The organism is Bradyrhizobium sp. C9 (genome assembly GCF_002532045.1).
GTDB lineage: Bacteria > Pseudomonadota > Alphaproteobacteria > Rhizobiales > Xanthobacteraceae > Bradyrhizobium.
In genome coordinates this window covers 456,406-510,569 of sequence record NZ_NWTG01000003.1, presented here as the reverse complement: position 1 = coordinate 510,569, position 54,164 = coordinate 456,406, and the positions used below count along the sequence as shown (strand labels likewise).

The following is a 54,164-nucleotide window of genomic DNA, read 5'->3' as shown; positions in this document are numbered from 1 at the left end:
ACCGCGGCGACGCGGCTGAAGATCATCGATTGCGACATCCATCCGAGCATTCATGCACACAGCGACCTCAACGAGTTCCTGCCGAAGCGCTGGCAGCAGCATCTGAAAGAATACGGCAGCCATCTGCGCACGCCCTATATCGGCACCACGCCGTATCCGCGCTCCTCGCCGCTGATCGCGCGGCGCGATGCGTGGCCGCCGACTGGCGGCGTGCCCGGCTCCGACCTCGATTTCATGCGCAAGCAGCATCTCGATCCGTTCGATGTCGAGTTCGGCATTCTGCAGGTGCTCGACCTCTTCATCTTTTCGCAGCAGAACCTGGAATTCGGCGCCGCGATCCAGCGCGCCATCAACGACTGGCAGCTCGCGTTCTGGGCGCATCGCGATCCCAGGCTGAAGGCCTCGATCCTGGTCGGGCAGGACGGCTCCGACCTCGGCCTCGCCGAGATCGACCGTTGCGCCAAGACCGGAGAGTACATCCAGATCAACGTCTCGCCGCGCGCCAACGAGCCGCTCGGCCGCCGCCGCTACTGGCCGATCTACGAGCGTGCGCAAGAGCTTGATCTGCCGCTCGGTATCCATGTCGGCGGCTATGGCGGGCATGCGCCGACCGGCGGCGGCTGGCCGTCCTATTATTGCGAGGAGCATCAGTCGAACGCGCACACGGTCGCCTCGAACCTCACGAGCCTCGTGCTGGAGGGCGTGCCCGAGCGCTTCCCGAAACTGAAGATCGTGTTCATCGAGGGCGGCTTCGGCTGGATCCCCGCGACGATGTGGCGGATGGACCAGCACTTTGAGCGCTTCCGCAGCGAGGTGCCGCATCTGAAGCGCAAGCCGAGCGAATATGTGAAGCAGCATTTCTGGTTCACGACCCAGCCGATCGATGAGCCGGATGAAGCGAGGCACCTGCGTCAGCTGATCGAATGGGTCGGCATCGACCGGCTGCTGTTCTCGTCGGATTATCCGCACTGGGACTATGATGACGCCCGCTATGCCTTCAAGACGCCGCTGACGGAGGCCGAGCGGCGCAAGATCTTCAATGCCAACGCCCGCGCGGTCTACAAGTTCTAGGACAAAGATGGCCCGTCACATCGTCGCGCGCACCAGTGAGATTCCTGCCGGCGGCAACAAGGTGTTTGGCCTCGAGGGCCGCGACATCGTGGTGTTCCACGTCAATGGCGCGTTCTTCGCGCTGCTCAATCGCTGTCCACATGAGGGCGCGCCGCTGGAGAAGGCGGCCTGCGTCGCGCGCCTGACCTCGCCGGAGCCCGGCGTCTATCAGCGCGACCGTGTCGGTGAGATGCTGCGCTGTCCGTGGCACGGCTGGGAGTTCGACATGCGCAACGGCCAGTCCTGGTTCGACCCCAAGCGGTTCAGGATCCGCTCCTATCCGGTCGCGGTCGAGAGCGGTGCCGAGTTGCAGAAGGGGCCGTACGTCGCCGAGACGTTCCCGGTGCACATCGAGGACAACTACGTGATCGTCGAGGTGTAAGGGCTGCGTCGTAAAACCCATCGTGCCGAATAAGCCCCGCCATGACGGTACATAGTGTTATTGCAATATATGCAATAATGAAGTTCCACCGGCGATAATTATAATATCCAATGCAATGGGCCACGTTGAGGTCGCGGTCGGGATCACCCCGACCACGACATCAGGAACGGCACCATGAAGCTCTATCACTTCGCTCTCTCCGGCCACGCACACCGCGCCCGCCTGTTCATGTCCCTGCTGGGCATTCCGCACGAGGTGGTCGACGTCGACCTCAGGTCCGGCGCGCACAAGACGCCGGAATTCCTCTCGCTCAATCCGTTCGGCCAGGTGCCGGTGCTCGATGATGACGGCACCATCGTTTGCGACTCCAACGCAATCCTGGTCTATCTCGCGACCAAGCTCGGCCGCACCGACTGGCTGCCGCAGGATGCGAAGGGTGCCGCGACGGTGCAGCGCTGGCTGTCGGTTGCCGCCGGCGATCTCGCATTCGGGCCCGCCGCTGCGCGGCTGATCACGGTGTTCGGCGCGAAGTTCAATCCGGACGACGTGATCGCGCGCGCGCATGTGCTGCTGAAGCGGCTCGATGCCCATCTTGCCGATCGCGACTTTCTGGTCGGCGCACAGCCGACCATCGCCGATGTCGCGCTCTACAGTTATCTGTCGAGCGCGCCCGAAGGCAACGTCGATCTCTCCGCCTATCCGCGCGTCAACGCGTTCCTGCGCCGGATCGAGGCGCTGCCGGGCTTCGTGCCTTTTGCGAAGACGCGCGCCGGTCTGGCGGCCGCTGCGTGACAGGTCGACCGGGCGTGCCCAAAGGGCGCGCCCGTCCAACCCCGCAAGGGAAGGCGATGCGATGAGCGACAGGCGAACCAAGAGCAAGCTCGCGACCTGGCATGCCGGCGAGATGGCGATCCAGCAGGAGGTCGGCGTCGCCGAGAAGATGGCGGCCGTCGGCCAGCGCGCGGTGCGGGACTTCATGCCCGACCAGCATCGCGATTTCTTCGCGCAAATTCCCTTCATCGTGGTCGGCAGCGTGGACCGCAGCGGCGACGTGTGGGCCTCGTTGCTGGCCGGCCGGCCCGGCTTTATCTCTTCGCCGACGCCGCGCAGCCTCGAGATTGATGCGCGGCCCGACCCCAGCGATCCCGCAAGCGAGGGCATGCGCGAGGGCGACGCGATTGGACTGTTGGGCATAGAATTGCACACCCGGCGTCGCAACCGCGCCAACGGGCTGCTCCGTGCGTCGTCAGGCAAGGCGCTCAGCTTCGAGCTCGATCAGAGCTTTGGCAATTGTCCTCAGTATATCCAATTGCGCGACTTCGCGTTTGTGCGCGAGCCGGACGCGGCTTATACCGGAGATGTCGAGCAGGGCACGACGCTCGATCAGGCCGCGCGCGACGCGATCGGGGCGGCGGATACGTTCTTCGTGGCGTCCTATGCCGAGCGGGAGGATCGCCGCCAGGTCGACGTTTCGCATCGCGGCGGCAGGGCCGGCTTCGTTCGCGTCGCCGCCGACGGCACGCTGACGATCCCCGATTTCGCCGGCAATCTGTTCTTCAACACGCTCGGCAACATCCTCGTCAACGGCAAGGCCGGGCTGCTGTTCGTCGATTTCGAAACCGGCGACATGTTGCAGCTGACCGGCGATGCCGAGGTGATCCTGGACTCGCCGGAGATCGCAGCGTTCCAGGGCGCCGAGCGGCTCTGGAGCTTCCGCGTCCGCCGCATGGTGCGCCGGCGCGGCGCGCTGCCGCTGCGCTGGGCGTTCCGGGCCGAAGGCTGGTCGCCGAATGCCTTGATGACCGGCGACTGGGCGCAGGCCGCCGACCGGCTTCGCGCAGCCGAGCGCGCGACGCACTGGCGTCCGTTCAAGGTCAGCAAGATCGTCGACGAGAGCCGTTCGATCCGCTCGTTTCATCTGCAGCCGGACGATGGCGCGGGGCTGCTTCCGCATCAGGCCGGACAGCATCTGCCGATCCGCCTGTCGCTTCCGGGGGCGGACAAGCCCGTTATCCGCACCTACACGCTGTCGGTCGCACCGTCGGACGGCATGTACCGCATCAGCGTGAAGCGCGACGGCCTGGTGTCGCAGCATCTCCACGACACGATTCATGTCGGCGACATCATCGAGGCACGCGCGCCGAGCGGCGGCTTCACGATCGACGCACGCGAGAAGCGCCCCGCGGTGCTGCTGGCCGGCGGCGTCGGCATCACGCCGATGCTCGCGATGCTGCGCCACGTGGTCTATGAGGGTCTGCGCACCCGCGGCATCCGGCCGACCTTCCTGTTCCAGGCCGCGCATACGAAACAGGACCGCGCATTCGATGGTGAATTGCGGCAACTTGCCGACAAGGCCGGCGGCGCCGTGCGCATCGTCCGCGTGCTCGGAGATGTCGATGGCGCCGAGCAGGGTACCGACTACGACGCCGCGGGGCGGATAGACATGGCGCTGCTGTCGCGCGTGCTGCCATTCAACGATTACGACTTCTATCTGTGCGGGCCGCCGCAATTCACCCAGTCGCTCTATGATGCCCTGCGCGGCTACAACGTCGCCGACGGCAGGATCCATGCCGAGGCGTTCGGCCTGTCCTCGCTGCTGCGGAAGCCGGATGTGGTGACGACGGCGCCGCCGCGCCGGCCGGCCGCGACCACGCCGGTCCCGGTCGCCTTCACCGCATCGATGAAGGAGGCGCGCTGGACACCGGAGCTGGGTACGCTGCTGGAACTGGCGGAGGCACGCGGCCTCAGTCCCGCATTCAGTTGCCGCGAAGGCAATTGCGGAAGCTGTCGGACGAAACTGCAGGCAGGCGCTGTCACCTATGTGAAGCAGCCGACCGCCGAGATTGCCGATGACGAGGTGCTGATCTGTTGCGCGGTCCCGGCGCAGCCGGGGGACGATAGCGAGAATCGGATCCAGCTCGATCTCTGATCTGCTGCATTCAGCCGGCGCAGCACTTTCGCCGCTCAGCCCATGCTGCCCGGCATGAAGCAGCGTGGCCGCGGATGGCCATTCAGGTAATACGGCCAGACCATGGTGTGGCCGGCGCGGTTCGGCCCGGGAACGACGGCCTCATCGGGAACGTCGACCCATTCACCCCCCAGGCGCACACGGTAGTGGCCGTCCTTGGTGTCCCAATCGGCGTCGTCGACACGCGTCGCGTCAGTGCCGTCGCAGCAGGGCCCTTTGCCGCTATGCAGACTCTCATACCAGCCGTTTAACTCGGGATGATCGTGATCATGGGCCTGGGCCGGGCCGATCGCGGGCATCGACAGCAGGGCGGTAAGTGCAGTGAGCGTCGCGCGCCAAAACGATGTGTTCATCTGGTTCCCAGTTCCGGGCGCCCATGTAGGCCAATCCGGAGGTGGTCACCGAGTTCCTTAGATCAATAGAATGATAGAAATCATATAATCACATTCGTGAGAGGGCGCGAAGCCCGATCGGGAGGCCAAACTCAGGCGAGCAGGCTCATCACCTGGTCGATCACGGCCTTGACCCGCTTCGAATCCGGCCTTTGGTGCGCGAGGGCCAGCAGGCCGGCATGCACGACCATGATGGTGTGCGCGGTAACGTCGGGGTCGAAGCCCTTCCTGAACTCGGCGCGGTCGGCGCGCAGCCGCGTTCGCAACAGCTCTTCGAGCCGCCGGTTGTAGCGCTCGATGCTCCTGCGGAGCTCGGCCTGGTCGAGCGAGCCGTCGGTCGCGGAATTGATCGACAGGCAGCCGCGCTGTCCCTTCTCACCCGAGCAATACGGGATGAAGCCGGTGAGCCATTGCCTGATTGCCTCACGGGCCGGCACTGGCTGCGCAAGGGTGCGCTCGGCCCAGCCGAGGATGCCGTCGTGATAGCGGTCCAGCACTTTCAGGAACAGCGCGTTCTTGTCGCCGAACGCCGCATAGAGGCTGGGCTTGGCGACGCCGCTCGCCGCCGTGATCTCGTCGAGCGAGGTCGCCTGAAATCCCTTCTGCCAGAATACCTGACGGGCGATTTCCAGGACGTCGTCCGGATCGAAGCTGCGCGGCCTTGCCATATCCCTGTTTTATGTACTCTCGCGTCGGATGTGAAGCCTTCACCTTGCCGTGAAGACAATTCGGACCATTGACGTCATCCTTATTCTGTACTTACTAGTACACAACGAAATCGGGAGATAGTTCCATGAAGGCTGTTCAGGTCGTTGCGTTCGGACGTGCCCAGGACGTGGTCAAGCTCAATGAGGTGGCCGACGTCGGCAGCCCTGGTCCCAACGAGGTCGTGGTCGCGGTGGAGGCCGCGCCCATCAACAACTCGGACTTCATGATCATCGCAGGGCGCTACGGCTACCTGCCGACGCCGCCGGCGACGCTCGGGATCGAGGGCGTCGGGCGGGTGGTTGCCGCGGGATCGCAGGTCAAGAACCTCAAGGTCGGCGACCGCACGCTGATCCCGTTCACGGTGCCGACCTGGACCGAACGCGTCAAGTTTACGGCGTCCTGGCAGCGGCCGTTGCCGGAGCAGGCGGATGTTCAGCAACTGTCGATGATCGGGGTCAATCCGGCGACCGCCTATTTGCTGCTGACCGATTTCGTGAAGATCCCGCCCGGCGGCTGGGTGATCCAGAACGGCGCCAATTCGGCGACCGCGCGCGCGGTAATCGCAGTCGCCAAATCGCTGGGGCTGAAGACCGTCAACGTCGTCCGGCGCGAGGAGGTCGTGGACGAGGTCAAGTCGGCCGGCGGCGATATCGTGCTGGTCGACGGACCGGACCTCGCCAAGCGTGTCGCCAGGGAGACTGGCGGGGCGCCGATCCTGCTGGCGCTCGACGTCGTCGGCGGGACGTCGGCGCTCAACCTGATGAACTGTCTCGCGCCGAAGGGTGTACTGGTCATCTACAGTGCGATGAGCGGACAGCCGTTCTCCGGCTCGGCCTTGAGCGTGATCTTTAATGAAGTGTCGGTGCGCGGCTTCTGGCTCGGCCATTGGGGCAAGACCGCAACCGACGATACGCTGGCCAAGATGTACGGCCATCTGGTGCCGATGGTCGCGTCCGGCCTGATCAGCGCGCCGGTTGTCGGGACCTACGGCCTCGAGGGATTCCCGGAGGCCATCGCGCAGGCGGCAGCATTCAAGGGCAAGGTCATCTTCGCGCCGAACTAGCGCGTGATCGAGCGAAGCCGCAGGCAGCTAGACGATGGTCGTGAGCACGAATGCGTGCCACGCGCCCCAGTCGATGCCGTCGAATGCGCGCACATACATCGGCTCTGTTCCGGTAACGGCGCCGCCGCGGACCCAGACGTCATCGACAGCAGCGGCGCTGACGTCGACGACTGTGGCGGCGGGCCAGTGCGAATTCCCGGAGGTCCAGAAATAGCCGCTGTTGGCGCCGGTGCCGGCATCCCAGAACTGATACTCGGTCGCGGGATTTCCGTCGACGTCGGAATAGGACAACAAATTGCTGACCTGGCTCCACTCGTTGACGTGCAAGGTCTGATCGCTGATCGAAGCGACCGGCGCGTGGTTCGGCAGCGACGTCAGGGTAAAGCTGTCCCAATTGCTCCAGGCGGTCCCGTCGAAGGCCCGCACATACATGGTTTCGGAGCCGCCGGCGGTGCCGCCTTGCACCCAGATATTGGCCAGATCGGACGCTGCAACGTCGATGGGGGTGCTGGCTGCCCAGTGTGAATTGGCGGGCGTCCAGAAATAGGCGCTGTTGGCGGCACTGCCGCCGTCCCAGAACTGGTATTTGGTGATCGCATCGCCGTCGGCGTCGGATGCCGTCGTCCAGTTGATGAGCTGCGCCCACTGCGCGGCGTTCAGCGAATGATCGCTGATCGTAACCGTCGGGGCCGTGTTGGTGGACGTCACGGTAAAGGGGTCCCAATTGCCCCACGCGGTGCCGTCGAAGGCCCGCACATACATGGTCTCGGAGCCGGTCGTCGAGCCGCCCTGAAGCCAGAGGCTGTCCAGGTCGGACGCCGAAACGTCGATCACCGTGCTGGCCGCCCAGTGCGCATTGGTCGGTGTCCAGAAATAGGCGCTGGTCGCGCCTGTACCGCCGTCCCAGAACTGATACTTGGTGATCGTATCGCCCTCGGCATCCGACGTCGTCAACCAGTTGCCGACCGTGACCCACTGGCCCATGTGCACGGAATGGTCGCCGCTCGTCACGACGGGGGCCGTGTTCGTCGACGTCAACGTGAAGGTATCCCAGTTGCTCCAGTCCGTTCCGTCGAACGCCCTGACCCACATGGTCTCGGAGCCGGTCGTCGAGCCGCCCTTGATCCAGACATTGGCGAGATCGGCGGCCGAAACGTCGATGACCGTGTTGGCCGCCCAGTGCGTATTGGTCGGCGTCCAGAAATAGGCGCTGGTGTCCGACGTTCCGCTGTCCCAGAACTGATACTTGGTCGCGGCATCGCCGTTGGCGTCGGAGTAGTTCAGCCAGTTCGTCACCTGTGCCCATGTGTTGGTGTGCAGCTGCTGGTCGTTGATCGTCGCGACGGGCGGCGTGTTTGGAATCGTCGTGAAGGTGAACGAGGTCCAGGCGCTCCAGTCCGTCCCGTCGAAGGCACGTGCCCAGAGCGTCTCGGAGCCGCCGACCGAACCGGCACGCACCCACACATCGGAGAGGTCGGACGCTGCAACATCGATGACCGTGTTGGCATCCCAATGGCTATTGCTGGGAGTCCAGAAATAGCCGCTGGTCGCGGACGTGCCACTGTCAAAGAACTGAAAGCTCTGCGCGGGATTGCCATCGGCGTCGAAATAAGTCAGCCAAGGCTGTATCTTCTGCCACTGATTGTATAACAGGCTGTGGTTGCCAATCGTGACGACCGGTGCGGTATTGGCCATGGGGTTGCGTCCTCGTGGTGCGCCGGTCGAAGCCGGCTAATGTCCAAGGTGCAAGGCAATCAATCTTGTGCTCGCGAAGGGTGCTGGTGCTGAACCAGCGTCATTGGGCCGAGAGCAGCGCATCAAAAAAGCAGACAGTATCCAGATCAGGATCGCAGAATTCGCGCGCGTCATCTATGACGGGCGTCACACCCGCCGGCCGAGCCAACTGCGGCAAAACGTCCTAGACCTCGCTTCGTAACCACGTCACACAGAAGGTCTCCGTTCATTCAGTTCGCGGCGGATCATCGACCGCGAACGGATCGATCGCGAGACGATGATCGCGATGCGCCAAGCTGCCCGCACTCGGAGAACGATGTCCGGTGCAGGCAGAGGCTTGACGTTCAAGCGTGCTCACCTGCTCGCTGCGGCAGGATGAAGACCAGCGCCGCGATCGCGACGGTGAGGACGATCGATGCCGTGTAGCGGCTGAGCGCAAGGCCGCCGTGATCGAGCGGCTTGTCGAGGAAATCGCCGACGGTGGCGCCGAGCGGTCTGGTCAGGACGAAGGCGATCCAGAACAGCACCGTGTGCGACACCCGCGTCCAGAGATAGGCGGCGGCAACGATGGCGATGCCGGCGGCGAACACGATAGCGCCGCCGCCATAGCCGAGACCGGTGGAATCGGCCATCCAGTCACCGAGCGCGGTGCCCAGCGTCTGCGAGAACAGGATCGTGATCCAGTAAAAGGTTTCGGCCGCCTTGTTGTCGATCGACGCGATCGAGACCGTGCCCATGGTGCGATGCCATGCGGCAAGGGACACCACGAGCAGGCCGGCGAGCAGCGATGAGCCACCGAGATATCCGATTCCGAGCGATCGGTCGACGAAATCGGCAAAGGTCGTGCCGACGGTCGTCGTCGCGATGATCACCGTCCAGTAGAGAGCCGGGTGAAAGCGCTTCGCCGCCATCTGCGCTGCGACGGCGGCAGCGAAGATCACCGCGAAGATCGCGGTGCCGACGAGATAGCCGAGATTCATCGACATCGTGACGGCGTCGCCGCCGGTCTCGCCGAGCGTCGTGGCGAGAATCTTGATGACCCAGAAGCCGAGCGTGACGGCGGGGACTTTTCCCGCGCGCTCGTCCGCGGCGGTGTCGCACAATGATAATTCCATGGGTTCTTCACTCCGGGAGGCCGGGTCGCCGGCGGACGATGCCGCCGGCGTTGGTCGAAATGATGGATGGATCAGGCCTTCATCGAGTCCATGATCGACAGCAGCTCGGCGAGCGCCTTCTTGCATTTGGCGGCATCCGGATTGCTCTCGCGCACCGCCTCGAGCGCGCGATCGATCGCCTTGTCGACCGTGTGCCAGTCCGCAGCGGCGCGCGGCTTCAATCCGGCTTCCGCTTCGTCCCATTTTGTCTCGAGATCCTTGATCCGCGCCTTGGCGCCGACGAGGTCACCCTTGTCGACCAGTGCCGCGACATCGGCGGCGATGCTGCGGAATGGCGCCAGGTCGCCGAGCCTGGAGGCGGCCGTCTGCGTGTGCGGCAGCAGCCTGAGGCCTGCGTTGGCATCGGGGAGCGGCTGGATCACTGCGAGCGCAGCAATCGCCGCCGCCAAGCTGAGTGTCGTCTTGTTCATCGTGGTTCTCCTGTGTGGGGTTGCTTCGATTGGTGTCCGTCGGGACGCAGTTGAATTCACGCGCCGGGCGACGCTTCGGGCTTGCTGCCCGCGTCGCCTTCGAACGACAGCCAGGCGACCAGCGCGACGATCACGGTCAGGAACGCGAGGCTGGTGTAGATCGTGCCGAAGCCAAGCCCGCCATACTCGCGGGCTTGCGACAGCAGGTCGCCGAACGATGCGCCGAGCGGCCGCGTCAGGATGTAGGCGAGCCAGAAGGTCAGCACCGCATTGGCGCCGAGTGCGTAGGCCGCCGCGATCGCGGCGATCAGTGCTGCGAACGCGACCACCCCGACGTTGAAGCCAAGGCCGAGTGCTTCGGTCGCCAGATCGCCCGCAGCCGTGCCGAGCGCGAATGTGAAGAGGATCGCGGCCCAGTAGAACAATTCGCGCCGCGTGGTCACGATGCTGTGGATCGACAGCGTCCGCTCGACCGCGAACCAGATCGCGAAGGTCGCGGCCAGAGCGATCGCGAAGACGGCCGTGCTGACGTAAAGGCTGATCTCGAGCTTGTCGGTCAGCGCATCGGTGATCTGGGTCCCGACGATGCTGACCAGCACGACCGTCAGCCAGTAGACCCATGGCACGTAGCGGTCCGTGCGCAGCTGGATGGCCAGCACTGCGGCAAGCAGCGTCATCATCAGCAGCCCGGTCACGCTGGTGCCAAGGCCGACATGGACGGCGAGGTAATCCGCGCCGGTCTCGCCGACCGTGGTCGACATGATCTTGATCAGCCAGAAGACGAGGGTGACTTCGGGGACCTTGTTCAGCATGCTGCGGCCGATGGGTCTGATATCCGGCACGGTGTGAAGCTCCGATTTGCCAGGGCGGCGGTTCCGCCGGGTTCGAAAGCGAGCGTGCACGGCGAGACTTAGCCCCGGCTTAGGTGGGCGGAGCGGCCTTCATTTGGGCGCCGAAAGCCCCTAAGCCGCGGCTAAGTCGAAGCTGATATGATCGCGGCAGCGTCGCCGGCTGATCGGTGCGACGCAGATTCACTGGGGCGTATTGCGGATCGGGATGGATTGCAGGCGATGCGGGTGCTCGTGGTGGAGGACGACAGGATGATCGGCGCCGCCGTCGTCGAGGCGCTGCGGGATGCCGCCTATGCGGTCGATTGGGTACGCAACGGCGATCTCGCCATCGAAGCCAGCCGCAGCGAGACCTACGACATCGCGCTGCTCGATCTCGGCCTGCCATTGACTGATGGTCTCGACGTTCTCAAGGCGATCCGGGAGCGCGCCCTGCGCCTTCCGGTGATCATTCTCACCGCACGCGATGCGCTGAACGATCGTATCCGGGGGCTCGATCTCGGCGCCGACGATTACCTGGTCAAGCCGTTCGAGATCGCCGAGTTGCTGGCGCGGATGCGCGCGGTGCTGCGACGCGAGGGCAGCGGGGCGCCGCCGGTGCTGACCAATGGTGAGCTTCATCTCGATCCGGCCACGCGGGAAGCCTCGTTCTGCGAAGAGAAGGCCGTGCTCAGCGCACGCGAGTTCGCCCTGCTCCAGGCGCTGCTGACGCGGCCGGGGACGATCCTGTCCCGTGCCGAGCTCGAACGCCAGATCTACGGCTGGCGCGAGGAGGTCGAGAGCAACGCGGTCGAATTCCTGATCCACGCCGTGCGCAGAAAACTCGGCACCGCGGCGATCAGGAACGTACGCGGCGTCGGATGGATGGTGGATCGTTCGAGATGATGGGATCGCTGCGCGGACGCCTGTTCGTCGGACTCACCGCGATCATCCTGTTGACGGGCGCCGTCGGCGGACTCCTGGCGTACCGATGGGCCTACAGCGAAGCGATCGAGATGCAGGACTCCGTCCTGATCCAGATCGGCAGCTTCGTGCTGAGCGCTCCGATCCGGCAAAGCCGCCCGGTCACCGGCGTCGACGCGGAAGCCGAGGTCGCCGTCGTCGAGCTCGGTGAGGCGCCGCGCGGCTCTGCCGACGATCGCCGGCTTTGGGGACTGAAGGATGGGCTGCACAACGATGTCTATCATGGCCAGCCGGTCCGCCTGCTGCTGCGGACCCGGCCGGACGGCAGCCGCTTCGCGGTGACGCAGCAGACCGAGATCCGCACCGAGATCGCGGGCGATATGGCCGTGCGCACGCTGTTGCCGATCGCTGCGCTGGTGCCGTGCCTTTTGCTGATGACGGCATTCGTGATCGCCCGATCGTTCCGGCCGATGTTGCGCCTTGCCGGCGATCTCGACGCGCGCAAAGTGGATGATGTCGGTGCGCTTCCGGCGACGGGCGCGCCGAGCGAGCTGCAGCCGTTCCTTGGCTCGATCAACGGCTTGCTGGAGCGGGTGCGCGTCATGATGGACCAGCAGCGGCGTTTCATCGCCGACGCGGCTCATGAACTTCGAACGCCGGTCACCGCGCTCAGCCTGCAGGCGGAAAATCTCGCCTCCCTCGACATGCCGGCGGAGACGCGCGACCGGCTCGATGCGTTGAAGAGCGGCATGCGGCGCACCAAGCATCTGCTCGAGCAACTTCTGGCGCTGGCGCGTCAGGACGCTGCGCCGTCCATCGCGACGGTAGCGGTGGAGCTGGACAAGATCGCAAAAGGCGTCGTCGCCGACCTGCTGCCAGAGGCGGCAGCGCGCAACATCGATCTCGGTTTCACGACGGTCGAGGCGGTCGCGGTGAACGGTGATGAGCTGTCCTTGATCTCGGCGGTCCGGAACCTGGTCGAGAACGCAATCAAGTTCACACCCAACGGAGGGGCCGTCGATCTCGCCGTCGCCAGGGAGGACGGGATGGCCGTCATCCAGATCCAGGACACCGGACCGGGGATTCCGCCGCAGGATCTGGCGCGGATCGGCGAGCCGTTCTTCCGCGGCGGTCAGCCGAGCGGAGAGGGCGCCGGGCTCGGGCTCTCGATCGTGAAGCGCATCGTCGATCACGCCGCCGGTTCGGTTCTGTTCGAAAATGTGACGGGCGCGGGGCGCTCGGGCCTGCGCGTGACCCTCAGGCTGCCGGCGAGCACGGATGAGGCTTAGCGACAGGCAATATGCGTGCCGGACGCGCGGCATCATCGCCATTGCATCTTGAGACCCGCCCCGACTATCGCTACCAGTGCAGTTCGGATGCGGGCCTTGCGCGCCGCCGGTGGAGACCGGTTCGGATGTCGCGGGCCGACGGAAGCAATGCCGGGCGCATTGGAGATAAGGACGTTTCTCATGGCAAACACGACGGCGGAGCTTGAAGCGCTCCTGATGCAGCGGTCGCTGACCGATCCGCAGCTTTTGGCGACGGCAGAGGCGGCGTCGGACTTTCGGATCCTGCCGGATGCCTCGGTGATCAAGATCGGCGGGCAGAGCGTGATCGACCGCGGCCGCGCCGCGGTCTATCCGTTGGTCGACGAGATCGTCGCAGCCCGTAAATCGCACAAGATGCTGATCGGAACCGGCGCGGGCACCCGTGCCCGGCATCTCTACTCGATCGCAGCCGGGCTCAAGCTGCCGGCCGGCGTGCTCTCGCAGCTCGGCGCTTCCGTTGCCGATCAGAACGCGGTGATGCTCGGCCAGTTGCTGGCGAAGCATGGCATCTCCGCGGTCAGCGGCGCCGGGCTTTCGGCCGTGCCGCTCTATCTCGCCGAGGTGAATGCGGTGATCTTCAGCGGCATGCCGCCTTACGGGCTATGGATGCGGCCTGCACCTGAAGGCATGATCCCGCCCTACCGCACCGACGCCGGATGCTTCCTGGTCGCCGAACAGTTCGGCTGCAAGGCGATGATCTATGTGAAGGACGAAAACGGCCTCTACACCGCGAACCCCAAGACCGCGAAGGGCGCCACCTTCATTCCGAAGATCTCGGTCGCCGAGATGAAGGCGAAGGGATTGCAGGATTCGATCCTCGAATTCCCGGTGCTCGATCTGCTCGCCACCGCACGTCATGTCCGCCAGGTGCAGGTCGTCAATGGCCTCGTTCCCGGCAATCTCACCCGCGCGCTCGCGGGCGAGCATGTCGGCACCATCATCACCGCGAACTGAGCAGGGACACGACCATGGATGACACCATCAAGCACGTCGCTTCGCCGCTCGCGCGCCAGACCCTGCTCGACAGCGATCTCACCCGTCCCGTCGCCGGCGGACGCCCGCTCCCGCTGCTGCCCTGGGTGCAGGTGGTGAAGATCGGCGGCCGCTCGATCATGGATCGCGGCCACGAAGCGATCCTGCCTGTTGTCGACGAGCTGCGTGCGCTGCTGCCCGAGCACCGCATGCTGATCCTGACCGGCGCCGGCATCCGCGCCCGCCATCTCTACAGCGTCGGCCTCGACCTCGGACTGCCGGTCGGCTCGCTGGCGCCGCTCGCCGCGAGCGAGGCCGGCCAGAACGGCCACATCCTCGGCTGCCTGCTCGCGCCGGAAGGCGTGTCCTATATCGAGCATCCGACCATCGCGAGCCAACTCGCGATCCATCTCTCCGCGGCCCGCGCGGTGGTGGGCAGCGCCTTCCCGCCGTATCACCATCATGAATTCCCGGTCTCGCGCATCCCGTTGCACCGCGCCGACACCGGTGCGTTCCTGATCGCCGATGCGCTCGGCGCCGCCGGCCTCACCATCGTCGAGGACGTCGACGGCGTGTACAGCGACGATCCGAATGGTCCCGACGGCAAGAAGGCGCAGCTGCTGCGCGAGACCAGCTTCGCCGATCTCGCCAAGCTGAAGGGCACGCTGCCGTTCGATCCCGCGCTGCTCGAGGTGATGGCGAACGCACGGCACATCGAACGCGTGCAGGTCGTGAACGGCCTGGTTCCCGGCCGGCTCACCGCGGCGCTGCGGGGCCAGCACGTCGGATCGATCGTCCGCACCGGCGCGCGGCCGGCGTAAATTGCGCCGCCGACTCCGCTTTGCCTCGCCCCGCGCGCGGGGAGAGGTCGGAATGCATCGATAGATGCATTCCGGGTGAGGGGGAGTCTCCACGGACCCAGCTATCACCGTACGCGCGGAGATGGCCCCTCACCCCAACCCTCTCCCCGTAAGAACGGGGCGAGGGAGCACATCTACATTGCGATCACTTGATCGTGGCGTGCAAGGTAATGACCGAGGTGCCGGAGGCCTTCGGTCCCTGACCTGTCGCCTTGATGGCAAACGTATCGTTGCCCTTGTATTTGGCCTTCGCCCTGTACTCGAAGGTCGATGCGTTGATCTTCTTCAGTTTGCCATAGGTCGGCTTTTGCGAGATCGACGAGTCCGTCACCGTGCCGCGGATCCCGATCGGGATCTGGCAGCTTTCGCCTGCTGCGAGGTCGATATCGCCGGTCGAATTCTCGCCCCAATCCGCCAATGTCACCGACATCGAGCATTCCGGCACGGCCTGCGCCGCCGACGCCGGCGTGACACTTGATGCCGCAAGGATGAGCGCCAGGGCGGCTAATCCCGACAATCGCGTCGTAACGATGCTCGTTCTCATGCAAGGCCCACTGCTGAAGGTTTCGGCGGTGGAATCCTGCAACGCCGGAGCAGGGGTGGCAAGGACTTCGGTTCAGATGTGTTGCACGGATTGAAATGGCCGCGCACCTTGTTGCGTCGTTGCGCTTCCATAGTCATCGCTCTGCGATGTAATCAGAACACAATCGTTCGCGAGATGAGAAAGGGTTCCAATGGCTGAAAGTAACAACGGCCAGGCCAACGCTCAGCAAGCCGGCTTTGCCGGTGTCACGCGCAAGACCCTCGAGCGACTTGCGCTGCCCGGCGATCAGCGCGAGCTTGTCGTTGCCGAGGTGACTTACCCGCCCGGCGGGGTTGCTCCGCTGCACCGCCATCCGGTCGGCGGCGTGATCTTCATCGTCGAAGGTGTTGCCGAGTCCGCCTATGGCGACGAGGCGCCGCGGCAATATCGGGCAGGCGAGACCTTGCAGGATCGCCCCGATGTTCCGCACACGCTGTTTCGCAATTGCGACCCGGAACGGCCGTTGCGCTTTCTGACGATCTACGCGCTCGAACCCGGGCGCGACTACACGATGGAGCCGTGAGGCTCGGGTGTTTCCGTGGGCTGTTCAGATCATCACGAGCCTGATCCGGCCGCCCTCAATGGTCCCCGCCGTGAGGGCATCGCGTGCCCTCTTTTCAATGGCCGGCCAATTCGCGAGCAGATATTTGTGCGCCTGCATGTTGGTCGGGAACGTGGTTTGCAGGGTGCAGTCCTGCCGCGCGTTTCCGTTCGCGATCTGAAACGACACCGCTTGGGGTCCCTCATTGATCTCTTGTTCGGTCGGCTTGGGACACTTGCGCATGCTGCTCCTTAACGAGGATTCTCGCGCTCGTCGCGAATGGAATTCGGTCGCATCGAGAGCCGGGCGATCCGGTCGCCCAGCGCGCGAGGCTTAATCGACGTCGGCGGCCCCGGGCGCAGCCTTTTTGGCTTTTGCCGGGCGCGGCTTCGACGTCTGGTCCGGGCTCGGCGTGTTACGCACGGCCTCGGTCAGCATTTCGCGTAATTCGGCCTTGGTCTTGGGTGCTTCGCGCTTGCCCGGTTTTTGCCAGTTGGTCATCCCCATCATATGGGGATACCCAAGGCAAAATGCTACCGCTCTCTCAAGCTTTCGGACTTGCGCCGGCCACCGGCGGCGGAACGGCGAGAAGGAAGCAGACCGATTCCACCAGCAGCTCATGTGCACGGTCGACGATGTCGTCCAACGATGGTGTCTTGGCGAACATGGCCTGGGCTTCGGCGAACAGCTGTTCACGGGTCGGCATGCTGGGCAGATGCAGGTCGGCGCGGTGCTGCAACAGAAAAAGCGCGTCCCGCACCGACATTCCGGTTTCATGGACTGACGATTTGATCGCCTGCGCGATGTATTCGGGATTGAAACGGCCGGCGAGCTGTTCGGCCGTCCGCTTGATCACGCGCGATCCGAGGCGCTGCTCGTTGCGGAGAACCTGGGCGGGCGGTGCCTTGAGATCCCAGACGATACCGAGCCAGGACAACGCCACCAGGATGTAATAGGTCGCATCGATCTCCCACCAGCGGAAGCCTTGCCGCGCACTGCTTTGGTAGGCGTGATGATTGTTGTGCCAACCCTCACCCATCGTAACCAGCGCCAGCAGCCAATTGTTGCGGGAGTCATCGCCCGTCACGTACCGCTTGCGTCCGTGAACATGTGCGAGCGAGTTGATGCAGAACGTCGCGTGATAGAGCAGCACGGTGCTCCAGAAGAAGCCGGCCAGCAGTCCCGGCCATCCGGCAACGAGGAAGCACAGAACTGCGACCGCGACCGCCGGCACAATCTCGAATTTGTGCAGCCACATCAACTCCGGATACGCGGCAAAATCCGCAACCTTCGTCAGATCGGTCGCATCGTGCTGTCGATAGAAGATCCAGCCGAGGTGACTGTAGACGAAGCCTTTGTGCCGGGGTGAATGCACATCCTGCTCGGTATCCGAATGAAGATGGTGATGCCGATGTTTCGCAGCCCACCACATGACGCTCTTCTGGGCGCTGCTCTGGGCCAGGAATGCGAGGATGAATTGAAACGCCCGACTGGTCGAATAAGCCCGATGCGAGAAGTAGCGATGATACCCGGCCGTGATCGCAAACATGCGCAGCCAATACAGCGCGACGCAGATTGCAATCGCCGGCCATGAGACGCCCGACCAGATCGCCGCCAGACACCCGACATGGACCAGCACGAACGGGAGCACCTGCGGGTACATGATGTCGTCGTGCTGCGGAGCCGGATCGATCTTGGTGGGCACGCTCGCGACCTCAGCTGCTTCGATGCGCAGGCCGCTTCGCCGGCAGACGGTTCAAGTCCGGATCCTGGCGGGCATCGCGCGCGGTGTTGATACAGAAAACCCCGCGGCCGGGTGACCAGTCGCGGGGTCGCGTAACCAGAGGCTTTGCCAGTTCATCCGTGGTCAAAGCAGCATGGCTAATTGCCGCAGCTTACACCGCGCGCAGATTGTCCGCAGCAGATTTGCCGGTCCGGCGGTCTGCAACGATTTCAAAAGACACCTTCTGACCCTCGTTGAGGGAGCTCATGCCGGCGCGTTCGACGGCGCTGATATGAACGAAAACGTCCTGGCCGCCGTCGTCCGGCTGAATGAAGCCGAAACCCTTCTGGCCGTTAAACCACTTCACAGTTCCCATGCTCATGGAACGTCGTCCTTTAGTACAGATGCGTGTTTGGAGCCGCACCCGAGGGCACAGCAGGCGGATTCGAAGTTCAGGGGGTGAGGGTCGTCAGTCAGGCACGCTGTCAGCGGCGAGGCCAAGTCGTTCGGCCGAAACTCGATCCGAGGTAGTTAACTACTGTTCGATCATTCCGCAAGTGGCCTTCCCCCTTTCTCCGCCTGACCGCCGCACGGCGGGGACACCGTGCGATTACGGGCCCTGCGCTAATCCTTCTTCGCCGTCAGGCCGTCGACCATCGCGCGCGTCAGGGTCGAGATCTCGCTGCGCAGCGCGCCGATCGGCACCGCGATCAGCTTGTGCTCCAGCCCGAGCGCGACCATGCCGTGGACGGCGGAGAACAGGCTGCGCGCGGTGACGCCGAGCTGTGCCGGCGAACGCTGCGGAAACAGTGCGGCGAGGGGCTTATAGATGTGGCGGAACAGCTCCATCTGCTCGGTGATCGCCCATTCCGGCACCGGCTTGCCGGGCTGCATGCGATGCTCGAACAGCGCGCGCCACAGTTCGAGATTGTCCGCGGCGAAGTCGCAATAGGCGACCGCGATCCGCACCAGCATCTCGCGCGGCGCAGCGGCGCCGCGGATCTCGGCCAGCGACAGCGAAGCATCGAGCCGGGCCAGGGTGCGGGAGCCGACGCGCAGGATCAGCTCGTCGACATCCTCGACCAGATTGTAGACGCCGCCGTTGGCGACCCCGATTTCCTGGGCCAGTTCGCGGGTTTTCAGGCCGCCGAGACCTTTTGCCGCAATTGCCCGTTCCGCCGCCTCGATCAGCGCTTCGCGCAGTTTCGCTCGTCGTTCCAATGCTTTGGACATGTTTCACCCGTCGTTAACCAGATGCGTGAGCGACGCTCAAATAATTCTTGAGCATCGCTCATTATGTGGTACAAGAGATTCATGAGCGATGCTCATATCAGGGAGCGACCAAATGTTCAAAACTGTTTTGACGATTTTCCGCGGCAGCGTGGCGGCAGCCGAGGAGGAACTGCAAGATCGGACCGCGCTGGTCGTCCTCGACCAGCAGATGCGCGATGCCGCCGCCGCGGTCGACCGCTCGAAGCGGACCCTGGCGCTCGCCATTGCCGGCGACGCCCAGGAGGGCCGGCGGCTCGAGGCGACCAATGCCCGGATCGCCGATCTCGAGGTGCGGGCGTCGGCGGCGCTCGAGGGCGGCCGCGAGGACCTCGCCCGCGAAGCCGCGCAGGCGATCGCCAACCTCGAAGCCGAACGCGACGCCGCGATGACCGCGCGCACGCTGTTCGCCACCGAGATCACCCGCCTGAAGCGTCACGTCGCCAACGCCGAGGCGCGCATTGCCGAGCTCGATCGCGGCCGGCGCCTCGCCCGCGCCTCGGAAGCGGTGCGTTCGTTGCGCCGAAGCGGCATCGAGGCGGCGCGGCCTTACGAGTCGACGCTGCCGGAAGCGGAAGCGACGCTGAAGCGGCTGCGCGAGCGGCAGATGGAGATCCAGGCGGCGGACGACGCGCTGTTCGAGATCGACACCGCCTCGGGTCCATCAGCCACCGCCGAGAAGCTCGCCGAGCAGGGCTTCGGCCCGCGGATGAAATCGACCGCCGACGACGTGCTGGCGCGCTTGAGAGCCAAGCGCCCGCCCGCCGCCTGAGAACGCAAGCCTGAAACCTCGAGCCTGAAACCATGCCAACTTCAAATCACGTATCATCAAGGAGACGACCATGAACCAGACCATCCAACCCCACAGCGGCAGCTGGGTTGCCTTTACCTACGCGTCCTTCGCAGCCTCCGCCTTCCTCGTCGCGGTCGGCGTGTTCTTCCTGCCGATCAGCATCTGGATGCAGGGCTATCTGACGATGGGCATCGTGATGCTGGTCCAGACCTGCATCACGCTGACCAAGACGGTGCGCGACAATTACGAGAGCGGCAAGTTCGTGAACCGCATCGAGGACGCCAAGGCCGAGCGCCTGCTGATGGAAGTGTCCAAGGCGGGGTGAGCCGAGCCAGACGAAGCGGCGGGTGTTTTGCACCCGCCGTTTTGTCGTTCGCAGCAACTTTGTTCCGTTTCCGGAAGGCCTTGTTTACCCTGCGGCAAACAGCGCCAGGTTGCACTCATGGCTCTTTAACAGGCCAAAGTGCAGAGATCGCGCCCGAGGGACAGAGAAATGGCGTCCACCGACAATCGCACGCCCGCTTCGCGCGGCAGCAGGAGCTTGGCGAAGGCGCGCGCGGCCTTAGACGGCCTGCGCAGCCATGGCGGCTTCTGGCTGAAGGCGCTGTCGCAACCGACCATCGATCTCACCCTGCGGACCCAGGCCGGCCAGCGCACGCGCATCGTCGAGGCGCCCGGCCTGTCGCTGCCGAAGGACGAGCTCGACGCGCTGGTCGAACAGCTCCGCATCGTTGCCGCCAAGACGCTGCCCGAGGAGAGCCTGACCTACGGCATCTTCTCCGGCGAGCCGGAGCGACTGTCGCGCGCCGTTGTCACCTTGATCTCCGAGGAAGACAGCGGACGGCCGATCGCCTTCAATGCGCTGTCGGTGATGGACGTGCCGCTCGACGGCGAGCCCGCTGAAGTCACCCACCTTGGCCTCGTCATGGTCGATCCCGATGTGCGCGGGCAGGGGCTGTCCTGGGTGCTTTACGGCCTGACTGCGCTGGTGCTGTTTGCCCGCGATGGGCTGCGGCCGAAATGGATTTCCAACGTCACCCAGGTGCCGGCGGTGGTCGGCATGGTCAGCGACACTTTCTCGGACGTGTTCCCGTCGCCGCTGCCGGGGGCGCGGCAGAGCTTTGCGCATCTGCAGCTGGCGCGCGGCATCATGGCAAAGCACCGCGCGGTGTTCGGCGTCGGCGAGGAGGCCGGATTCGACGAGGCGCGCTCGGTCATCACCAATGCCTATACCGGCGGCTCGGATGCGCTGAAGAAGACTTTCGAGATTGCACCGAAGCATCGCGATGCCGTTTACAACGAATTTTGCGAGCGCGAGCTGGATTACGGCCGCGGCGATGACGTGTTGCAGATCGGCCGCGTCGATCTTGCCGGCGCGCGTCGCTATCTGATGAGCGAGGTGCCCTCGGGCTCGCTGCCGGCGCTGCTCGCGGCGTCCGCGATGCTGGCGTTGCAGCGGCTGGTGCTGCCGGTGGTCTACTGGATGGACGACAGCCGCGCCTTCGGCACCTTGCGGCCACGCCAGCAGGAGAGCGGGACCGCGCGATGAATTTCGATTACTACTCGTTCACCGGCCGCAACATCGGCTTCATCGACGAGCATGAGCAGCAGCTGCTGCGCCGGGCGCGGGTGTTCGTCTGCGGCGTCGGCGGCATGGGCGGCGCGGCCTTCATGGCGCTGGCGCGTGCCGGCGTCGGCAAGTTCGTGATCGCCGACATCGATCGCTTCGAGGTCTCCAACCTCAATCGCCAGGTGTTCGCCTTCGCCGACGAGGTCGGCCGTGAGAAGGCCGCGGTCGCCGCCGAAGCCGCCAGACGCATCAACCCGACCATCGAGGTCGAGGTGCTCGGCGAGAACTGGACCAGCGAGCTCGCGGGCATTGCCGAACGCTGCCCGGTCATCGTCAACGGCATGGACGATATCGCCGCCGGCGTGCATCTGTACCGGACCGCAAAGCGCGCGGACGCAACCGTGATCGACGCCTATATGTCGCCGTTGCCGTCGGTGATCGTGGTGCGCCCGCACGATCCGCGGCCGGAGGAGCGCCTCGGCTTCCCGACCCTGGCCAAGGACTGGACTGAGATCAGCGAGGACGATCGCCGCGCCGCGATGCGTGCCGAGATCGAGCACGTCATGCTGCATTCCTCCTCGCGCAACTATGTCGACCTCGCGATCGCCGGTGAAGTCGCGGCCGGCCGCCGCAGCCGGATGTCGTTCGCGCCGATGGTGATCTCGACCGGCATGCTGATGGCCTATGAGGCGGTCGCGCTGATCCTCGGCCGCACCTCCGGCACCGATTGCCGCGGCTGGTTCCTCAACCCACATCGGCCGGCGATCGAGAAGCCGCGCAATGCGCTGATCGCCGCCCTGATGCGCCCGCTGGTGCGGCGGGCGATCGATCAATTGACGGGCGTCGCATGACCTCGGGGGTGATCGCCGATTCCATCGTCAATCTCTGCGGCGCCATCGGCGTCGCGGTGGCGATGATGACGTTCTACCGGCGCGATCCAAGGAGCCCATTGACGCGCCGCCTGCTGCTCGCGCTCGGCGTGATCGCGACCCTGTTCCTCGATCGTGGCCTGGCATGGTGGAGCGGAAGCTGGCTGCTCGATCGTCTCTCGGTGATCCCGGCCGCGCTGATCCCGCTCGGTGCGCTGATCGTCACCGAAGGCATCCTGCGCCGCCACGCGCCACGCGCGGTCAAGATCGCGGCGCTTGCAGGCGGCATCCTGCTCGGCCTCGGCGGCACCTTCGGGCTGCAACGCCTGGTGATGCCCTATGCGATCATGCTGGCGCTGTTCCAGCTCCTGGGCTTCGCCACCTGCGCGCTGCTGCTGGCGACGCGCGACCGCGCCTCGCTGATGGCTTCGGAAAACCGCAGCATCGGCCGCATGGCGGTCGGAGCGCTGGTGGTGATCCCGTTCATCCTGACCGACTTTCGCACGTTATTCCCGGACATTCCGGTCCGGCTCGGCGCGCTGGGGGCGCTGCTCACGGTGACCGTGATGCTGATCGCCGGCGGCGGCGCCGAGACGCGCCGCCATGGGCTCGCGATGATGGCGCTGCGGCTGATCTCCTCGGGCCTACTCGGGCTCGCCGCCGCCTTCATGGCACCCGACGTCGATGCCGCGCAGATGGTCCGGTTCGTCGCGGTCGCGATCGCCGGCGTGCTGACCATCGGCCTGATGACGGACGCGCTGCGGGCGCTGTTCGAATCGCAGGAGCCCGGCGTACTCAACTCGGTCGCGGCGTCGCCGGCGCAGACGCGGGAGCAGTTGATCGCCGAGCTCGCGCGGCATCCGATCTTCGAAAGCGCGCGGCGTTTTCGCGAAGACGAGCTTGGACCCTACGATCCGCCGTTGCTGCACGACTTCCTGTCGGCAAGGCGCGTGCTGCGCCGCTCCGAGGCGCCGTGGGGACTGGCGCCGACCAACCCTGCCGCCGAGCGCATGGTCTCGCTGATGACTGCCAACAACGCCTCCCATGTCATCGTGCTCGCGCATGATCCACTCGACCTGATCGTGCTCGCGGTGCCCGTCACCGCGGCTGATCCCGCCACCGAAACCGCGCTGGCGCTGGTGCGGCGGCTCTTGGCGCTGACCCCGGAGGCCAAATGACGCTGGAGATCCGGGAGGGCGACCGCAAAGCGGCGTTCGACGCCGTGCTCAACGCTTATGGGCCCGACAGCCTCTACGTGCCGCCGCTGTGGAGCGATTTCGACCGGATGTTCGATGTCGCGAAGAATCCGTTCGTCACCGAAGGCCACGGCCGCTATGCGCTGTTCTCCGCGCATCGCGGCGGCCGCGCGGTCGGCCGCATCGCCGCCTCGATCCACGACGCCTCCAACCGCAAGCACGGTACGCGGCACGGCGCGTTCGGTTTCTTCGACTGTATCGACGACGTCGAAGTGGCCGATGGGCTGCTGCGCACCGCCGAGCAGTGGCTGTCCGCGCGCGGCATGACCCGGATCGCCGGCAATTTCAATCTCACGGCGATGCAACAGATCGGCGTGATGACCGACGGGTTCGATCATGCGCCGTTCACCGACATGATGTGGTCGCCGCCGCATATCGCGCGGCACCTCGAGCGCGCCGGCTATGCGGCGACCTTCCCGATGACGACGTTCGAGATCGCGCTCGACGGCGGCAAGCCGGAGCAGCTGCTCGGCGACAAGCAGCGCGCGGTGCTGGCCGATCCGGATTTTGTCTGGCAGCCGATCAAGCGCTCCGCCTTCAGGGTTCGGCTGGAGGATGCGCGGTTGATCCTCAACGACGGCTTTGCCGACAATCCGATGTTCGTGCCGCCCACAGCGGCCGAATATCTGTTCCAGGCCGGCGACATGATGTGGATCATCGACAAGCGGATTTCCACCGTGGTCTATCACCGCGGCCGGCCCGCCGGCGCGATCACCGCGATCCCGGATCTCAACCCGCTGATCAAGGCGATCGGCGGCCGGATCGGGTTCACTGCGCCGTTCAAATTCGTGCAGCACCGCATGTTGAACACCCGCGCCGTGCTGATCTATCAGTCGGTCTGCCGCGACCTGCACAATCGCGGCCTCAACGGCGCCATGCTCTACCGCACCGCGCTGGCGTTGCAGGAGGCCGGCTACCGCACGCTCGGCGGCACCTGGATCGCTGACATCAACGCGCCGTCGCTGCGCCAGGTCGAGAAGGCCGGCGCCACGCCGCTGCACCGGCTGCACCTGTTCACCAAGCGGCTGTCCGCAGCATGAGCGAGCTGACGCCGGATTTGCTGCGCGAGCTGGTCGCCGAGGCGCGGCTGGCGCCGAGCATCCACAATATCCAACCGACCCGCTGGCGCCTGCTCGATGGCGGGCGGCTGGCGCTGGTCGACGACACCTCGGTCCGCGCGCCGGTCGCCGATCCCGCCGGACACGACGTGTTGGTGTCGCACGGCGCGGCGCTGGAGGGCATGAGTCTTGCGCTCAACCGCCGCGGCCTGGCGATCACGGCGATGACCACGATCGAACAGCCGCTGTCGTCGCAATTTACCGCGCTCTGCAGCTTTGCGATCAGGCAAGGCGTCGCGCCCGATCCGTTGGCCGGCCATGTGACGCACCGGATGTCGTGGCGCGGCAAATTTGCGGCGTCGCCCGATGAGCCCGCGCCGCTGGTGCAGCTCGCCGTCGCGCGTGACGATCTGGTCTGCATCGGGGATCGCCGGGCGATTGCCGATATCGCAGGGTGGGCCGACCAGGCCGAGTTCTCCTTCGTGCGCGGCGACGACTATCGGGCCGAACTGCTCGAATGGATGCGGTTGTCGGGCGACCATCCGCAATATCTGCTGGATGGTCTCAATCGCGATGCGCTTGCCATGAATGCGGTCGAGGCCACCGCCGCCCGCTTCGTGCTGGGCAGCCTGTTCAGGCCGCTCGATCGTCTCGGCTTCGCCGCATCGCTGCTGTCAGACCGTGCCAAGACCGCTTCGGCTGCGGCGATCGTCCTGTTCTGCCGTCCGGTCGGTGAGGATCCACTCACGACGGGGCGGCATTTCTACCGCAGCTGGCTGGAGATCGATCGCGCCGGGTTGGTGGCATGCCCGATCTCGGCGATGGCCGATCACCCCGATTTCAACGACCGGCTGCGCAAGCTCGGCAGGATCGGCACCGATCTGCGCCTCGTCAACGTGTTCCGCATCGGCCGGCCCGCAAAACCGCTGAAACCGCGGCATTTCCGGCTGCCGATCGATCGGCTCATCGTGTAGATTTTTTGTATTGACGCGTTTTCTTCACGTGGACCGGTATCCACTGCGCTCGAAAACGCTCTAGGATATACTCACAAATAGAGCTCGATATCTGCTGTCAAAGCTTCACGGGGTCGTGCTATGACGCCGCCCGCAAACCAATGACCGGTGGGGTTAATGTCGAAGCAATCGTTGCGCGAAGAGGCGGAACGCCTGATCCGCGAGACCATGGAAAAGCGGAACCTGGTCATCAAGCAGGGCACGACCCGGATCGAGGCGGTCTGCGGCAAATGCGGCGCGCCGAACCGGGTGCAGGCGGAAAAGGGCCAGTCCCGCGTCAAGTTCACCTGCAAGAACTGTGACCACAAGCAGGAAACGCTGTAAGCGGGCCTCGCTTCCGTCATCCTGAGAGAATGCGAATGTATTCGGCGTCGTCCTGGCGAAAGCCGACCCATTTACCCCAATCGCTTGTTGTTGTGCGACGCTGCGGCGACTATCGCACTCTCAATCGAATTCGGTGGTTATGGGTCCTGGCTTTCGCCAGGACGACGGCGTGGGAAGGCCGCTCGCTACAATTCGCACCCCGTCATCCCCGCGAAGGGTGAAGCCTTTGCGGGGATGACAGTGATGGTCCGTAGGTGGGATGGCCGAGAGTACCCACCCCACAAAGCACCTCTACTTGAACGCCTCGCAGACCGTGGTGTGATTCGGCGCGATTCGGGCCGCGGTCCGCAGCGAGACGTTACGCCACCAGGCATCCAGCGCCTGGCGGTCGCAGGCGAGCTTCACGCTCATGCCGCCGGCGAATTTGATCCAGTCGGCAAAGCCTTGGCGGGAGACCGCGATCACGACGGGAATGTCGGCGTCGAGCGCGCGCTCGATCACGAAGCCAAGACCCTTGCCGTCGCGTTCCCGCTTGCCGAAGCGGTTGACGATGACGAGGTCGGCGCCTTCGGCGAGCGCATCGGCGACGCGGATGCCGGCGGCCTGCAACCGCGACAGGTCGAGCTTGCAGCCGGTCGCACCAGAACTTGCAGTGCTCGGAGCCGGCGGCTGCGCCAGCAGCAGCGTCTCGCCGCTGTGGACCAGCACCGCCGACAGGCTGGAATCCGCGCATTGGCCTGATTGCACCATGCCGACCACACGCGCGCCGTGCGCCTTCAGGTCGCCGGGGAAGTCGCGCAGGATGGCGTCGGGATCGTCGTGATCGTCATAGACCAGGGCGGCAAGGTCGCATTGGGCATCGAACATGTTGGGCTCTGTTCGTTGTGGAGGAGAGCGGCGGCCGCGACGCCAAAGGGGGCGCCAAGGGGTACCAAGGCGTCGCGGCCGCATGTTTTCCGATCAGGCGGCCGGCGGGCCGTTGATGATCTGCAGCTGGGTGAATTCGGCGAGGCCTTCCTCGGCGAATTCGGTGCCGATGCCCGACTGCTTGGCGCCGCCGAACGGAATGTTCGGGGCCATGTCGAGGTGCTTGTTGATCCACACCGTGCCGGCCTCGATCTGGGTCGCGACCTCATGCGCCCGCTTGATGTCCGACGACCAGACCGACGCGCCGAGGCCGTAGGTGGTGGCGTTGGCGCGGCGGATCACGTCATCCTTGTCGGAATATTTGATCACCGGCAGCACCGGGCCGAACTGCTCCTCGTCGACCAGCTTGGAGCCTTCCTTGATGTCGCGCACGATGGTGGGCTCGATGAAATAGCCGGGACGGTCCATCGCGGCGCCGCCGGCGATCACATTGCCGTTCTTGCGGGCGTCGTCGAGGAACGCCTTCACCTTCTCGTACTGCATCTTGTTCTGCAGCGGGCCGAGCTTGGTGCCCTGCTTGGAGCCGTCATCGACCACGGTGTTCTTCGCAATCGCGACCAGCTCGTTGCAGATCTCGTCATAGACCGACTCATGCACATAGAGCCGCTTGATGGCGAGGCAGACCTGGCCGGAGTTCTGGAATGCGCCCTCGAAGATGCCGGGCGCCACCTTCTTCGGATCGACGTCGTCGAGCACGATGCCGGCGTCGTTGCCGCCGAGCTCGAGCGTGATCCGCTTCAATGTCTGCGATGCGCTCGCCATCACCTTCTGGCCGGTTGCGGTCGAGCCGGTGAAGGAGATCTTGCGGATGTCAGGGTGCTTGGTCATGTGGTCGCCGAGATCGTTGGCGTCGGCGATGAAGTTGAGCACGCCCTTCGGCAGGATGTCCTTGACCAGTTCGGCAAAGCGCAGCGAGGCCAGCGGCGTGGTGGGTGCAGGCTTCACCACCAGGGTGTTGCCGGCGAGCAGCGCCGACGGCAGCTTGAACGCCAGGATCAGCAGCGGATAGTTCCAGGGGATGATCGCGCCGACCACGCCGAGCGGGCGGCGATAGGCCTCGACCTTGCGGTCGCCGGAATTCTCGACCACGCGCATCGGCAGATCGAGCGAGCCGAGATAGCGGAAGAAGCCGGCCATGCCCATCACTTCGCCGGTGGCGTCCGCGAGCGGCTTGCCCTGTTCGCTGGTCAGGATGTGCGCGAGCTCGTTGGCGTTGGCCTCGATCGCCTCGGCCATCTTGATGATGAGCTTGCGGCGCTCTTCCATCGGCGTGGCGGCCCATGCCGGGTAGGCGGCCTTCGCCGCGGCGACGGCCTTGTCGAGCTGCTCCTTGGAGGCGCGGGGGCATTGCGCCACCACCTCTTCGGTCGCCGGATTGAGCACCGGCATGGTCTGGTCGCCGGGTACCATCTTGCCGTCGATGAGAAGCTTGTAATCACTCATAGGCTTTGCTCTCCCTGGTCAAACGGGTCCTTCGCGGACCTCGCTATATCCTATCATATATCACGGTTGCGGCGGGCGGGCCACGGCCAAAGCGAGGTCTGCAATAACGGCTGGACGCCGGTTACCCGAGCGATATATCTTTACAAATATAACGAAGAAATGATCCGGAGTGCCGGTATGCAGATCGAAACCCAGGAGCTCACCACCTGCGAAGTCGCACCTGACGGCTGCGCCATTTCGCTCGGATTCGTCGACGGCAAGGGTGAGCCCGCAACCATCCGCCTGTCGATCAACCAGGTCGGCGCACTGGTGATGACGCTGCCCGGGCTGATCAGCAAGGCGTTGCAGACCCGTTTCGGCGACCAGAGCCTGCGCTACGCCTATCCGCTGGCTTCATGGGTGCTCGAGCAGTCGACCGATCCGGCCCATGGCATGATGACGCTGAAGACGTCGGACGGCTTCAGCGTCTGCTTCTCGATCCCGCGCGCCCAGCAGAACGAGCTCGGCGAGGCGCTGGTGTCGCAGCCGGAGACGCCAGTGCAGGTGCGGGCGAATTGAGAGTCTGTAGGATGGGTAGAGCGAAGCGAAACCCATCATTCGGGCCGCGGATATCGAGTTGATGGGTTTCGCTTCGCTCTACCCATCCTACGATCTGTGTCGTTTCCACGTCATTGCGAGCGAAGCGAAGCAATCCATCCCTCCACATATGCGGTGCCATGGATTGCTCCGTCGCTTCGCTTCTCGCAATGACGAGGAGAGACCTCACTTCCCCTTCACGAACGCCGCGAACGCGTCGCCGAAATCCGGATGCCAGCGCGACAGCGGCGGGCGGTTCTCGACGATATCGCCGGCGGCCCACAGGATGCGGCGTTCGTCGAGCGCGCGCGGCACGTCGTTGTCGGGGCAGAGGATGTAGAAATCGCCTGCAGAAAGGTGTTCGATCATGAAGTCGACGGTCTGCTCCGCTGTCCAGGCGCCGGCCGGCTTCTCGATGCGGCCGCGCGCGGTCAGCCCGGTGAAGACAAAGCCCGGAATCAAGAGATACGCCGAAATCTTGCAGCCGTCGGTGTTGCGCAGCTCGTGCTGCAGCGCCTCGGTGAACGCCTTCACGCCGGCCTTGGAGACATTGTAGGCGGGATCGCCCGGCGGCGTGGTGATGCCCTGTTTGGAGCCGGTGTTGATGATCAGCCCGGGCCGGCCGCGCTTGATCATGTTGGGCGCGAACGCCTGCGTGCCGTTGATGACGCCCCACAGATTGACGCCCAGGATGCGCCGCCAATTGTCCGCGGGCCCGAACATCGCGCTGCCGGGCTGGATGCCGGCATTGTTCATCAGGATGTCGGTGCCGCCGAACTCCTTCGCGACGGCGGCCTCGAGGCCTGCGACCTCATCGGCGCGGCTGACATCGACCGCAGCCGTCATGATGTCGGCGGCGCCACCAGGTGCGGCAGATGACAGTTTTGTCGCAGCCGCCTTCAGCCTGTCATCGCCGAGATCGGCGATGCAGACCTTCATGCCGGCTTGGGCAAATCGCGTCGCGGCGGCAAGCCCGATGCCGGATGCGCCTCCGGTGATCACGGCAACATGATTGGGTGACATCACGGGGTGGGGCATCGTCGCTCTCATTTGTGGCTGAGTTGGAAAATCAGTATATCGCACCCGGCATGCACGCTGGTGCATGGGAGGTTTTCATGCGCGCCACCCTCGACAACGCTTGCTTCGCTTTACGGTTTCGCGCCCGCGCTGTAGAATCGCCGATATAACGCTTCCAAAACACCTCAGCCGACATTTACAGGGAGTGCAAACATGGCTGTTTCGCAGGCTATTCCGATCACGCGCCATCCTTATGCCGACGGCTCCTACAAGCAGATGCTGATCGACGGCAAATGGGTCGACGCCGCCTCCGGCAAGAAATTCGAAACCCACAACCCCGCCACCGGCGAATTGCTCGCCTCCGTCGCCGAAGGCGATGCCGAGGACATCAACCGTGCGGTTGCGGCGGCGCGTCGCGCCTTCGAAGGGCCGTGGAGCAAGGTCAAGCCGTTCGAGCGGCAGAACATGCTGCTCAAGCTCGCCGAGTTGGTTGAAGCCAATTTCGAGGAACTGTCCCAGCTCGATACGCTCGACATGGGCGCACCGATCAGCCGCACCCGCGGCAACAGACTGCGGGCGCTCGGCATGCTGCGCTACTACGCCGGTCAGGCCACCGCGATCCATGGCGAGACCATCGAGAATTCGCTGCCCGGCGAGATTTTCTCCTACACGCTGAAGGAGCCGATCGGCGTGGTCGGCGCCATCATCCCCTGGAACGGTCCGCTGACCGCCTCGATCTGGAAGATCGGTCCCGCGATCGCGACCGGCTGCACCGTGGTGCTGAAGCCGGCCGAGGAATCGCCGCTGACCTCGCTGCGCATCGGCGAGCTCTGCATGGAGGCCGGCATTCCGCCCGGAGTCGTCAACGTCGTGCCGGGCTACGGCGAGATCGCGGGTGCCGCGCTTGCCTCGCACCCCGATGTCGACAAGGTCGCCTTCACCGGCTCGCACGTCACGGGACAATCAATCATCCGTGCCTCGGCCGGCAACCTCAAGCGCGTCTCGCTCGAACTCGGCGGCAAGTCGCCGGACATCGTGTTCGCCGACGCCGACCTCGATGCTGCCGTGCCGGGCGCTGCGATGGCGGTGTTCGCCAATTCCGGCCAGATCTGCAGTGCCGGCACCCGGCTGTTCGTCGAGCAGAAGGTCTATGACGAATTCGTCGGCCGCGTCGCCGAGTTCGGCAAGAAGCTGCAGGTCGGCAACGGCCTCGATCCCAACACCCAGATTGGGCCGCTGGTGTCGAAGGATCAGCTCGATCGCGTCTCGGGCTATCTCGATATCGGCGCGAAGGAAGGCGCCAAGGCCGTGGTCGGCGGCGGCCGCCTCACCGAGGGCGCGCTGTCGAAGGGCTATTTCGTGCAGCCGACCGTGTTCGCCAATGTGCAGGACAACATGCGCATCGCCCAGGAGGAGATCTTCGGCCCGGTGATCTCGGCGATCTCGTTCAAGGATCCGGACGAGCTGATCAAGCGCGCCAATGCCACCACCTTCGGCCTCGGCTCGGGTGTCTGGACCACCAATGTCAGCAAGGCGCACCAGGTCGCCAAGGCGCTGCGCGCCGGCTCGGTCTGGGTCAATTGCTACCAGGCGATGGATCCGGCGGTGCCGTTCGGCGGCTACAAGATGAGCGGCTACGGCCGCGAGTCCGGCAAGCAGCACGTCGAGGAATACCTCAACGTCAAGGCGGTCTGGATCAAGACCGGCTAGGATCCGACTTGCTCCTCACCTCTCCCCGCCTGCGGGGAGAGGTCGCCGCGCCCTTGCGCGGCGGGTGAGGGGGTACAGGTCTCAACGTTCGGCGCGCTAGCGGAGGGAAGCCTCCCACACAACGCCTGCGCTATTTCTGAATATTAGAAATATATCGCTGAGTTGCCCGACGTGTCAAGTCGCCTCGCAGGCCGCCGCCGGCTACTTTGCATGGGGTTGTTTTCGATATTTTCGTAAGCGCCCCTGTAACGGCCGCCGGCTCTTGCCTTTACCGCCCCGCGGCCTTCTTCGGCTTGCCGATGTCGCTGCGCAGGGCCTCGAGGTCCTTGCGCACGGCGGTCGCCGCATCGCGCTCGATCTTGCGGTAGCGTGCCACCAAGGAGAGACCGAACGGGGTCAGCACCGCGCCGCCGCCGTTCTTGCCGCCGGTCTGCCGTTCCACCGCCGCCTGCCGGCAGATGCGGTTGATCTCGTCGACGAGGTCCCAGGCGCGCTTGTAGCTCATGTCCATGGCGCGGCCGGCGGCGGAGATCGAGCCGCATTCCCTGATCTGCTCGAGCAGCAGGATCTTGCCCGGTCCGATGCGGTCTTCGGCATCGAGATCGATGCGGACGCTCAACGAGGGGAGCGATGTGGCGCTCGTTTTCGACATGGCAAGCCTGCTTGTCTGTTCGCTAGATTGCCACTACCTGCTTTTGCGAACAAGATGAACCCGTGACATAACGGGACATCACAAAGAATAATCGGGGTAGGCATGAGTTCTCCGTCGCTGTTTTCGCCGCTCAAGGTCGGTCCCTATGAGCTGAAGCACCGTGTCGTGATGGCGCCACTGACGCGCATGCGGGCGGCGCGGCCGAGCCTCGCGCCGCGGCCGATGAACGCGGAATATTACGCGCAGCGCGCCACACAAGGCGGCCTGCTGATCGCGGAAGCCTCGCCGGTGGTCGCCACCGGCTTCGGCAATCCCGGCGTCCCCGGCATCTACAACGAGGCCCAGATCGCGGGCTGGCGCGAGGTGGTGGATGCCGTGCACGCCAAGGGCGGGCTGATCTTCCTGCAGCTCTGGCACGTCGGCCGTGTCTCGCATTCCTCGTTCCAGCCGGATGACGCGCTGCCGGTGGCGCCGTCGGCGGTCGCGATCCCCTCCGAGTTCAAGTGCATGACGGCGGACGGCAAGGTGGTCGACTACGAGACGCCGCGTGCGCTTACGACCGGTGAGGTCGCGCTGATGGTCGAGGCCTACCGGCAAGGGGCGAAGAACGCGCTTGCCGCCGGCTTCGACGGTGTCGAGATCCACGGCGCCAATGGCTATCTGATCGAGCAGTTCCTGCAATCGCGCAGCAATTTGCGCACCGATCAGTATGGCGGCTCGATCGAGAACCGCGTCCGCTTCCTGCTGGAAGTGGCGCAGGCGGTGACCGAGGTGTGGGGCGCCAACCGCGTCGGCGTGCGGCTCTCGCCCTACGGCATTGCCAACGGCAGCGGCGAGGCCGACCCGATGCCGCTCTACAGCCACGCCATCAAGGCGCTGGACAAGTTCGGGCTCGCCTATCTGCATTTCATCGAGCCGCGCGCCTCGGGCACCGGCCGCGCCGAGGTCGACTGGCAGAACGTGCCGTCGGCGATGGTGCTGTACCGCCCGATGTGGAGCGGCGTGCTGATATCAGCCGGAAATTTCGTCGGCGACAGCGCGCAGAGCGCGGTCGCGGAAGGTCATGCCGATGCGATCGCATTCGGCCGCTACTTCATCTCCAATCCGGACCTGCCGCGCCGCCTGCAGCGCGGCTATCCGCTGACCAAGTACAACCGCGCGACCTTCTATGCCGGCGAGGAGAAGGGCTACACGGATTATCCCGTGCATGACGAGATGGCGCAGGCCTGAGGGCCTCGTCGCTCGGATAGTCTCGTAGCCCGGATGCAGCGGAGCGCAATCCGGGGGCTCTGTATCGGCGGATCAACCGTTCCCGGATTTCGCTGCGCTGCATCCGGGCTACGATAGCTCGGCCAGCAAAACCGGGAGACCCCGATGTTTCCGGACGACGAATTCGAGCCGACAAAGAAATCAAAACCGGTGGCGCTGGCGAAGCCCGCGGCCGGCCAGTGCCTGTGCGGCAAGGTGCGGTTCGAGATCGACGTGCCGGCGCGCTGGGCCTGGCACGATCACACCGCCGCGAGCCGCCGCGCCCATGGCGCGGTCTATGCGACCTATGTCGGCAGCTGGAAGAAGCGTTTCCGCATCACGCAGGGCGAAAGCGAGCTCTCGCGCTATGAGGACACGAAAAGCAAGACCGCGCGCAGCTTCTGCGCCAATTGCGGCACGCCCATCATCTACGAGCGCGCGCGGTCGCCGCACATGGTGAACATTCCGCGCGCGCTGTTTTCGGGGCGCACCGGCCGGCAGCCGCTCTATCACATCGCGATCGAGGAATTGCAGGAGTGGGCCTACACCGGCGAGCCGCTGGTGCCGCTGAAGGGCTATCCCGGCGTGGTCTGGCAGCGTTCGAAAAAGAAGAAGCGCAGCGAGCGCGAGGGCATGTTCTAGCTCATTTTCGGTGCTGATTGAATCAGGACCGATGCTCTGGCTGCGTCAGTGCTTTGCGTAGATGACCTCTTCCGACCCTACGTATTCCTCGGTCCACCCTCTCTTGTCCACGAGGAACCGCTTCAGCGGTTCGTGCGCCTTCACCCAGAGCACCGTATCGATCTTGTACTTGGCGAGCACGGCGTCCCAGGCGGCCTCGTCGATCTCCCATTTGATCAGGCTGAAATAGTCGCGCAGCAGCTCATCGGGATAGGCGGTGGCCGACCGGCCGTCGACGAACACCGGCACCGCGCCCCGCGTGTAGAAGATCAGGAGCCCGCCGACGTTCCAGTGGTTCAGCAGCCGTGCATGCGGAAAATGGCTTTGAAGATAGCGCGCATCCCGTTCCGAGAGCAGCTGCGGCATCGCGAGCGCCGGCTTGACGTACATCAAGGTCAGCGGCAGCGCGCACATTCCGACGATGCCGACAACCAGGAGCGAGCTCTGGACCTTGAGGTCGTTCAGCTGCTTGGGCAGCACCCGGTCGATGTGGAGCGCCAGCGGCACCGTTGCGAACATGAAGAAGAACGACATGTACCGGTACTGATAGAATCCCAGCAGCAGGAACAGCCAGGACAGCAGCCGCGACTCCAGAGGAGCGGGCGAGGCAGCCGGATGGCGCAGCTCGAACGCGGCGAATATCGCGATGTAGACGATGCCGGGAATGCTTCCGGGCACGCTGAAGTTCGCCGAATAAGACCACCACTCGGTGATGTTCGCCTGCGCAAAATGGCCCAGCGTGGTGGTGACGCCGTCGTAGATGTGCCAGCCGAGCGGATTGATCAGGATTGCGACAAGACAGCCGGCTGCTGCGAAACTGTAGATCCTCACGCCGGCCCAGTCCCGCCTGAGCACGGACATGGCGCCAAAAAAGCCGATGACGAAAAGCCCGAGCACAAAGCCGCCATGCAGATTGGCCCACAGGACCATCATCACCGGCAGCAGGAACCATCTGGTTCGCTTCAGGCACTCTGCGTAGAAAACGACGCAGAACAGCATGGTCGGGGTGTTCGGCGAAGCGGCGAGATAGGAATTCGGCGCGGTCACGAACGCCGGGTAAAGCAAGCACGCGGCGAGAACGGAAATGCCGACCGCGAGTGTCGAGGCGCCGCTGCGCAGGCAGATCGATGCAAGATATCCGGTGATGACGGCGCCACATGCAACGACTGACAGCGTGAGTCCGATATACCCCGTGTATTGAAACACCACGCTGGCGAGCACGTCCCAAAGCCAGGACAAATTGTACCATTGCCTGTCGCCGAGGGTGAATGACCATGGATCCTGAAAGGGGACGTTGCCGCGTTCCCTGATCAGGTCTCCGGCGGCGAGGTGCCATCCGAGATCAAGGTGGCCGAGCAGGAGCGGCCCGTTCGACAGGTAGTACAGAGACGTGGCTGCGATCAGGAAGACATAGAGACCCGGCTTCTCGAGCCCGATCGTTCCCGGTCCTCTATCGAGCCTGGTTCCGTTCCAGGCCGCCAGCGCGTCCATGACTGAACCCCCGCGATCGAAACGAGCCGCCTGCGGGCCCTGCATGCTTGTCTGTGTGCTTGATGAAGGCAAACCATCGTCGCTTTAGGACACTCTGGCTAAAGTAGCGTTAAAGCCGGCCGCGCAATTCGATGGCTCCCGTCGAGGTTCACGTCTGCCAACGCCGGCTTTCGAGGGACCGGCCAGCGGAGTGAAATGATGAGCCCGGAGTGCCAGGCGCGCGCCGGGGGAATGCGGCCATGACCGACCGCTCGATTGCTCCCCCGGCGCAAGTTTGGTCATCTCCCCCGGCGCCGTCGGCCAACGCGCCGGCAGGCCTGGAGGGAACATGAAGAATCGCATAACCGGCCGCTCGGCTTTCCTGGCGCTGTTGAAGGACGAGGGCGTCACGCATCTGTTCGGCAATCCCGGCACCACCGAATTGCCGATCATGCATGCGCTGAAGGATCATCCTGACCTCACCTATGTGATGGCGATGCAGGAGAGCCTGGTCGTCGCGATGGCCGATGGTTTCAGCCGCGCCTCCGGCAAGCTGGTCGCCTGCAACGTCCATGTCGCGCCCGGCCTCGGCAATGCGATGGGCTCGCTCTACAATGCGAGCTTCACCGGCACGCCTTTGATCCTCACCGCCGGCCAGCAGGAACAGGGCCACGGCCTGACCGAGCCGGTGCTCTATGGCCCGCTGGTGCAGATGGCCACGCCCTTGGTGAAATGGGCGGTCGAGGTGACGCGGCTCGAGGACCTGCCGCGCATCGTGCGCCGCGCCGCCAAGATCGCGACCACGCCGCCGATGGGACCGGTGTTCATCTCGCTGCCCGGCGACATTCTCAACGCCGAGGCCGGCATCGAGCTCGGCCGCTCCACCCGGATCGACACGCGGGTCCGGCCGTCGGAAGATTCCTTGAAGGCGCTGGCCGCGCGCATCCTGAAAGCCGAGCGCCCGGTGATCGTCGTCGGCGACGAGATCGTCAAGAGCGACGCGCTGCGCGAGGCCGCCGATCTGGCCGAGACGCTGGGCTGCCCGGCCTGGCAATCGCCGACGCCTTATGGTTCGCATTTCCTCTCCGAGAGCCCGAGCTTCATGGGCGCGATCGCGCGGCTGCAGAAGGTCGCGCGCGATGTGCTGGCGCCGTATGATCTGTTGATCGCGCTCGGCGGCGACCCGCTGCGGATGTCGGTCTATAGCGAGGTCGACCCGCTGCCCGACGGGCTCTCGATCGTGCAGGTCGGTCTGGTCGACAGTGATCTCGCCAGGAACTATGGCGCCGAGATCGCGGTGAAGGCGGACGTGAAGGAAACGCTGCGCGCGCTGGTCCCGGCATTGAAGGAGCTCGGCGGCGGCGCGCTGGAGACACGTGCGAAGCAGGGCCTCGCGGCGCTGTCGACGAAGAACTGGGCGGCGAAGCGCAAGGCGCTGGTCGAGCAGATCTCGAAGGCGAGCCAGACCTCGCCGATCGATCCGGATTGGTTGGCGCTGCAGGTCGTAGAGGCGATGCCGGATAACGCGATCCTGGTCGACGAGGGCCTGACCTCGTCGCGGCAGATCCTCGGCTTACGCCCGCATCGCGACCGCTTCGGCTATCACGCGCTCGCTTCCGGCGGCATCGGCTGGGGCCTGCCGGCCGCGGTCGGCGTCAGTCTCGCCAATCCGCAGCGCCCGGTGGTGTGCTATTCCGGCGACGGCTCGTCGATGTATTCGATCCAGTCGCTGTGGACCGCGGCCAATCACAAGCTGCCGCTGACCTTCGTCATCGTCAACAATGGCGGCTACCGCATCATCAAGCAGCGCCTGCTCGCCTTCCACGGCGACGACAATTATGTCGGCATGGATTTCATCGATCCACCGGTCGATTTCACCGGCGTCGCCCGCTCGCTCGGACTCGAGGCGATCAAGGTCACCGACCCGCAGGAACTGAAGGGTGTGATGAAGTCGGCATTCAGCCGCCCCGGTGCGAAGCTGATCGAGGTGATGGTCAGCAATTCGGTGAATTGACGAACTCAGAACCGTAGGGTGGGTTAACCGAAGGCGTAACCCACCGCCGGTCTCTCATCCGCACCGGTGGTTGCTGGACGAAGATGGTGGGTTACGCTTCGCTAACCCACCCTACGCACCTACTCCGCCGCACTCTTCACCCGATATCGCCCCGCCGGGTGCGTGTCGTCGAGTCTGGCGCGGCCGGCGCCGAACAACTTCTCGCGCAGCGTGCCCTTGGCGTACTCCCGTTTGTAGCGGCCGCGCTTGACGAGCTCCGGCACCAGCATGTCGGCGATATCCTCGAAATCGCCGGGCGAAATCGCAAACGCGACGTTGAGGCCGTCGACGTCGGTGTCCTCGAACCATTGCTCGATCTTGTCGGCGACCTGCTCGGGCGAACCGACCACCACGGGGCCGGCGCCGCCGATGCCGACATGCTCGGCGACCTCGCGCACGGTCCAGACCCGATCGGGATCGGCGCGGGTGACGTTGTCCATCGCGGAGCGGCCGGCATCGTTCTGCACGTGGCGGACTTCCTGATCGAGCGAATAGGTCGAGAAGTCCACACCCGTCCAGCCCGACATCAGCGCCAGCGCGCCCTCGTGGCTGATATGGCTGCGATACTCGGCGTATTTCGCCTTGGCCTCGGCTTCGGTCGGCGCCACCACGACGCACATCATCGAGAACATCAGGATCTCGGCCGCGTTGCGGCCTTTCTCGGCGGCGAGCTCGCGGATCGCCGACACCCGCGGGCCGATCACCTTCGCCGACGGGCCCGACATGAAGACGCATTCGGCGTGCTCGGCGGCGAACTGCCGGCCGCGCGGCGAGGTGCCGGCCTGGTAGAGCACCGGCGTGCGCTGCGGCGACGGTTCGGACAGATGGATCGCGTTGAGGCGGTAGCTGCTGCCCTCGTGCTGCACCCGATGGACCTTCGCAGGGTCGGTGAAGATGCCGCGCGCGACGTCGCGGATCGCGGCGTCGTCCTCCCAGCTGCCTTCCCAGAGCTTGTAGACCAGCTCCATATATTCGTCGGCGAGCTCGTAGCGGTCGTCATGCGCGGTCTGCTTGTCCTTGCCGGCACCGCGCGCGGCACTGTCGAGATAGCCCGTCACCACGTTCCAGCCGACCCGGCCGCCGGTGAGGTGATCGAGCGTCGACATCCGCCGCGCGAACGGGTAGGGCGGCTCGAAGGAGAGGTTGCTGGTGACGCCGAAGCCGAGATTTTCGGTTACCGCGGCCATCGCCGGGATCAGCATTAGCGGCTCGTTGGCCGGGGTCTGCGCCGCGTTGCGCAGCGCCGCATCCGGATTGCCCGCGTAGACGTCGTAGACGCCGAGCACGTCGGCGAGGAACAGCCCGTCGAACCGGCCGCGCTCCAGTGTCTTCGCCAGATCGGTCCAGTAGGACAGCTTGTTGTAGTCCTTGGTGCGGTCGCGCGGATGGGTCCACAGCCCCGGCGACTGATGCGCCACGCAGTTCATGGCAAAGGCGTTGAGCCGGATTTGTTTTGTCATTGTCGAAACCCTGGTCGAAACCTTGAGCGCTGCTTCGAATGCTGCTGCCCGGTCGGATGCCGGGCGTCCCGCAGCAACTTGTTGCGACTTCCCTCGTTTTGGCAAGGCCCCTTCGCGATTCACACCCTTCCGGTGGCGCGCCGATCCCGATAGGTTGCCGGCCATCAGAGCATGACCCGGCTGTGCAACGCAGCGATCCGGCGGGTTCATGCCAAGACGCGACCTGACGAAGGAACAATCATGGCGACACGGGCCGACGCAATCGCAAAGGTGCGAGAGCATTTTCAATCGGGACAGTTCTTGCAGGAGCTGGACCGCAGGGTCGGCTACCAGACCGAGAGCCTGAATGCCGACAAGGCCGATGCGCTGCGCGCCTATCTGGTCGAGAATCTGCAGCCGGCCTTCGCCGAGCTCGATTTCAAGACCCGGCTGATCGAGTCGCCGACCGGCCGCGGGCCCTATCTGATCGCCGACTACCAGGAGGATGCCGCGCGGCCGACCGTGCTGACCTACGGCCATGGCGACGTCGTCGACGGCATGGTCGGCGAATGGCGCGACGGGCTCAATCCCTGGCAGACCACGGTCAAGGGCGACCGGGTCTATGGCCGGGGCACCGCCGACAACAAGGGCCAGCATTCGATCAACATGGCCGCACTGCGCGCGGTGAAGCAGGCGCGCGGCGGCAAGCTCGGCTTCAACGCCAAGTTCATCATCGAGACCGGCGAGGAGATCGGCTCGCCCGATCTGCGCGAGGTTTGCGGGGCGCATCGCGACGAGCTGAAGGCCGATCTGTTCATTGCCTCGGACGGGCCGCGGCTGTCGGCGGACCGGCCGACCATCTTCCTCGGCTGCCGCGGCGGCAACCGCATCCATCTCGACGTCAATCTGCGCGAGGGTGGCAACCATTCCGGCAATTGGGGCGGCGTGCTGGCCAATCCGGCGACGATTCTGGTGAACGCGATCGCGAGCCTGGTCGACGGCAAGGGGCGCATGAAGCTCGAGATCCTGAAACCGCCGCCGATCTCGAACCGCGTCCGCGCCGCGCTCGCCGACGTCGAAATCAAGCCGACGGCGGATGAACCGGCGCTGGCGGAGGATTGGGGCGAGGAGGGCCTGACCGCGGCCGAACGGCTCTACGCCTGGAACACGCTGGAAGTGCTGGCGATGTCGTCAGGCAATATCGACAAGCCTGCCAACGCCATTCCGGGCAAGGCGAACGCGGTGCTGCAGCTCCGCTTCGTCGTCGGCACCAGGTATCTCGAAGTGATCGATGGGGTGCGCGACTATCTGCACAAGAACGGCTTCCCGATGGTCGAGGTCTCGGGCGCGCAGCGCTTTGGCGCCTCGCGCACCGACATGGACAGCCCGTGGATCGACTGGGCGGCGAACTCGATCCGCACCACCACTGGCAAGGCGCCGGCGGTGCTGCCGAACTTCGGCGGCTCGCTGCCGAACGACGTGTTCTCGGAAGGGCTGGGCCTGCCGACGATCTGGGTGCCGCATTCCTACCCGGGCTGCTCGCAGCACGCGCCCGACGAGCACATCCTGCTGCCGGTGACCGAGGAGGCGCTGACCATCATGGCCGGCCTGTTCTGGGATCTCGGCGAGGCAAAGCGCAAGGGGTGAAGGACGGGCCCGCTGTTTACCCGTCATCCTGAGGAGCGGCGTCAGCCGCGTCTCGAAGGATCGACGGCCACCAGCGGGGCCGTGCATCCTTCGAGGCTCGCTCCGTTCGCACCTCAGGATGACGGGCGATACATGGATGTCCGGCAAGGCCGGGCATGACGAGCGGACAACTGGCGTCCGACGCCGGCAAGGAAAACGGAATGACTTTATCAACTTCGGCCGACTCTCAACATGCAACTGCGGTCGACAAGAAAAACATCACCCGCCTGATCGTCGCGACCTCGGTCGGCAATGCGCTCGAATGGTACGACATCTCGGTCTACGCCTATTTCGCGGTCTACCTCTCCAAGGCGTTCTTCCCGGCCAATGATCCGACCACCTCGCTGCTGCTGACCTTCGGCAGCTTCGGCCTGTCGTTCCTGATCCGCCCGATCGGCGGCATCGTGCTCGGCGCTTATGCCGACCGTCACGGCCGCAAGGCCTCGTTGATGCTCTCGATCGTGCTGATGACGTTCGGCACGCTGGTGCTGGCCTTGATGCCGACCTACCAGACCATCGGCATCCTGGCGCCTGTTGCGGTGATGCTGGCGCGGTTGGTGCAGGGCTTTTCCGCGGGCGGCGAGTTCGGCTCCTCGACCGCGTTCCTGGTCGAGCACATGCCGGAGCGACGCGGTTTCGTGGCGAGCTGGCAGTTCGCGAGCCAGGGCGTCAGCGGCCTGCTCGGCGCGGGCTTCGGCGCGCTGCTGACCTCGCTGATGAGCCCCGAGGATCTGCAATCCTGGGGCTGGCGGCTGCCGTTCCTGTTCGGTGTGCTGATCGGCCCGGTCGGCATCTACATCCGCAACCATGTCGACGATGCGACGCCGCCGCCGGCAGCCGGAACGCAGGACTCGCCGGTGAGGGAAGTGTTCGCGCGGCAGAAGCTCGCGACGATCCTTGCGATCGGCGCGCTCGCGGTGTCGACCGCGGTCAATTATCTGATCGTCTATATGCCGACCTATGTGGTGAAGACGCTCAACCTCGCGCCCTCGGTCGGCTTCATCGCGGCATTCGCCGCGCAGACGGCGGTCGCGCTGCTGGCGCCGATCGCAGGCCTCGTCTCCGACAAGATCGGGCGCACCACCCACATGATCCTGTTTGCGTCGCTGCTGCTGGTCTCGATCTTCCCGGCCTTCCTGCTGCTCACGGGCAGGCCGACGCCGACCATCATCCTGATCGGCGTGCTGTGGCTCGGCGTGCTCAAGTCGCTGTATTATGGACCGCTGGCCGCGCTGATGTCGGAGCTGTTTCCGGCGGCGACGCGTGCCACCGGGCTCGGCCTCAGCTACAATATCGGCGTCACATTGTTCGGCGGCATGGGCCCGGCGATCATGACCTGGATGGGCGGCTTCGCGCCGATCGGCGAGCTCGCACCGGGTTATTACCTCACCGGTGTCTGCCTGCTCAGCCTGTGGTCGCTGTTCACCATCCGCCGGCTGCGGCTCGCATAGAGCAGGATCCGAAAAACTGCGAAGCGGTTTTTCGAAAAGATCACGCTCAAAGAGTAATTGATTTCGTAAAGCGAAATTCAAATATCCTTGTTGCTGCAGAGCAGCGTAGATAGTCGCAATCAAAGTTTCATCTGACGAAAGTATACGATGTCCGGCGCGCGTCATCCGTCTTAGGATGATGTCCGCCGGGCGCGTCTCTCGTCGTGCCCGGTTCAGGATTTGGAATTGAGGCAAGGAAGACCAAGGCATGAACGCCTCCACGACTGCGACCGCACGGACCAGCCGCAAGAGGCCGCCGCCGGAGCCGGGCCAACCCGACAAGTTCAACGCGATCCAGAAGGTCTGCGCGATCCTGCGCGTGCTGGCGCAGCGCTCGCCGCTGCGGCTGACCGACATCGCCGACACCACCTCGCTGAACAAGGCGACCGCGCTGCGCATCCTCAACTCGCTGATCGAGGAAGGTTTCGTCAGCCGCGTCACCGGCGCCAAGACCTATGAGCTCGGCCAGGAGGCGCGGGTGATGGCGGTCGGCGCGCGCCGTTCGGTCGACATCGCCGAACTGGCGCAGCCGAGCCTGCTGCGGCTGTCGGAGCGCTCAGCGGACACGGCGCTGCTGTCGGTGCGCTCCGGCGTCGAGGCGCTCTATCTGGCGCGCTCGGTCGGCAGCCATCCGCTGCAGCCGAACTATCTGCAGATCGGCAGCCGCCGACCGCTCGGGGTCGGCGCCGGCGCGCTGGCGCTCCTGGTCTGGCTGCCGGATGCCGAGATCGAGGCCGTGATCGAGGTGATCGTGCCGCGGCTGGCGAAATCGCCGCGCATCACGCCGAAATTCCTGCGTGAGCGGATCGCGGTGGCGCGCAAGGCCGGCCACACCGTGCTGCTCGACGCCGCATTCCCCGGCATGGGCGGCGTCGGCGTTCCCGTCCGCGACGATGCCGGCGAGGTGGTCGCCGCGCTCTCGATCGGCGCCGCCACCGATCGCATCCGCCGCCGCGAAAGCGAACTCGCCGACATGCTGAAGAAAGAAGCCCAGGTGCTGGCCCGCGCGATGGCCCAGGCGCCGAAGAACGGGCGTCCGACGAAGGTGGGCTAAGCCGCCACTTCGCCTCTCCCCGCGCGCGGGGAGAGGCCGCAACGCATCGTCAGATGCGTTGCGGGTGAGGGGGAGCCTCCGCGAACTCAGCTATCACCGTTTCCGCGGAGGCAGCCCCTCACCCCAACCCTCTCCCCGTAAGAACGGGGCGAGGGGGCTAGCTGCTCGCGCGGCAGCAGATCGACAGCTTCCTACGCCCCCTCATCCAGCGCCACCAGCTCGCGCTTCCTGCGCAGCGACGGCAGCAGCGGGCCGACCAGCAGCACCAGCGCGAAGGCGAGGCAGATCGCCGAGATCGGCCGCTCCACAAAGGTCATGAGGTCGCCCTGCGACAGGATCAGCGACTTGCGCAGATTGTTCTCCAGCATCGGCCCGAGCACGAAGGCCAGCACCAGCGGCGCCGGCTCGTAGCCGAGCTTGCGCATGAAATAGCCGATCACGCCGAACGCGATCATGACGTGGACGTCGAACACGTTGTTGCTGGAGCAGTAGACGCCGATGATCGTGAACAGGATGATCAGCGGGAACAGCACGTTGTAGGGCAGCCGCAGCAGCTGCACCCACATGCCGATCATCGGCAGGTTGAGCACCAGCAGCATCAGGTTGCCGATATACATGCTGGCGACGATGCCCCAGAACAGCGTCGGGTTCTGCGAGATCATCAATGGTCCCGGCTGCAGGCCGTGGATCACGAAGGCGCCGAGCAAGAGCGCCATCACCACGTTCGGCGGGATGCCGAGCGTCATCAGCGGAATGAAGGCGCCGCCGGCGGCGGAATTGTTGGCCGATTCCGGCCCCGCGACTCCCTCGATCGCGCCATGGCCGAAGCGCTCCGGATGCTTCGAGAGCCGCTTCTCCAGCGCATAGGACGCGAACGACGCCACCACGGCGCCGCCGCCGGGCAGGATGCCGAGGAAGAAGCCGAGCACGGTGCCGCGTGCCACCGGTCCGCTGCTGGCCTTCCAGTCCTCCCTGCTCGGCAGCAGCTGGGTGATCTTCGTCTTGATGATGTCGCGCTTGATCGCCTGCTCGGTGTTGAGCAGCACCTCGGCGACGCCGAACAGGCCCATCACGACAGGCACGAGGCCGATGCCGTCGATCAGCTCGATGCGGCCGAAGGTCAGTCGCGGCTGCGCGGTGATGCTGTCGAGCCCGACCAGGCCGAGCACGACGCCGATGCAGGCCATCAGCAGCGCCTTGGCCATCGAGCCTTGCGTCAGGAAGGTCAGCACGACGAGGCCGAGCACCATCAGGCTGAAATATTCGGCGGGGCCGAACGCGATCGCGACGCTGGCGAGCGAGGGCGCGACCAGCATCAGGGCGACCAGCGAGAAGGTGCCGGCGATGAACGAGCCGAATGCGGAGATGCCGAGCGCGGGGCCGGCGCGGCCCTGCTTGGCCATCTGGTGGCCGTCGATGCAGGTGACGACGGAGGCGGCTTCGCCGGGAATGTTGACCAGGATCGACGTGGTCGAGCCGCCATACATCGAGCCGTAGTAGATGCCGGCCATCATGATGATGCCGGACTCCGGCGTGCCTGACAGCGTGACGGGCAGCAGCAGCGACATCGCCGAGATCGGGCCGATGCCGGGCAGCACGCCGACCAGCGTGCCGATGAAGACGCCGATGAAGCAATAAAGCAGATTGACCGGCAGCAACGCGACGCCGAGGCCGTGGGCGACATTGACGAGAGTATCCATGAGCGCTCAACCGATCTCGAACATGCCGCTCGGCAGCTGGATCGCGAGCAGGTGCTTCAGCACCCACCACATCCCGAGCGGGGCTAGGATGGACAGCGGGATCGCCAGCGACCAGCGCACCGGATCGATCACGCGCAATAGCAACAGCATCAGCGGGATCGCCGACAGCAGGAAGCCCAGCGGCTCCAGCGCAAAGGCGAACGCGGCGAGGCAGACGATGACGAGGACCGGCTTGCCCCAGCGCGCATTCTCCCAGCGCGAGGCGAAGGTCGGGCCGCCCTCGGTGATCGCGGCGAGGATGATCGAGATCGCGAACACGCACATCAGGATGCCGGTGTAGAACAGCACGTAGCCGGAGCCGGGATCGTTGATGGTGCCGAGCTTGAGCTTGAGCCCCGACCAGATCACGAAGCCGCCGAGCGAAAGCCCGATCAGGCCGCCCCAGAGCTCGGAGTTGTTGAGGCGGAGTTTGACGTTGGTGTTGTTGTTCATGGCAAGCCTCGCTCTTAGTTCACCGTCACCCCCGCGCAACGGCTTTGCCGTTGTCGCTGGAGGTGGCGACGCGCAGCGACGCCCTCGAAGGGCGACGGTGCCCGTGTCCATCCTTCGAGGCGAGCCGCAAGGGCGGCTCGCACCTCGGGATGACGCTCTCGCTCGTGGTGAGCTCAGTTCTGTGTCATTGTCTCTTACTTCTTCGTCAGCCCGAGCGTGTCGATCACCTTGCGTTCGGACTCGGTGACCTCGACCACGAACTTCCTGTAGTCCTCGGTGTTCTTGTAGTTCGGCACCATGTCGTATTTGGCCAGTGTTGCGATCACGGCCGGATCCTCGATCGCCTTCTTGAAGGCGTCGTGCAGCTTGGCGACGATCTTGGGATCCATGCCCTTGGGGCCGGCGATGCCGAACGGCGAGTCATAGATCATGGGATAGCCGAGCTCCTTGAGCGTCGGCACGTCGGGATAGTTCGGCGAGCGCGTGCCGGTCCACACCATCAACAGGCGGAGCTTGCCGGCGTCGACCAGCGGCCGCCAGCCGGTGGAATCGGCCTGCAGCATGGTGTGCTGGCCGAGCACCGCGGCGTTGGTCTCGGCGCCGCCCTTGAACGGCACCTGCGTCAGCTTGATCCCGCCGGCCATCAAGGCGATCTGCTCCATGCCGATATGCAGCGAGGTGCCGGTGCCCGGCGTCGCGTAGGTCACCTTACCGGGATTCTTCTTGGCGAAATCGACCACGTCCTGCCAGGTCTTGAACTGCGACTCTGCATTGGTGGTGACGCCGAAGGTGTAGCCGGTGAGGTGGACGATGTAGGAGAAATCCTTCGCCGGATCCCACGACACCTCCTGCATCAACGGCAGGCGGAACACGGTGATCGGAATCTGCGCGATGGTGTAGCCGTCGGGCTTGGCGCCGGCCGCCATGGTCGCGGGGCCCACGGTGCCGCCGCCGCCCGCCTTGTTGTCGACCGCGATCGGCTGGCCCAGCACCTTCGAGGCGCTCTCGGCGATCGCGCGCATCGAGATATCGGTCGAGCCGCCCGCCGGCCATGGCACGATCAGCGTGATCGGCTTGGTCGGATACTCCTGCGCCTGCGCCGCCGTTGACAGCAGCATGCCGGCGGCGGCGAGCAGGACCATCCAGGAATTGCGGTGCGACATCTCGATTTCTCCCGTGCGGCCGCGTTCGATCGCGGCCAAGTCTTGTTCGGTGTTGGCAATGATCGTCCCTGTCGTCGCAGGGACGTAAGAGCGCATTGGACAGAACGCGGCGGGCAACGGAAGAGCGAAGGCGCCGGCTGCGACAATTGGCCTGTCGCGGTCTGGCGCAACCTGCCGAGCCGCGGAATTCAATCGGCCTTTGGTCTGACGGATTGGCAGCTATTGGCAGCTCCCGGCAGCGTGCGAGGAGGGGGGCGCCGCCCCGCGCCCTGACCGGCAAGCCGCGTTTGGTCAAGCGTATAATCCGGGGAACCCAAGGGCATCGGCGCCTTGCGGGATGGCGCCCTTCCGGTCATCATGGGGCGTCCGCCGCAGGAAAACCTCCCCGCCAGATGATGCTATCGCCCGACGCCACCGACGACGCTGTGACGACGGCGTTTGCCGGCATTCCCGCATTGCTCGACCAGGCGCCTTTCTTGGTCTCGCGCGGGCGGCTGCTCGATTGCGACTGCCTGCTCGGCCCGATGGCGCGGCCGTTTCATGCCGCGATCCGCGCCGGGCGCATCGTCGAGTTCGTGCCTTCGCCGGTCCTGATGCGCTCGTGGCGCTTTGCCTATCGCGCGACGCCGCAGGCCTGGGCGGCCTATTGGCAGGCAGAGCCGAAACCCGGCTGGCACGATCTCCTGGCGCTGACCAAGCGCGGCGAGGCGGTGCTGGAAGGCGATCTGCATCCCTTCATGGCGCACCTGCAATACTTCAAGGACCTGCTGGCGCTGCCGCGACAGCATTTTGCGGCGGCCGTAGCATGAGCGGCACGCTCACGAACGGCCATATCGAGCCGATGGTCGGCCGCTACGTTCACGTCGAGATCGGCGGCGAGCTGCACCGCATCTACTTCGAGGAGAACGGCAAGGGCATTCCGCTGGTCTGCCTGCACACCGCGGGATCAGATGCGCGGCAGTGGCGGCATCTGCTCGCAGACGCGCAATTTGCCGAAAATTTCCGCGTCATTGCCTTCGATATGCCCTGGCATGGCAAGTCGAATCCGCCGAAAAGCTGGGCCGGCGATGAATACCAACTCACCACCGCGCGCTACACCGAGACCATCCGCGCCTTCTGCCGCGCATTGCGGCTGGAGAAGCCTGTCGTGATGGGCTGCTCGATCGGCGGCCGCATCGTGCTCAACCTTGCGATCGAACATGCCGCCGAGTTCCGCGCGCTGATCGGGCTGGAGGCGGCCGATTTCCAGGCGCCGTGGTATGACACCGACTGGCTGAACCGCCCCGACGTTCACGGTGGCGAGGTTTGCGCCGCGCTGGTGTCGGGGCTGATTGCGCCGCAGAGCCCGGCGCCTGCGCGGATGGAAACGCTGTGGGCCTACAAGCAGGGCGGCCCCGGCGTGTTCAAGGGCGACCTGTATTTCTACCGTGTCGACGGCGACCTGCGCGGCCGGGTCGCGTCAATCGATACTAAAGTATGCAGGCTCTATCTCCTCACGGGCGAGTATGATTTCTCCTGCACGCCTGAGGACACGAGGCGGACGGCAGCGGCAATAGGGGGCGCCAGCGTCACGATCATGGAAAGGCTCGGTCATTTTCCGATGAGCGAGAATCCGGAGCAGTTTCGCCGCTATATCGCACCCGTCCTCGCCGACATTCTCACGCAGTAAATCGACGTTTCCACGAAGGAGTAGACGTATGACATCCAAATATCTCATCGGCTTCGCGCTCGCCGCCGCCCTCGGCGTGAGCCAGGCGCAGGCCGAGGAGCTGACCGGGACGCTGAAGAACATCAAGGAAACCGGCGCGATCACGCTCGGCTTCCGCGATTCCTCGATCCCGTTCTCCTATCTCGACGACAACCAGAAGCCCGTCGGTTATGCGATGGACATCTGCTACAAGATCGTCGATGCCATCAAGAAGGAGCTGAAGCTCGACAAGCTCGAGGTCAAGCTCAACCCGGTGACCTCGGCGACGCGCATCCCGCTGATGGCCAACGGCACTGTCGACCTCGAATGCGGCTCGACCACCAACAATGCCGAGCGCCAGAAGCAGGTCTGGTTCACCAACACCCATTTTCTGACCGCCAGCCGCTACGTCTTCAAGAAGTCGAGCGGGTTGAAGTCGATCGACGACCTCAAGGGCAAGACCGTGGTTTCGACCGCCGGCACCACCAACATCAAGCAGCTCACCGAGGCCAATGTCGCGCGCGGCCTCGGCGCCAACATCATCCCGGCCAAGGACCATGCCGAAGCCTTCCTGATGGTCGAGACCGACCGCGCGGTCGCCTTCGTGATGGACGACATCCTGCTCGCGAGCCTCGTCGCCGGCTCGAAGTCGCCGGGCGACTATGTGATCTCGAAGGATGCGTTCTCCAAGCCGGAGCCCTACGGCATCATGCTGCGCAAGGATGACGCGCCGTTCAAGAAGGTCGTCGACGCCGCCACCGCCGCGCTCTACACCAGCGGCGAAGGCGAGAAGATCTACGACAAGTGGTTCATGCAGAAGATTCCGCCGAAGGGCCTGACCCTCAATGTCGAGCTCGGGCCGGAGCTGAAGCACGAGTTCGCCAAGCCCTCGGACTCGCCGGATCCAGATTCATACAAGTAAGCTGCTGAGCCCTCATGGTTCGGGCGGCGCAATGCGCCTCCTCACCGTGAGGGACCAGAGGACTAGGAATGTCCGGCCATTTTTGGAGGAAAATGGCCGGACATTTGCATAGACGCCGCGCGTGATGTCGGCGTAATGCGTGATCGGCGCGAGAGCGCGGGGGACCCGTGAACTACAATTGGAACTGGCACATCTTTCTTGAGCCGAACCCGATGGGGACCGGCACCTATCTCGACCTGTTGCTGGCGGGACTGGTGGTCACCATCAAGGTGTCGGTGCTCGCCTGGATCATCGCGCTGGTCACCGGCACGGTGATCGGCGTGCTGCGCACGCTGCCGTCGCGGATGGCGTCGTGGATCGGCTTCTGCTGGGTCGAGTTCTTCCGCAACATGCCGCTCCTGGTGCAGCTGTTCCTGTGGTTCTTCGTGCTGCCCGAGCTGCTGCCGAAATCCGCCGGGCTGTGGCTGAAGCAGTTGCCGAACGCGCCGTTCTGGACTGCCGCGGTCGGCGTCGGCCTCTTCATGTCGGCGCGTGTCGCCGTGCAGTTGCAGGCCGGCATCGGCTCGCTGCCACGCGGCCAGAAGCAGGCCTCGACCGCGCTCGGCCTCACCACGGTGCAGACCTATCGCTACGTGCTGCTGCCGATGGCGTTCCGCATCATCCTGCCGCCGCTGACCTCCGAGTTCCTCAACACCATCAAGAACAGCGCGGTCGCCATCACCATCGGTCTGATCGAATTGACCGGCGAGGCGCGCTCGATGCAGGAGTTCTCGTTCCAGGTGTTCGAGGCGTTCACCGCGGCAACCGTGCTCTACCTTCTTCTCAATTTCGTCGTGGTCACCGCGATGCGCTTCCTCGAGCGCTATGTCGCGATCCCCGGCTACATCACGGGCAAATGACGATGCTCGGCAATCTCGATTTCGACGTCATCCGCCGCTCGCTGCCCTATCTGTTCCTGGAGGGTATGCGCTTCACGCTGACCTTGACGGCGCTCGCGGCATTCGGCGGCCTCGTGTTCGGCACCCTGATCGCCCTGATGCGGCTGTCGAGCTACAAGGTGCTCGGGCGCATCGCGGGCTTCTACGTCGACTTCATCCGCTCGCTGCCGCTGGTGCTGGTGATCTTCTGGTTCTACTTCCTGGTGCCCTACATCGGGCAGTGGCTGACCGGCGCATCGCGGCCGATCTCGGTCGGTGCCTTCGCTTCCTCGCTGATCACCTTCATCGCGTTCGAGGCGGCCTATTTCTCCGAGATCATGCGCGCCGGCATCCAGTCGATCTCGCGCGGCCAGCCGGCCGCGGCCAGTGCGCTCGGCCTGACCTACGCGCAGTCGATGCGCTACGTCGTGCTGCCGCAGGCGTTCCGCAACATGCTGCCGGTGCTGCTGACGCAGACCATCGTGCTGTTCCAGGACACCTCGCTGGTGTACGTGCTGTCGATCCCGGATTTCCTCGGCGCCGCCAGCAAGGTCGCGCAGCGCGACGGCCGTCTGGTTGAAATGTACCTGTTCGCCGCGCTGGTCTACTTCGTCATTTCCTGTGTCGCGTCTTTCGGCGTCCGCCGCCTGCAGTCGCGGATCGCCATTGTTCGCTGAACAACAAGCTGAGCCATCATGATCGAGATCAATCACGTCAATAAATGGTACGGGCCGACCTTCCAGGTGCTGAAGGACTGCACCACCAGCGTCGCCAAGGGCGAGGTGGTCGTGGTCTGCGGCCCGTCCGGCTCGGGAAAGTCGACGCTGATCAAATGCGTCAACGCGCTGGAGCCGATCCAGGACGGTGACATCACGCTCGACGGCATCAAGGTCAATGATCCCAAGACCGACCTGCCGAAGCTGCGCTCGCGCGTCGGCATGGTGTTCCAGCACTTCGAGCTGTTCCCGCATCTACGCATCATCGACAATCTCCGCCTCGCGCAGGAGAAGGTACTGGGCCGAAAGCATGACGATGCCACCGCCAAGGGCATGAAGCTCCTGGAGCGCGTCGGGCTGAAGGACCACGCCAAGAAGTTTCCCGCCGAATTGTCCGGCGGTCAGCAGCAACGCGTCGCGATCGCCCGCGCGCTGGCGATGGACCCGATCGCGATGCTGTTCGACGAGCCGACCTCGGCGCTCGATCCGGAAATGATCAGCGAGGTGCTCGACGTCATGGTCGACCTCGCCCGCGAGGGCATGACCATGATGGTGGTGACCCACGAAATGGGCTTTGCCAACAAGGTCGCCGACCGCGTCATCTTCATGGACCGCGGCGAGATCGTCGAGGACGCCAAGAAGGCTGACTTCTTCGGCACGCCTCGCAGCGACCGCGCGCAGAAGTTCCTGTCGAAGATCTTGCAGCACTGAGGCGCTGCACCGGCCAGACCCGTCATCCCGAGGAGCCGCGGAGCGGCGTCTCGAAGGATGCACGGCCGCCAGCGGGGCCGTCGACCCTTCGAAACGCGCGCAAGGCGCGCTCCTCCAGCGACAAAGGCGAAGCCTTTACGCGGGGCTGACGGTGGAGGGTTTTCCCCCGTTAACAATTTGCGTATACGAAGGCCTGAAACTCCCCTTCGTCCGCAGGAGAACTCGCGTGGAAAAGATCGCTTACGTCAACGGCTCGTTCGTGCCGCATTCGGAGGCCAAGGTCTCGGTGTTCGACCGCGGATTCCTGTTCGCCGACGGCATCTACGAGGTGGCGGCGGTGCTCGAGGGCAAGCTGATCGACAATGCCTCGCATCTGGCGCGGCTGAAGCGCTCGGTCGGCGAGATCCAGCTCGCGCTCCCCGAGACGCTGGAGCGGATCGAGGAGATCCAGAAGGAGCTGGTCAAGCGCAACGACCTCGTCAACGGTATGGTTTATCTCGAGGTCACCCGCGGCGCCGACAAGGGGCGCGACTTCGCCTTCCCGAAGGCCGACGTCAAACCGACCCTTGTGATGTTCACCTCGGAAAAGGACATCATCAACGCCCCGTCGGCGAAGACCGGCATCAACGTCATCACGGTGCCCGACATCCGCTGGGAGCGGCGCGACATCAAGAGCGTGGCGCTCTTGGCGCAGGTGCTGGCCAAGCAGGCGGCGGCCGCGGCCGGCGCCGGCGAAGCCTGGATGATCGAGGACGGCAAGGTCACCGAGGGCGGCTCGTCCTCGTCCTTCATCGTCACCCAGGACGACGTGATCGTGACCCGCCAGAATGGCAACGAGATCCTGCCCGGCTGCACCCGCAAGGCGGTGGTCAAGCTCGCCGAGGAGCGTCAGCTTCGGATCGAGGAGCGCGCCTTCACGGTCGAGGAAGCGCTCGCCGCCAAGGAAGCCTTCATCACCAGCGCCTCGGTGTTCGTGCAGGGCGTGGTCGCGATCGACGGCAAGAAGGTCGGCAGCGGCAAGGTCGGCCCGATCACCGACCGCCTGCGCGAGATCTATGTCGAGTTCGCCCGCGCGACGGCGGTTTGATCCGTCCCCATCCGCGCTGTCATCGCGCGGCTCGACCGGGCGATCCAGTATTCCAGAGACCGCGGTGCTTGAGCCGAAGGGCCGCGGCGTACTGGATGCCCCGCATGAAGCGGGGCATGACAGCGGAGAATATGGCGGACAGTATCGTCCTCACGCCGCGACCTTCACCTTCACCGGATGCACTGCGCGGAAGCCGATCGCGATCCGGTTCCAGGCATTGATGGCGCCGATCAGCGTGGTCAGGTTGACCAGCTCGCTGTCCGTGAACTGCGCGCGCACCGCCTCGTAGTCGGCGTCGGGCGCATGCGTCTCTGCAATCAGCGTCAGCGCTTCGGTCCAGGCCAGCGCGGCGCGCTCGCGTTCGCTGTAGAGCGGCGACTCGCGCCAGGCGTTGAGCAGATAGAGCCGCTGCTCGGTCTCGCCGTGCTTGCGGGCGTCCTCGGTGTGCATGTTGATGCAGTAGGCGCAGCCGTTGATCTGCGAGGCGCGGGTCTTGACCAGCTCGATCAGCGATTGCTCCAGACCACTCGCCGTGATCTGGCCTTCGACTGCAACCAGCGATTTGATCGTCTCGGGGGCTGCCTGGTAGAAATTCATGCGGGGTTTCATGGTCATTCTCCTTGGTTATGGGTTCGGTAAAAAGGGCTAGTGTGCACCGCCGCCGCCAGCGAGTTGGCCCGGCTTCTTCAGGAACAGCGCCGCCACCAGTGCCACGATCAGCGCCACGCCGAGCAGATAGAAGGTGTCGCTGAAGGCGAGGATGTAGGCCTGCTTCTGCACGACGTTGCCGATCGCAGCGATCGCGCGGTGGGTGGCGGCGGCCGGATCGGCGACGCCGTGGTTCAGGAAATACTGGGTCAATCCCTCGATCCGCGTCCGGGTCGCCTGTTCCAGCATGGAGACCGACTGCATCAGCACGTTGGAGTGATATTGCTCGCGTTTGGTCAGCAGTGTCTGCAGCGCGGCAATGCCGATGGCGCCGCCGAGGTTGCGCATCATGTTGAACAACGCCGACGCCGATCCGGCATTCTCCGCCTCAATTCCAGCCGTCGCAACCGCCGACAGTGGCGCGAATGCCAGCGCCTGACCGACGGCGCGGACGACGTTGGGCCAGAGCAGCTGATCGGCCGCATAGTCGTTGGTCATGTAGATGTTCATGAAGTTGGAGCCGGCGAACAGTGCAAATCCGACACCGATGACGATACGCGGGTCGAAGCGCCGCATCAGCCGCGGCACAAGCGGGATCAGCACGAGCTGCGGCAGGCCGGTCCAGGCCAGCACCATGCCGATCTGCTCGGCGTTGTAGCCCTGGATGCGCGACAGATATTGCGGCAGGATGAACACCGAGCCGTACAGCGCGATGCCGAGCAGGAAGTTGGCCAGCATGCCGAAGCCGAAATTGCGGCGGGCAAGCAAGCGCAGATTGAGCAGCGGCTTCTCGACGGTGAATTCGACGATCAGGAAGGCGACC

General features: G+C 64.9%; 56 protein-coding genes (2 of these 56 only partly in view). 33 read left to right on the top strand and 23 right to left on the bottom strand.

Annotated features, from left to right (window positions below):
• The 4 genes from CO675_RS10070 to CO675_RS10055 all read left to right on the top strand — a co-directional run.
• A protein-coding gene (locus tag CO675_RS10070; RefSeq protein WP_097671741.1) for an amidohydrolase family protein crosses the window boundary here: on the top strand, nt 1-1,071 show its 3' portion. It extends 42 nt beyond the left edge of the window; 1,071 of the gene's 1,113 nt are visible here — the last part of the coding sequence; its start codon lies off the left edge, out of view; its stop codon occupies nt 1,069-1,071.
• A gap of 7 nt (nt 1,072-1,078) precedes the next feature.
• A complete protein-coding gene (locus CO675_RS10065; protein WP_097671740.1) occupies nt 1,079-1,492 on the top strand; it encodes a Rieske (2Fe-2S) protein in 414 nt (137 codons plus the stop codon).
• Between the two features lie 174 nt (nt 1,493-1,666).
• On the top strand, nt 1,667-2,284 hold the full coding sequence (locus CO675_RS10060) for a glutathione S-transferase family protein (RefSeq protein ID WP_097671739.1): 618 nt from the start codon (nt 1,667-1,669) through the stop codon (nt 2,282-2,284).
• Nucleotides 2,285-2,345: 61 nt separating this feature from the next.
• A complete protein-coding gene (locus CO675_RS10055; protein WP_097671738.1) occupies nt 2,346-4,421 on the top strand; it encodes an FAD-binding oxidoreductase in 2,076 nt (691 codons plus the stop codon).
• A gap of 35 nt (nt 4,422-4,456) precedes the next feature.
• On the opposite strand, the gene CO675_RS10050 is transcribed toward CO675_RS10055, so the two are convergent.
• Together CO675_RS10050 and CO675_RS10045 are read right to left on the bottom strand one after the other, a co-directional pair.
• Nucleotides 4,457-4,813: a hypothetical protein gene (locus CO675_RS10050; protein WP_502693370.1), complete on the bottom strand. Its 357-nt coding sequence runs from the start codon at nt 4,811-4,813 to the stop codon at nt 4,457-4,459.
• Between the two features lie 131 nt (nt 4,814-4,944).
• The gene (locus CO675_RS10045; protein WP_097671737.1) at nt 4,945-5,520 is read right to left on the bottom strand and encodes a TetR/AcrR family transcriptional regulator; all 576 of its coding nucleotides are present in this window, start codon (nt 5,518-5,520) and stop codon (nt 4,945-4,947) included.
• Nucleotides 5,521-5,645: 125 nt separating this feature from the next.
• Here CO675_RS10045 and CO675_RS10040 point away from each other — a divergent pair, with 125 nt between their 5' ends.
• On the top strand, nt 5,646-6,623 hold the full coding sequence (locus tag CO675_RS10040; RefSeq protein WP_097671736.1) for a zinc-dependent alcohol dehydrogenase family protein: 978 nt from the start codon (nt 5,646-5,648) through the stop codon (nt 6,621-6,623).
• 27 nt (nt 6,624-6,650) lie between these two features.
• Here CO675_RS10040 and CO675_RS10035 read toward each other — a convergent pair whose 3' ends face one another.
• From CO675_RS10035 to CO675_RS10020, 4 genes are all read right to left on the bottom strand, one after another.
• The gene (locus CO675_RS10035; protein WP_097671735.1) at nt 6,651-8,318 is read right to left on the bottom strand and encodes a hypothetical protein; all 1,668 of its coding nucleotides are present in this window, start codon (nt 8,316-8,318) and stop codon (nt 6,651-6,653) included.
• 383 nt (nt 8,319-8,701) lie between these two features.
• Nucleotides 8,702-9,472, bottom strand: coding sequence for a COG4705 family protein (locus CO675_RS10030; protein WP_097671734.1), 771 nt, complete (start codon nt 9,470-9,472; stop codon nt 8,702-8,704).
• A 71-nt stretch (nt 9,473-9,543) separates the two neighbouring features.
• Entirely contained in the window at nt 9,544-9,942 is a 399-nt protein-coding gene (locus tag CO675_RS10025) for a hypothetical protein (RefSeq protein WP_097671733.1), read from the bottom strand.
• 56 nt (nt 9,943-9,998) lie between these two features.
• On the bottom strand, nt 9,999-10,754 hold the full coding sequence (locus tag CO675_RS10020; RefSeq protein ID WP_502693372.1) for a COG4705 family protein: 756 nt from the start codon (nt 10,752-10,754) through the stop codon (nt 9,999-10,001).
• Between the two features lie 258 nt (nt 10,755-11,012).
• Here CO675_RS10020 and CO675_RS10015 point away from each other — a divergent pair, with 258 nt between their 5' ends.
• From CO675_RS10015 to CO675_RS10000, 4 genes are all read left to right on the top strand, one after another.
• Nucleotides 11,013-11,675, top strand: a complete 663-nt coding sequence (locus CO675_RS10015) for a response regulator transcription factor (RefSeq protein ID WP_097671843.1) — start codon at nt 11,013-11,015, stop codon at nt 11,673-11,675.
• Nucleotides 11,672-12,982, top strand: a complete 1,311-nt coding sequence (locus CO675_RS10010; protein WP_158231207.1) for an ATP-binding protein — start codon at nt 11,672-11,674, stop codon at nt 12,980-12,982. Before CO675_RS10015 ends, CO675_RS10010 begins: the two co-directional genes overlap by 4 nt.
• A 180-nt stretch (nt 12,983-13,162) precedes the next feature.
• A complete protein-coding gene (locus CO675_RS10005) occupies nt 13,163-13,975 on the top strand; it encodes an amino acid kinase family protein (RefSeq protein ID WP_097671731.1) in 813 nt (270 codons plus the stop codon).
• Between the two features lie 14 nt (nt 13,976-13,989).
• Complete coding sequence (locus CO675_RS10000; RefSeq protein ID WP_097671730.1) at nt 13,990-14,814, top strand: amino acid kinase family protein; 825 nt, start codon at nt 13,990-13,992, stop codon at nt 14,812-14,814.
• A gap of 184 nt (nt 14,815-14,998) precedes the next feature.
• On the opposite strand, the gene CO675_RS09995 is transcribed toward CO675_RS10000, so the two are convergent.
• On the bottom strand, nt 14,999-15,397 hold the full coding sequence (locus tag CO675_RS09995) for a hypothetical protein (RefSeq protein ID WP_245452696.1): 399 nt from the start codon (nt 15,395-15,397) through the stop codon (nt 14,999-15,001).
• A 190-nt stretch (nt 15,398-15,587) separates the two neighbouring features.
• On the opposite strand from CO675_RS09995, the gene CO675_RS09990 reads away from it, so the two are divergent.
• Complete coding sequence (locus CO675_RS09990) at nt 15,588-15,959, top strand: cupin domain-containing protein (protein WP_097671729.1); 372 nt, start codon at nt 15,588-15,590, stop codon at nt 15,957-15,959.
• Between the two features lie 24 nt (nt 15,960-15,983).
• Here the strand turns inward: CO675_RS09990 and CO675_RS09985 are convergent, their stop codons facing one another.
• The 5 genes from CO675_RS09985 to CO675_RS09970 all read right to left on the bottom strand — a co-directional run bounded on the left by CO675_RS09985 (nt 15,984) and on the right by CO675_RS09970 (nt 18,933).
• Complete coding sequence (locus CO675_RS09985) at nt 15,984-16,220, bottom strand: hypothetical protein (protein ID WP_097671728.1); 237 nt, start codon at nt 16,218-16,220, stop codon at nt 15,984-15,986.
• 90 nt (nt 16,221-16,310) lie between these two features.
• Entirely contained in the window at nt 16,311-16,487 is a 177-nt protein-coding gene (locus CO675_RS40450; RefSeq protein ID WP_158231206.1) for a hypothetical protein, read from the bottom strand.
• A 34-nt stretch (nt 16,488-16,521) separates the two neighbouring features.
• Nucleotides 16,522-17,640 carry an acyl-CoA desaturase gene (locus tag CO675_RS09980; RefSeq protein WP_097671841.1) on the bottom strand — a complete coding sequence of 373 codons (1,119 nt, stop codon included), beginning with the start codon at nt 17,638-17,640 and terminating at the stop codon, nt 16,522-16,524.
• 232 nt (nt 17,641-17,872) lie between these two features.
• Nucleotides 17,873-18,082, bottom strand: a complete 210-nt coding sequence (locus CO675_RS09975; RefSeq protein ID WP_097671727.1) for a cold-shock protein — start codon at nt 18,080-18,082, stop codon at nt 17,873-17,875.
• A 242-nt stretch (nt 18,083-18,324) separates the two neighbouring features.
• Nucleotides 18,325-18,933, bottom strand: coding sequence for a TetR/AcrR family transcriptional regulator (locus CO675_RS09970; protein ID WP_097671726.1), 609 nt, complete (start codon nt 18,931-18,933; stop codon nt 18,325-18,327).
• A gap of 112 nt (nt 18,934-19,045) precedes the next feature.
• On the opposite strand from CO675_RS09970, the gene CO675_RS09965 reads away from it, so the two are divergent.
• The 8 genes from CO675_RS09965 to CO675_RS09930 all read left to right on the top strand — a co-directional run bounded on the left by CO675_RS09965 (nt 19,046) and on the right by CO675_RS09930 (nt 25,852).
• Nucleotides 19,046-19,741, top strand: coding sequence for a PspA/IM30 family protein (locus tag CO675_RS09965; protein WP_097671725.1), 696 nt, complete (start codon nt 19,046-19,048; stop codon nt 19,739-19,741).
• 70 nt (nt 19,742-19,811) lie between these two features.
• Complete coding sequence (locus CO675_RS09960) at nt 19,812-20,087, top strand: YiaA/YiaB family inner membrane protein (protein ID WP_097671724.1); 276 nt, start codon at nt 19,812-19,814, stop codon at nt 20,085-20,087.
• A 168-nt stretch (nt 20,088-20,255) separates the two neighbouring features.
• Nucleotides 20,256-21,311, top strand: coding sequence for a GNAT family N-acetyltransferase (locus CO675_RS09955; RefSeq protein ID WP_198964554.1), 1,056 nt, complete (start codon nt 20,256-20,258; stop codon nt 21,309-21,311).
• Entirely contained in the window at nt 21,308-22,183 is an 876-nt protein-coding gene (locus tag CO675_RS09950; RefSeq protein ID WP_097671723.1) for a HesA/MoeB/ThiF family protein, read from the top strand. The genes CO675_RS09955 and CO675_RS09950 overlap by 4 nt, the downstream gene beginning before the upstream one ends.
• Entirely contained in the window at nt 22,180-23,379 is a 1,200-nt protein-coding gene (locus CO675_RS09945) for a hypothetical protein (RefSeq protein ID WP_097671722.1), read from the top strand. The genes CO675_RS09950 and CO675_RS09945 overlap by 4 nt, the downstream gene beginning before the upstream one ends.
• Entirely contained in the window at nt 23,376-24,497 is a 1,122-nt protein-coding gene (locus tag CO675_RS09940) for a GNAT family N-acetyltransferase (protein WP_097671721.1), read from the top strand. Before CO675_RS09945 ends, CO675_RS09940 begins: the two co-directional genes overlap by 4 nt.
• Nucleotides 24,494-25,489, top strand: a complete 996-nt coding sequence (locus CO675_RS09935; RefSeq protein WP_097671720.1) for a nitroreductase family protein — start codon at nt 24,494-24,496, stop codon at nt 25,487-25,489. Before CO675_RS09940 ends, CO675_RS09935 begins: the two co-directional genes overlap by 4 nt.
• A gap of 156 nt (nt 25,490-25,645) precedes the next feature.
• Nucleotides 25,646-25,852 (top strand): hypothetical protein, encoded by a 207-nt coding sequence (locus CO675_RS09930; protein ID WP_024581255.1) that lies wholly within the window; start codon nt 25,646-25,648, stop codon nt 25,850-25,852.
• A 291-nt stretch (nt 25,853-26,143) separates the two neighbouring features.
• On the opposite strand, the gene CO675_RS09925 is transcribed toward CO675_RS09930, so the two are convergent.
• Nucleotides 26,144-26,719: a DUF2478 domain-containing protein gene (locus CO675_RS09925; RefSeq protein WP_097671719.1), complete on the bottom strand. Its 576-nt coding sequence runs from the start codon at nt 26,717-26,719 to the stop codon at nt 26,144-26,146.
• Between the two features lie 93 nt (nt 26,720-26,812).
• On the bottom strand, nt 26,813-28,222 hold the full coding sequence (locus tag CO675_RS09920) for an aldehyde dehydrogenase family protein (RefSeq protein ID WP_097671718.1): 1,410 nt from the start codon (nt 28,220-28,222) through the stop codon (nt 26,813-26,815).
• 177 nt (nt 28,223-28,399) lie between these two features.
• Here CO675_RS09920 and CO675_RS09915 point away from each other — a divergent pair, with 177 nt between their 5' ends.
• Nucleotides 28,400-28,780 (top strand): hypothetical protein, encoded by a 381-nt coding sequence (locus CO675_RS09915; protein ID WP_097671839.1) that lies wholly within the window; start codon nt 28,400-28,402, stop codon nt 28,778-28,780.
• Between the two features lie 204 nt (nt 28,781-28,984).
• Here CO675_RS09915 and CO675_RS09910 read toward each other — a convergent pair whose 3' ends face one another.
• Entirely contained in the window at nt 28,985-29,836 is an 852-nt protein-coding gene (locus CO675_RS09910; protein WP_097671717.1) for an SDR family NAD(P)-dependent oxidoreductase, read from the bottom strand.
• 192 nt (nt 29,837-30,028) lie between these two features.
• Here CO675_RS09910 and CO675_RS09905 point away from each other — a divergent pair, with 192 nt between their 5' ends.
• Nucleotides 30,029-31,525: an aldehyde dehydrogenase family protein gene (locus CO675_RS09905; RefSeq protein ID WP_097671716.1), complete on the top strand. Its 1,497-nt coding sequence runs from the start codon at nt 30,029-30,031 to the stop codon at nt 31,523-31,525.
• A gap of 268 nt (nt 31,526-31,793) precedes the next feature.
• Here the strand turns inward: CO675_RS09905 and CO675_RS09900 are convergent, their stop codons facing one another.
• On the bottom strand, nt 31,794-32,177 hold the full coding sequence (locus tag CO675_RS09900) for a winged helix-turn-helix domain-containing protein (RefSeq protein ID WP_097671715.1): 384 nt from the start codon (nt 32,175-32,177) through the stop codon (nt 31,794-31,796).
• Nucleotides 32,178-32,279: 102 nt separating this feature from the next.
• Here CO675_RS09900 and CO675_RS09895 point away from each other — a divergent pair, with 102 nt between their 5' ends.
• Together CO675_RS09895 and CO675_RS09890 are read left to right on the top strand one after the other, a co-directional pair.
• Nucleotides 32,280-33,407, top strand: a complete 1,128-nt coding sequence (locus tag CO675_RS09895; protein ID WP_097671714.1) for an alkene reductase — start codon at nt 32,280-32,282, stop codon at nt 33,405-33,407.
• A 144-nt stretch (nt 33,408-33,551) separates the two neighbouring features.
• A complete protein-coding gene (locus CO675_RS09890; protein WP_245452695.1) occupies nt 33,552-34,067 on the top strand; it encodes a GFA family protein in 516 nt (171 codons plus the stop codon).
• A gap of 45 nt (nt 34,068-34,112) precedes the next feature.
• Here CO675_RS09890 and CO675_RS09885 read toward each other — a convergent pair whose 3' ends face one another.
• The gene (locus CO675_RS09885; protein WP_097671713.1) at nt 34,113-35,597 is read right to left on the bottom strand and encodes a hypothetical protein; all 1,485 of its coding nucleotides are present in this window, start codon (nt 35,595-35,597) and stop codon (nt 34,113-34,115) included.
• Between the two features lie 328 nt (nt 35,598-35,925).
• On the opposite strand from CO675_RS09885, the gene CO675_RS09880 reads away from it, so the two are divergent.
• Nucleotides 35,926-37,590: a thiamine pyrophosphate-binding protein gene (locus CO675_RS09880; RefSeq protein WP_097671712.1), complete on the top strand. Its 1,665-nt coding sequence runs from the start codon at nt 35,926-35,928 to the stop codon at nt 37,588-37,590.
• Nucleotides 37,591-37,709: 119 nt separating this feature from the next.
• Here the strand turns inward: CO675_RS09880 and CO675_RS09875 are convergent, their stop codons facing one another.
• Entirely contained in the window at nt 37,710-39,089 is a 1,380-nt protein-coding gene (locus tag CO675_RS09875; protein WP_097671711.1) for an LLM class flavin-dependent oxidoreductase, read from the bottom strand.
• Between the two features lie 240 nt (nt 39,090-39,329).
• Between CO675_RS09875 and CO675_RS09870 the strand changes: the two genes are divergently transcribed.
• The 3 genes from CO675_RS09870 to CO675_RS09860 all read left to right on the top strand — a co-directional run bounded on the left by CO675_RS09870 (nt 39,330) and on the right by CO675_RS09860 (nt 43,298).
• The gene (locus tag CO675_RS09870; RefSeq protein WP_097671837.1) at nt 39,330-40,715 is read left to right on the top strand and encodes a M20 family metallopeptidase; all 1,386 of its coding nucleotides are present in this window, start codon (nt 39,330-39,332) and stop codon (nt 40,713-40,715) included.
• A 200-nt stretch (nt 40,716-40,915) separates the two neighbouring features.
• A complete protein-coding gene (locus CO675_RS09865; RefSeq protein WP_097671836.1) occupies nt 40,916-42,205 on the top strand; it encodes an MFS transporter in 1,290 nt (429 codons plus the stop codon).
• 247 nt (nt 42,206-42,452) lie between these two features.
• A complete protein-coding gene (locus CO675_RS09860; protein ID WP_097671710.1) occupies nt 42,453-43,298 on the top strand; it encodes an IclR family transcriptional regulator in 846 nt (281 codons plus the stop codon).
• A gap of 191 nt (nt 43,299-43,489) precedes the next feature.
• Here CO675_RS09860 and CO675_RS09855 read toward each other — a convergent pair whose 3' ends face one another.
• From CO675_RS09855 to CO675_RS09845, 3 genes are all read right to left on the bottom strand, one after another.
• Entirely contained in the window at nt 43,490-44,998 is a 1,509-nt protein-coding gene (locus CO675_RS09855) for a tripartite tricarboxylate transporter permease (RefSeq protein ID WP_097671709.1), read from the bottom strand.
• 6 nt (nt 44,999-45,004) lie between these two features.
• Nucleotides 45,005-45,490, bottom strand: coding sequence for a tripartite tricarboxylate transporter TctB family protein (locus CO675_RS09850; protein WP_097671708.1), 486 nt, complete (start codon nt 45,488-45,490; stop codon nt 45,005-45,007).
• Between the two features lie 194 nt (nt 45,491-45,684).
• Entirely contained in the window at nt 45,685-46,653 is a 969-nt protein-coding gene (locus CO675_RS09845) for a tripartite tricarboxylate transporter substrate binding protein (RefSeq protein ID WP_097671835.1), read from the bottom strand.
• Nucleotides 46,654-47,045: 392 nt separating this feature from the next.
• On the opposite strand from CO675_RS09845, the gene CO675_RS09840 reads away from it, so the two are divergent.
• The 7 genes from CO675_RS09840 to CO675_RS09810 all read left to right on the top strand — a co-directional run bounded on the left by CO675_RS09840 (nt 47,046) and on the right by CO675_RS09810 (nt 52,693).
• On the top strand, nt 47,046-47,462 hold the full coding sequence (locus CO675_RS09840) for a hypothetical protein (RefSeq protein WP_097671707.1): 417 nt from the start codon (nt 47,046-47,048) through the stop codon (nt 47,460-47,462).
• Nucleotides 47,459-48,322, top strand: coding sequence for an alpha/beta fold hydrolase (locus CO675_RS09835; RefSeq protein WP_097671706.1), 864 nt, complete (start codon nt 47,459-47,461; stop codon nt 48,320-48,322). The genes CO675_RS09840 and CO675_RS09835 overlap by 4 nt, the downstream gene beginning before the upstream one ends.
• A gap of 28 nt (nt 48,323-48,350) precedes the next feature.
• Nucleotides 48,351-49,262, top strand: coding sequence for an amino acid ABC transporter substrate-binding protein (locus CO675_RS09830; RefSeq protein ID WP_097671705.1), 912 nt, complete (start codon nt 48,351-48,353; stop codon nt 49,260-49,262).
• A 167-nt stretch (nt 49,263-49,429) separates the two neighbouring features.
• On the top strand, nt 49,430-50,161 hold the full coding sequence (locus tag CO675_RS09825) for an amino acid ABC transporter permease (RefSeq protein WP_097671704.1): 732 nt from the start codon (nt 49,430-49,432) through the stop codon (nt 50,159-50,161).
• Nucleotides 50,162-50,163: 2 nt separating this feature from the next.
• Entirely contained in the window at nt 50,164-50,856 is a 693-nt protein-coding gene (locus CO675_RS09820; RefSeq protein WP_097671834.1) for an amino acid ABC transporter permease, read from the top strand.
• Between the two features lie 18 nt (nt 50,857-50,874).
• A complete protein-coding gene (locus CO675_RS09815; RefSeq protein WP_097671703.1) occupies nt 50,875-51,606 on the top strand; it encodes an amino acid ABC transporter ATP-binding protein in 732 nt (243 codons plus the stop codon).
• Between the two features lie 226 nt (nt 51,607-51,832).
• Nucleotides 51,833-52,693: a D-amino-acid transaminase gene (locus CO675_RS09810; RefSeq protein WP_097671702.1), complete on the top strand. Its 861-nt coding sequence runs from the start codon at nt 51,833-51,835 to the stop codon at nt 52,691-52,693.
• Nucleotides 52,694-52,843: 150 nt separating this feature from the next.
• Here CO675_RS09810 and CO675_RS09805 read toward each other — a convergent pair whose 3' ends face one another.
• Nucleotides 52,844-53,302, bottom strand: coding sequence for a carboxymuconolactone decarboxylase family protein (locus CO675_RS09805; protein WP_097671833.1), 459 nt, complete (start codon nt 53,300-53,302; stop codon nt 52,844-52,846).
• A gap of 36 nt (nt 53,303-53,338) precedes the next feature.
• On the bottom strand, nt 53,339-54,164 hold the 3' portion of the coding sequence (locus CO675_RS09800; protein WP_097671701.1) for an MDR family MFS transporter. Its footprint extends 785 nt past the window's final position; the window shows 826 of its 1,611 coding nt (coding positions 786-1,611); its start codon lies beyond the right edge, outside the window; it ends in the stop codon at nt 53,339-53,341.

What these genes read in the sequence shown, in the direction of transcription:
- CO675_RS10065 (WP_097671740.1), top strand. Translation starts at nt 1,079, where the DNA reads ATGGCCCGTCACATCGTCGCGCGCACCAGTGAGATTCCTGCCGGCGGC.
- CO675_RS10060 (WP_097671739.1), top strand. Translation starts at nt 1,667, where the DNA reads ATGAAGCTCTATCACTTCGCTCTCTCCGGCCACGCACACCGCGCCCGC.
- CO675_RS10055 (WP_097671738.1), top strand. Translation starts at nt 2,346, where the DNA reads ATGAGCGACAGGCGAACCAAGAGCAAGCTCGCGACCTGGCATGCCGGC.
- CO675_RS10050 (WP_502693370.1), bottom strand. Translation starts at nt 4,813, where the DNA reads ATGAACACATCGTTTTGGCGCGCGACGCTCACTGCACTTACCGCCCTG.
- CO675_RS10045 (WP_097671737.1), bottom strand. Translation starts at nt 5,520, where the DNA reads ATGGCAAGGCCGCGCAGCTTCGATCCGGACGACGTCCTGGAAATCGCC.
- CO675_RS10040 (WP_097671736.1), top strand. Translation starts at nt 5,646, where the DNA reads ATGAAGGCTGTTCAGGTCGTTGCGTTCGGACGTGCCCAGGACGTGGTC.
- CO675_RS10035 (WP_097671735.1), bottom strand. Translation starts at nt 8,318, where the DNA reads ATGGCCAATACCGCACCGGTCGTCACGATTGGCAACCACAGCCTGTTA.
- CO675_RS10030 (WP_097671734.1), bottom strand. Translation starts at nt 9,472, where the DNA reads ATGGAATTATCATTGTGCGACACCGCCGCGGACGAGCGCGCGGGAAAA.
- CO675_RS10025 (WP_097671733.1), bottom strand. Translation starts at nt 9,942, where the DNA reads ATGAACAAGACGACACTCAGCTTGGCGGCGGCGATTGCTGCGCTCGCA.
- CO675_RS10020 (WP_502693372.1), bottom strand. Translation starts at nt 10,754, where the DNA reads ATGCTGAACAAGGTCCCCGAAGTCACCCTCGTCTTCTGGCTGATCAAG.
- CO675_RS10015 (WP_097671843.1), top strand. Translation starts at nt 11,013, where the DNA reads ATGCGGGTGCTCGTGGTGGAGGACGACAGGATGATCGGCGCCGCCGTC.
- CO675_RS10010 (WP_158231207.1), top strand. Translation starts at nt 11,672, where the DNA reads ATGATGGGATCGCTGCGCGGACGCCTGTTCGTCGGACTCACCGCGATC.
- CO675_RS10005 (WP_097671731.1), top strand. Translation starts at nt 13,163, where the DNA reads ATGGCAAACACGACGGCGGAGCTTGAAGCGCTCCTGATGCAGCGGTCG.
- CO675_RS10000 (WP_097671730.1), top strand. Translation starts at nt 13,990, where the DNA reads ATGGATGACACCATCAAGCACGTCGCTTCGCCGCTCGCGCGCCAGACC.
- CO675_RS09995 (WP_245452696.1), bottom strand. Translation starts at nt 15,397, where the DNA reads ATGAGAACGAGCATCGTTACGACGCGATTGTCGGGATTAGCCGCCCTG.
- CO675_RS09990 (WP_097671729.1), top strand. Translation starts at nt 15,588, where the DNA reads ATGGCTGAAAGTAACAACGGCCAGGCCAACGCTCAGCAAGCCGGCTTT.
- CO675_RS09985 (WP_097671728.1), bottom strand. Translation starts at nt 16,220, where the DNA reads ATGCGCAAGTGTCCCAAGCCGACCGAACAAGAGATCAATGAGGGACCC.
- CO675_RS40450 (WP_158231206.1), bottom strand. Translation starts at nt 16,487, where the DNA reads ATGATGGGGATGACCAACTGGCAAAAACCGGGCAAGCGCGAAGCACCC.
- CO675_RS09980 (WP_097671841.1), bottom strand. Translation starts at nt 17,640, where the DNA reads ATGTACCCGCAGGTGCTCCCGTTCGTGCTGGTCCATGTCGGGTGTCTG.
- CO675_RS09975 (WP_097671727.1), bottom strand. Translation starts at nt 18,082, where the DNA reads ATGAGCATGGGAACTGTGAAGTGGTTTAACGGCCAGAAGGGTTTCGGC.
- CO675_RS09970 (WP_097671726.1), bottom strand. Translation starts at nt 18,933, where the DNA reads ATGTCCAAAGCATTGGAACGACGAGCGAAACTGCGCGAAGCGCTGATC.
- CO675_RS09965 (WP_097671725.1), top strand. Translation starts at nt 19,046, where the DNA reads ATGTTCAAAACTGTTTTGACGATTTTCCGCGGCAGCGTGGCGGCAGCC.
- CO675_RS09960 (WP_097671724.1), top strand. Translation starts at nt 19,812, where the DNA reads ATGAACCAGACCATCCAACCCCACAGCGGCAGCTGGGTTGCCTTTACC.
- CO675_RS09955 (WP_198964554.1), top strand. Translation starts at nt 20,256, where the DNA reads ATGGCGTCCACCGACAATCGCACGCCCGCTTCGCGCGGCAGCAGGAGC.
- CO675_RS09950 (WP_097671723.1), top strand. Translation starts at nt 21,308, where the DNA reads ATGAATTTCGATTACTACTCGTTCACCGGCCGCAACATCGGCTTCATC.
- CO675_RS09945 (WP_097671722.1), top strand. Translation starts at nt 22,180, where the DNA reads ATGACCTCGGGGGTGATCGCCGATTCCATCGTCAATCTCTGCGGCGCC.
- CO675_RS09940 (WP_097671721.1), top strand. Translation starts at nt 23,376, where the DNA reads ATGACGCTGGAGATCCGGGAGGGCGACCGCAAAGCGGCGTTCGACGCC.
- CO675_RS09935 (WP_097671720.1), top strand. Translation starts at nt 24,494, where the DNA reads ATGAGCGAGCTGACGCCGGATTTGCTGCGCGAGCTGGTCGCCGAGGCG.
- CO675_RS09930 (WP_024581255.1), top strand. Translation starts at nt 25,646, where the DNA reads ATGTCGAAGCAATCGTTGCGCGAAGAGGCGGAACGCCTGATCCGCGAG.
- CO675_RS09925 (WP_097671719.1), bottom strand. Translation starts at nt 26,719, where the DNA reads ATGTTCGATGCCCAATGCGACCTTGCCGCCCTGGTCTATGACGATCAC.
- CO675_RS09920 (WP_097671718.1), bottom strand. Translation starts at nt 28,222, where the DNA reads ATGAGTGATTACAAGCTTCTCATCGACGGCAAGATGGTACCCGGCGAC.
- CO675_RS09915 (WP_097671839.1), top strand. Translation starts at nt 28,400, where the DNA reads ATGCAGATCGAAACCCAGGAGCTCACCACCTGCGAAGTCGCACCTGAC.
- CO675_RS09910 (WP_097671717.1), bottom strand. Translation starts at nt 29,836, where the DNA reads ATGCCCCACCCCGTGATGTCACCCAATCATGTTGCCGTGATCACCGGA.
- CO675_RS09905 (WP_097671716.1), top strand. Translation starts at nt 30,029, where the DNA reads ATGGCTGTTTCGCAGGCTATTCCGATCACGCGCCATCCTTATGCCGAC.
- CO675_RS09900 (WP_097671715.1), bottom strand. Translation starts at nt 32,177, where the DNA reads ATGTCGAAAACGAGCGCCACATCGCTCCCCTCGTTGAGCGTCCGCATC.
- CO675_RS09895 (WP_097671714.1), top strand. Translation starts at nt 32,280, where the DNA reads ATGAGTTCTCCGTCGCTGTTTTCGCCGCTCAAGGTCGGTCCCTATGAG.
- CO675_RS09890 (WP_245452695.1), top strand. Translation starts at nt 33,552, where the DNA reads ATGTTTCCGGACGACGAATTCGAGCCGACAAAGAAATCAAAACCGGTG.
- CO675_RS09885 (WP_097671713.1), bottom strand. Translation starts at nt 35,597, where the DNA reads ATGGACGCGCTGGCGGCCTGGAACGGAACCAGGCTCGATAGAGGACCG.
- CO675_RS09880 (WP_097671712.1), top strand. Translation starts at nt 35,926, where the DNA reads ATGAAGAATCGCATAACCGGCCGCTCGGCTTTCCTGGCGCTGTTGAAG.
- CO675_RS09875 (WP_097671711.1), bottom strand. Translation starts at nt 39,089, where the DNA reads ATGACAAAACAAATCCGGCTCAACGCCTTTGCCATGAACTGCGTGGCG.
- CO675_RS09870 (WP_097671837.1), top strand. Translation starts at nt 39,330, where the DNA reads ATGGCGACACGGGCCGACGCAATCGCAAAGGTGCGAGAGCATTTTCAA.
- CO675_RS09865 (WP_097671836.1), top strand. Translation starts at nt 40,916, where the DNA reads ATGACTTTATCAACTTCGGCCGACTCTCAACATGCAACTGCGGTCGAC.
- CO675_RS09860 (WP_097671710.1), top strand. Translation starts at nt 42,453, where the DNA reads ATGAACGCCTCCACGACTGCGACCGCACGGACCAGCCGCAAGAGGCCG.
- CO675_RS09855 (WP_097671709.1), bottom strand. Translation starts at nt 44,998, where the DNA reads ATGGATACTCTCGTCAATGTCGCCCACGGCCTCGGCGTCGCGTTGCTG.
- CO675_RS09850 (WP_097671708.1), bottom strand. Translation starts at nt 45,490, where the DNA reads ATGAACAACAACACCAACGTCAAACTCCGCCTCAACAACTCCGAGCTC.
- CO675_RS09845 (WP_097671835.1), bottom strand. Translation starts at nt 46,653, where the DNA reads ATGTCGCACCGCAATTCCTGGATGGTCCTGCTCGCCGCCGCCGGCATG.
- CO675_RS09840 (WP_097671707.1), top strand. Translation starts at nt 47,046, where the DNA reads ATGATGCTATCGCCCGACGCCACCGACGACGCTGTGACGACGGCGTTT.
- CO675_RS09835 (WP_097671706.1), top strand. Translation starts at nt 47,459, where the DNA reads ATGAGCGGCACGCTCACGAACGGCCATATCGAGCCGATGGTCGGCCGC.
- CO675_RS09830 (WP_097671705.1), top strand. Translation starts at nt 48,351, where the DNA reads ATGACATCCAAATATCTCATCGGCTTCGCGCTCGCCGCCGCCCTCGGC.
- CO675_RS09820 (WP_097671834.1), top strand. Translation starts at nt 50,164, where the DNA reads ATGCTCGGCAATCTCGATTTCGACGTCATCCGCCGCTCGCTGCCCTAT.
- CO675_RS09815 (WP_097671703.1), top strand. Translation starts at nt 50,875, where the DNA reads ATGATCGAGATCAATCACGTCAATAAATGGTACGGGCCGACCTTCCAG.
- CO675_RS09805 (WP_097671833.1), bottom strand. Translation starts at nt 53,302, where the DNA reads ATGAAACCCCGCATGAATTTCTACCAGGCAGCCCCCGAGACGATCAAA.